The sequence below is a fragment of the Streptococcus sp. 1559 genome, assembly GCF_013276735.1.
GTDB lineage: Bacteria > Bacillota > Bacilli > Lactobacillales > Streptococcaceae > Streptococcus > Streptococcus pseudopneumoniae.
In genome coordinates this window covers 1-43,246 of the sequence record NZ_VMLO01000008.1, presented here as the reverse complement: position 1 = coordinate 43,246, position 43,246 = coordinate 1, and the positions used below count along the sequence as shown (strand labels likewise).

42 protein-coding genes, 1 tRNA gene and 5 pseudogenes are annotated in these 43,246 nt (G+C 40.2%); 9 read left to right on the top strand and 39 right to left on the bottom strand.

Going from position 1 to position 43,246, the window contains the following annotated elements; genetic code table 11:
* Positions 1 to 368 precede the first annotated feature (368 nt).
* The 17 genes and pseudogenes from HT688_RS02190 to nrdR form a co-directional block, all read right to left on the bottom strand.
* Positions 369 to 1,349 carry an acetylxylan esterase gene (locus tag HT688_RS02190; protein WP_023938360.1) on the bottom strand — a complete coding sequence of 327 codons (981 nt, stop codon included), beginning with the start codon at positions 1,347 to 1,349 and terminating at the stop codon, positions 369 to 371.
* Between the two features lie 316 nt (positions 1,350 to 1,665).
* Entirely contained in the window at positions 1,666 to 3,681 is a 2,016-nt protein-coding gene (gene recG / locus HT688_RS02185; protein ID WP_023938361.1) for an ATP-dependent DNA helicase RecG, read from the bottom strand.
* Between the two features lie 18 nt (positions 3,682 to 3,699).
* Positions 3,700 to 4,803, bottom strand: a complete 1,104-nt coding sequence (alr, locus tag HT688_RS02180; RefSeq protein WP_000648055.1) for an alanine racemase — start codon at positions 4,801 to 4,803, stop codon at positions 3,700 to 3,702.
* Positions 4,793 to 5,155 (bottom strand): holo-ACP synthase, encoded by a 363-nt coding sequence (gene acpS / locus HT688_RS02175; protein WP_000634996.1) that lies wholly within the window; start codon positions 5,153 to 5,155, stop codon positions 4,793 to 4,795. The genes alr and acpS overlap by 11 nt, the downstream gene beginning before the upstream one ends.
* Before the next feature lie 44 nt (positions 5,156 to 5,199).
* Positions 5,200 to 6,231 (bottom strand): 3-deoxy-7-phosphoheptulonate synthase, encoded by a 1,032-nt coding sequence (locus HT688_RS02170; RefSeq protein ID WP_000864063.1) that lies wholly within the window; start codon positions 6,229 to 6,231, stop codon positions 5,200 to 5,202.
* 1 nt (position 6,232) lies between these two features.
* On the bottom strand, positions 6,233 to 7,264 hold the full coding sequence (locus HT688_RS02165; RefSeq protein WP_000232198.1) for a 3-deoxy-7-phosphoheptulonate synthase: 1,032 nt from the start codon (positions 7,262 to 7,264) through the stop codon (positions 6,233 to 6,235).
* Between the two features lie 80 nt (positions 7,265 to 7,344).
* Positions 7,345 to 9,858 (bottom strand): preprotein translocase subunit SecA, encoded by a 2,514-nt coding sequence (gene secA / locus HT688_RS02160; protein ID WP_172923505.1) that lies wholly within the window; start codon positions 9,856 to 9,858, stop codon positions 7,345 to 7,347.
* Positions 9,859 to 10,003: 145 nt separating this feature from the next.
* Positions 10,004 to 10,316: pseudogene (locus HT688_RS02155) on the bottom strand (hypothetical protein).
* Positions 10,317 to 10,326: 10 nt separating this feature from the next.
* Positions 10,327 to 10,977, bottom strand: a complete 651-nt coding sequence (locus tag HT688_RS02150) for an ABC transporter ATP-binding protein (RefSeq protein WP_001235270.1) — start codon at positions 10,975 to 10,977, stop codon at positions 10,327 to 10,329.
* A 3-nt stretch (positions 10,978 to 10,980) separates the two neighbouring features.
* On the bottom strand, positions 10,981 to 11,622 hold the full coding sequence (locus tag HT688_RS02145) for a hypothetical protein (RefSeq protein ID WP_007284818.1): 642 nt from the start codon (positions 11,620 to 11,622) through the stop codon (positions 10,981 to 10,983).
* Positions 11,615 to 12,396: pseudogene (locus HT688_RS02140) on the bottom strand (hypothetical protein). Before HT688_RS02140 ends, HT688_RS02145 begins: the two are co-directional and overlap by 8 nt.
* A gap of 31 nt (positions 12,397 to 12,427) precedes the next feature.
* Positions 12,428 to 12,763, bottom strand: a complete 336-nt coding sequence (locus tag HT688_RS02135; protein ID WP_000681323.1) for a hypothetical protein — start codon at positions 12,761 to 12,763, stop codon at positions 12,428 to 12,430.
* An 81-nt stretch (positions 12,764 to 12,844) separates the two neighbouring features.
* A complete protein-coding gene (gene der / locus HT688_RS02130; RefSeq protein WP_001207696.1) occupies positions 12,845 to 14,155 on the bottom strand; it encodes a ribosome biogenesis GTPase Der in 1,311 nt (436 codons plus the stop codon).
* A gap of 13 nt (positions 14,156 to 14,168) precedes the next feature.
* Positions 14,169 to 14,882 (bottom strand): NADPH-dependent oxidoreductase, encoded by a 714-nt coding sequence (locus tag HT688_RS02125; protein ID WP_000140820.1) that lies wholly within the window; start codon positions 14,880 to 14,882, stop codon positions 14,169 to 14,171.
* A complete protein-coding gene (gene dnaI, locus HT688_RS02120) occupies positions 14,879 to 15,775 on the bottom strand; it encodes a primosomal protein DnaI (RefSeq protein WP_000446511.1) in 897 nt (298 codons plus the stop codon). The genes HT688_RS02125 and dnaI overlap by 4 nt, the downstream gene beginning before the upstream one ends.
* On the bottom strand, positions 15,776 to 16,945 hold the full coding sequence (locus HT688_RS02115; protein ID WP_000802372.1) for a replication initiation and membrane attachment family protein: 1,170 nt from the start codon (positions 16,943 to 16,945) through the stop codon (positions 15,776 to 15,778). It abuts the gene before it with no gap.
* Positions 16,946 to 17,419 (bottom strand): transcriptional regulator NrdR, encoded by a 474-nt coding sequence (nrdR, locus tag HT688_RS02110; protein ID WP_001203672.1) that lies wholly within the window; start codon positions 17,417 to 17,419, stop codon positions 16,946 to 16,948.
* A 139-nt stretch (positions 17,420 to 17,558) separates the two neighbouring features.
* On the opposite strand from nrdR, the gene HT688_RS02105 reads away from it, so the two are divergent.
* The 4 genes and pseudogenes from HT688_RS02105 to HT688_RS02090 all read left to right on the top strand — a co-directional run.
* Entirely contained in the window at positions 17,559 to 17,924 is a 366-nt protein-coding gene (locus tag HT688_RS02105) for a GntR family transcriptional regulator (protein WP_000119148.1), read from the top strand.
* 4 nt (positions 17,925 to 17,928) lie between these two features.
* On the top strand, positions 17,929 to 18,624 hold the full coding sequence (locus tag HT688_RS02100; protein ID WP_000054197.1) for an ABC transporter ATP-binding protein: 696 nt from the start codon (positions 17,929 to 17,931) through the stop codon (positions 18,622 to 18,624).
* Positions 18,625 to 18,640: 16 nt separating this feature from the next.
* A complete protein-coding gene (locus HT688_RS02095) occupies positions 18,641 to 19,408 on the top strand; it encodes a hypothetical protein (protein ID WP_050207471.1) in 768 nt (255 codons plus the stop codon).
* A 177-nt stretch (positions 19,409 to 19,585) separates the two neighbouring features.
* A pseudogene (locus HT688_RS02090) lies at positions 19,586 to 19,834 on the top strand (transposase); the annotation flags it as partial.
* 264 nt (positions 19,835 to 20,098) lie between these two features.
* Here the strand turns inward: HT688_RS02090 and HT688_RS02085 are convergent.
* From HT688_RS02085 to HT688_RS02075, 3 genes are read right to left on the bottom strand one after another with little or no spacing between them, the layout of a single operon-like run.
* A complete protein-coding gene (locus HT688_RS02085; RefSeq protein WP_000475592.1) occupies positions 20,099 to 20,863 on the bottom strand; it encodes an ABC transporter permease in 765 nt (254 codons plus the stop codon).
* Positions 20,856 to 21,626 (bottom strand): ABC transporter ATP-binding protein, encoded by a 771-nt coding sequence (locus HT688_RS02080; protein WP_000966496.1) that lies wholly within the window; start codon positions 21,624 to 21,626, stop codon positions 20,856 to 20,858. Before HT688_RS02080 ends, HT688_RS02085 begins: the two co-directional genes overlap by 8 nt.
* Positions 21,596 to 22,708: a HesA/MoeB/ThiF family protein gene (locus tag HT688_RS02075; RefSeq protein ID WP_001052925.1), complete on the bottom strand. Its 1,113-nt coding sequence runs from the start codon at positions 22,706 to 22,708 to the stop codon at positions 21,596 to 21,598. The genes HT688_RS02080 and HT688_RS02075 overlap by 31 nt, the downstream gene beginning before the upstream one ends.
* A 267-nt stretch (positions 22,709 to 22,975) precedes the next feature.
* Between HT688_RS02075 and HT688_RS02070 the strand changes: the two genes are divergently transcribed.
* The gene (locus HT688_RS02070; RefSeq protein WP_172923504.1) at positions 22,976 to 23,653 is read left to right on the top strand and encodes an ArsR/SmtB family transcription factor; all 678 of its coding nucleotides are present in this window, start codon (positions 22,976 to 22,978) and stop codon (positions 23,651 to 23,653) included.
* Between the two features lie 60 nt (positions 23,654 to 23,713).
* On the opposite strand, the gene pepF is transcribed toward HT688_RS02070, so the two are convergent.
* From pepF to HT688_RS02020, 10 genes and pseudogenes are all read right to left on the bottom strand, one after another.
* A complete protein-coding gene (gene pepF / locus HT688_RS02065) occupies positions 23,714 to 25,510 on the bottom strand; it encodes an oligoendopeptidase F (RefSeq protein ID WP_172923503.1) in 1,797 nt (598 codons plus the stop codon).
* A 10-nt stretch (positions 25,511 to 25,520) separates the two neighbouring features.
* Positions 25,521 to 26,264 (bottom strand): 16S rRNA (uracil(1498)-N(3))-methyltransferase, encoded by a 744-nt coding sequence (locus tag HT688_RS02060; protein WP_001188205.1) that lies wholly within the window; start codon positions 26,262 to 26,264, stop codon positions 25,521 to 25,523.
* Between the two features lies 1 nt (position 26,265).
* The gene (prmA, locus tag HT688_RS02055; protein WP_172923502.1) at positions 26,266 to 27,216 is read right to left on the bottom strand and encodes a 50S ribosomal protein L11 methyltransferase; all 951 of its coding nucleotides are present in this window, start codon (positions 27,214 to 27,216) and stop codon (positions 26,266 to 26,268) included.
* A 135-nt stretch (positions 27,217 to 27,351) separates the two neighbouring features.
* Positions 27,352 to 27,780 carry an NUDIX hydrolase gene (locus HT688_RS02050; protein ID WP_000418168.1) on the bottom strand — a complete coding sequence of 143 codons (429 nt, stop codon included), beginning with the start codon at positions 27,778 to 27,780 and terminating at the stop codon, positions 27,352 to 27,354.
* A pseudogene (locus HT688_RS02045) lies at positions 27,761 to 28,849 on the bottom strand (site-2 protease family protein). The gene HT688_RS02050 and the pseudogene HT688_RS02045 overlap by 20 nt, the downstream one beginning before the upstream one ends.
* A 16-nt stretch (positions 28,850 to 28,865) precedes the next feature.
* A complete protein-coding gene (locus tag HT688_RS02040) occupies positions 28,866 to 29,336 on the bottom strand; it encodes a DUF3013 family protein (RefSeq protein ID WP_050223276.1) in 471 nt (156 codons plus the stop codon).
* A 290-nt stretch (positions 29,337 to 29,626) separates the two neighbouring features.
* Positions 29,627 to 30,079 carry a type II toxin-antitoxin system HicB family antitoxin gene (locus HT688_RS02035; protein ID WP_000961810.1) on the bottom strand — a complete coding sequence of 151 codons (453 nt, stop codon included), beginning with the start codon at positions 30,077 to 30,079 and terminating at the stop codon, positions 29,627 to 29,629.
* Positions 30,080 to 30,115: 36 nt separating this feature from the next.
* The gene (locus HT688_RS02030; protein ID WP_001132281.1) at positions 30,116 to 30,295 is read right to left on the bottom strand and encodes a type II toxin-antitoxin system HicA family toxin; all 180 of its coding nucleotides are present in this window, start codon (positions 30,293 to 30,295) and stop codon (positions 30,116 to 30,118) included.
* 136 nt (positions 30,296 to 30,431) lie between these two features.
* Complete coding sequence (locus tag HT688_RS02025; protein ID WP_001862821.1) at positions 30,432 to 30,620, bottom strand: hypothetical protein; 189 nt, start codon at positions 30,618 to 30,620, stop codon at positions 30,432 to 30,434.
* A gap of 154 nt (positions 30,621 to 30,774) precedes the next feature.
* Positions 30,775 to 30,996: a hypothetical protein gene (locus HT688_RS02020; RefSeq protein WP_000425689.1), complete on the bottom strand. Its 222-nt coding sequence runs from the start codon at positions 30,994 to 30,996 to the stop codon at positions 30,775 to 30,777.
* Positions 30,997 to 31,277: 281 nt separating this feature from the next.
* Here HT688_RS02020 and HT688_RS02015 point away from each other — a divergent pair, with 281 nt between their 5' ends.
* A complete protein-coding gene (locus HT688_RS02015) occupies positions 31,278 to 32,549 on the top strand; it encodes a replication-associated recombination protein A (protein ID WP_001113218.1) in 1,272 nt (423 codons plus the stop codon).
* Between the two features lie 264 nt (positions 32,550 to 32,813).
* Positions 32,814 to 32,886, top strand: a tRNA-Lys gene (locus HT688_RS02010).
* Positions 32,887 to 33,095: 209 nt separating this feature from the next.
* On the opposite strand, the gene HT688_RS02005 is transcribed toward HT688_RS02010, so the two are convergent.
* From HT688_RS02005 to HT688_RS01980, 6 genes are all read right to left on the bottom strand, one after another.
* Positions 33,096 to 34,415 carry a glycoside hydrolase family 32 protein gene (locus HT688_RS02005; protein WP_172923501.1) on the bottom strand — a complete coding sequence of 440 codons (1,320 nt, stop codon included), beginning with the start codon at positions 34,413 to 34,415 and terminating at the stop codon, positions 33,096 to 33,098.
* A 9-nt stretch (positions 34,416 to 34,424) separates the two neighbouring features.
* Complete coding sequence (locus tag HT688_RS02000; protein WP_000669745.1) at positions 34,425 to 36,041, bottom strand: ABC transporter substrate-binding protein; 1,617 nt, start codon at positions 36,039 to 36,041, stop codon at positions 34,425 to 34,427.
* 28 nt (positions 36,042 to 36,069) lie between these two features.
* A complete protein-coding gene (locus HT688_RS01995; protein ID WP_172923500.1) occupies positions 36,070 to 36,960 on the bottom strand; it encodes a carbohydrate ABC transporter permease in 891 nt (296 codons plus the stop codon).
* A gap of 10 nt (positions 36,961 to 36,970) precedes the next feature.
* Positions 36,971 to 37,888, bottom strand: a complete 918-nt coding sequence (locus HT688_RS01990) for an ABC transporter permease (protein WP_172923499.1) — start codon at positions 37,886 to 37,888, stop codon at positions 36,971 to 36,973.
* 154 nt (positions 37,889 to 38,042) lie between these two features.
* On the bottom strand, positions 38,043 to 39,044 hold the full coding sequence (locus tag HT688_RS01985) for a LacI family DNA-binding transcriptional regulator (RefSeq protein WP_050207426.1): 1,002 nt from the start codon (positions 39,042 to 39,044) through the stop codon (positions 38,043 to 38,045).
* 181 nt (positions 39,045 to 39,225) lie between these two features.
* Positions 39,226 to 39,681 carry a GNAT family N-acetyltransferase gene (locus HT688_RS01980; protein WP_000586773.1) on the bottom strand — a complete coding sequence of 152 codons (456 nt, stop codon included), beginning with the start codon at positions 39,679 to 39,681 and terminating at the stop codon, positions 39,226 to 39,228.
* 69 nt (positions 39,682 to 39,750) lie between these two features.
* Here HT688_RS01980 and HT688_RS01975 point away from each other — a divergent pair, with 69 nt between their 5' ends.
* Positions 39,751 to 40,410 (top strand): prepilin peptidase, encoded by a 660-nt coding sequence (locus tag HT688_RS01975; RefSeq protein WP_000565602.1) that lies wholly within the window; start codon positions 39,751 to 39,753, stop codon positions 40,408 to 40,410.
* 51 nt (positions 40,411 to 40,461) lie between these two features.
* Here the strand turns inward: HT688_RS01975 and HT688_RS01970 are convergent, their stop codons facing one another.
* Positions 40,462 to 41,613 carry a spr1629 family repressor/antitoxin gene (locus tag HT688_RS01970; RefSeq protein ID WP_000481761.1) on the bottom strand — a complete coding sequence of 384 codons (1,152 nt, stop codon included), beginning with the start codon at positions 41,611 to 41,613 and terminating at the stop codon, positions 40,462 to 40,464.
* Between the two features lie 14 nt (positions 41,614 to 41,627).
* Positions 41,628 to 42,359, bottom strand: a complete 732-nt coding sequence (locus tag HT688_RS01965) for a spr1630 family ClpXP-sensitive toxin (protein ID WP_023940758.1) — start codon at positions 42,357 to 42,359, stop codon at positions 41,628 to 41,630.
* 123 nt (positions 42,360 to 42,482) lie between these two features.
* Between HT688_RS01965 and HT688_RS01960 the strand changes: the two are divergent.
* A pseudogene (locus HT688_RS01960) lies at positions 42,483 to 42,581 on the top strand (prepilin peptidase); the annotation flags it as partial.
* Here HT688_RS01960 and trpA read toward each other — a convergent pair.
* On the bottom strand, positions 42,553 to 43,245 hold the full coding sequence (trpA, locus tag HT688_RS01955; RefSeq protein ID WP_345789453.1) for a tryptophan synthase subunit alpha: 693 nt from the start codon (positions 43,243 to 43,245) through the stop codon (positions 42,553 to 42,555). The pseudogene HT688_RS01960 and the gene trpA overlap by 29 nt on opposite strands.
* Between the last annotated feature and the right edge of the window lies 1 nt (position 43,246).

Below are 43,246 nucleotides of genomic sequence, written 5' to 3'. Positions count from 1 at the left end.
GCTCAAAACACCGTTTTGAGGTTGTAGATGAAACTGACGAAGTCAGCTCAAAACACCGTTTTGAGGTTGTAGATGAAACTGACGAAGTCAGTAACCATACCTACGGCAAGGCGAAGCTGACGTGGTTTGAAGAGATTTTTGGAAAGTATTAACACCTACAGACAAGCCTGACGATAGCAAGAACTACCCTACTCGATAGGTATCGGCTTTTGCTTTCTGAAAAAAATTATTTTAAGCAATTTGACAAAGCTAGCAACAAAAAATTCTATAAATATTTCCATGATAAAACGCATAGTATCAAGTCTTCTTAATCCCCTGATACTATGCGTGTTTGTGATTTTTAAGATTTTGTGCCTAGAGTCGACTCCTTATTTTAGATATTTGAAAGGAATCTCACTCCCACAGAGCCAGTTATAAACCTGGTCATTGACAAAAACATTCATGGCTTCGTGGGCATACTCAGGCATGATGCGATAAGCCTTATCGCAGATCAAACGATTGTAAATCGCAAACTGGGTAATGGGATAGCAAACATCGTCGTCCAAGCCCGTAATCATCTTAACCTCACCTTGGATACGATGGGCAAGATTTTTGACATCGATATAGGCAAGGGTCGCCATGATTTCCTCCTCTGTTTCATGAAAAGGATCGTGGAACTTGAAATAACGGAAAAGTTCATCATAGGCCTCACTAGTATTGCCAATCTCAATCACCCGTCTGAAGTCTGACAAGAAGGGATAGATGGAAACTGTTTTCTGAATTCGAGGATTGAGCGCTGCTGCAACCAAAGCTAGAGCACCACCTTGAGAGGCACCATAGCTAGAAAGACGCTTCTCATCTACCTCAGGCAGATTAGCAATAATTTCAACCAACTGGTAAATATCCAGATAAACATCCTTATAAAAGAGGTGATCCCGACCCTCCACAGCACCACGGATAATATGTCCCTTAACCGTATTTCCTAGAGGAGAACGCAAACCGTCTTGTGAATAGCCCGACTGGCCTCGAACATCCATGGAAACAACACCGTAACCAGCTACGGTGAAGCCCAGCATGTCGGCCCAATCCCAGCCACGTCCCATATAACCATGAAAATGGAAGATTAGTGGAACCTTCTCCTCACTCTTTGGAAGAACAATGCGTGCATAAACCTTTCCTTCCTTGCTTCCTTCAAATGTTAACTCATAGCACTTGACTTGAGGAATGTGGAAATCTCTTTCCTCCAAGTGGTAGGATGGAGGTGTGGAAACATTTTTCACTTCCCCATCCCAGAAAGCATCAAAGTCTTCCGGAACCTCATCCCTTCCTCTATAGGTCTTAATTTCTTCTAGCAAAGCTGGATTTTTCATAGCATGCTCCTTTTATTTTGTAATCGTTACCACAACTGTAGCATATCTATGTAATCAATGCAAGAAAGAAGGGTAAATAGAAAGTGAATTTAGATTCTTTACTTTTAGGATGATGGGCTAAAAGTAGTTTTAGAAACGAAAAAAGAGCATTTCGCTCTCTCTTCTGTTTATACTAGTTTTTTGCTTCTTTCTTTTGAAAAGTGCTTGGGTAATTTACTTTAATCGTTACTGTCATATGAGAGTCCTCGTTTCTTTTTGATGACTCTAGTATAAGGGCCAAACCTGAAAGCTAGCTTAAGTTTTCCTTAGAGAAAGCTTAATCCAGATGTTCTTTCTTTTCCAGATGAAAGGCAATCATGCGCCACTCTGGATCCTCTTGCCAGCCTTCAATAGAACTAATGTAACTAGCAACTTTTCTAGCTTCTTCTAAAATCGGAAAATCCTCGATAATATCAGCCACTTGGAACTCTGGAAGCCCTGACTGTCTGGTTCCAAAAATCTCACCAGAACCACGCATTTTCAAATCTTCCTCCGCAAGGACAAAACCATTGGTGGTTTCTGTCATGATGCGCATGCGGTCTTTCCCAGAATCCGTCTTGGGATTGGCAACAAGAACAGCATAGGACTGCTTGTCCCCCCGACCCACACGACCTCTGAGCTGGTGAAGCTGACTAAGCCCGAAGCGATCGGCATCCATGATAATCATGACAGTCGCATTTGGAACATTGACCCCAACCTCGATAACCGTTGTTGAAACTAGAATATCTGTTTTTCTCTCCTTGAAATCCTGCATGATCTGGTCTTTTTCGTCACTCTTCATCTTACCATGTAGAAGAGCCACTTCTGCCTTACCTGCAAAATGAGCCGTCAACTCCTCTGATAAGGCAATGGCATTTTTCAAATCCAGAGCTTCTGATTCTTCAATCAAGGGAGAGATGACATAGGCTTGAGAACCTTTTTGAATTTCCCCCTCTAACCAAGTCAAGACCTGAGGTAAGTGCTCATGCTTGATCCAGCGTGTCACAATAGGCTTCCGACCTGCTGGCATCTGGTCGATAATGGAAACATCCATATCTCCGAAGGCTGTGATGGCCAGCGTCCGTGGAATGGGAGTCGCCGTCATCATGAGGACATCTGGATTGTCGCCTTTTTCCCGTAAAATACGCCTTTGCCCCACACCAAAACGGTGCTGTTCATCGATGATAATCAAGCCAAGGCGAGCATAATCCACTCCATCCTGAATCAGAGCGTGGGTTCCGATAATCAAATCAGCCTCACCCTTGGCAATGGTCTCCAAGACTTCTCTCTTTTCTGCAGCTTTTAAGGAACCTGTCAATAGAGCCAGTTTCAAGTCTGGAAAAAGGTTCTGTAAACTCTCAAAATGTTGCTCTGCGAGAATTTCTGTTGGTACCATGAGGGCTGATTGGTAGCCAGCTGTCACTGCCGCAAACATAGCCAAGCCAGCGACCACCGTTTTTCCGCTCCCCACATCCCCTTGCAAGAGACGATTCATGTGGTGATCCGACTTCATGTCTGTCAAAATTTCCTGTAAACTCTTTTCTTGAGCTGGGGTCAAGGAAAAAGGTAGATTTTCTTTAACTACTGTCACTTTTTCCTGAGACCAATTCAGAACCAGACCACTTCCCTGAACTCTATTTTCAGACTTGAGCGTCTGCAATTGCATTTGAAAATAAAAGAGTTCCTCAAATTTGATACGGCGAAGAGCCTGCTTGTATTCTGCCAAATCCTTTGGAAAATGCATAGCTCGGACTGCCTGACAACGGGACATGAGTTTGTATTTGTCTAGTAAAGACTGGGGCAGATTTTCTTCTATCAAGAGGTCCAGTCCCTGATCAAAGGCTGTCTTGATAACTTTGACCAGACTGGCCTGACTGATTCCCTGAGCCAAGCGATAGACAGGTTGGAGATCATCTTCCACCTGAGCCAGGACCTTCATCCCAGTCAGACTAGCCTTGGCACGGTCCCATTTTCCAAAGACAGCAAGAGTTGCTCCCAACTCTATCTTATCTACTAGATAGGGCTGGTTAAAGAAGTTCACCGCAAAAACGACCTCTCCCTGCTTGAGGCTAAAGCGCAGACGATTGCGCTTGAAACCATAATACTGGACACTGGCAGGAGTCACTACTTGTCCAGACAGAACTGCCTTTTCTCCGTCTTCCAGCTCCAGCACTTGCTTGGTTTTGAAATCTTCATATCTGAAAGGAAAGTAAAGCAAGAGGTCTTGCAAGTTTTCAATTCCTAGTTTGGCGTATTTTTCTGCTGACTTTGGTCCCACACCAGGTAAGACATGCAAGGGTTGATGTAGATTCATGCTCCACTCCTTTCTTTTCTAATCATATTCTCTCGGAATGCGGTCGCTGAGAAGACAAACCACCTCATAGTTAATAGTCCCACGGTAGGACGCTACCTGAGTTGCAGTGATTTCCTTATCCCCATTGGAGCCAATCAAGGTTACCTTGGTTCCGAGTGGGTAAGGCTTAGGCAATCGAATAGTGATTTGGTCCATCGAAACCCTGCCGACAATTGGGCAAGCTTGGCCATCTACCAAGACAGAGAAATTTTCCATGTCTCTTGTCCATCCATCTGCATAGCCGATTGGCACGGTCGCGATGACCTGCTCGCTATCTGCCTGATAGGTCGCCCCGTAGCCCATGCAAGCTCCAGCTGAAACTGTCTTGACATGAACCAGAGCAGACTCCAAGGTCAAGGCTGGAATCAAGTCATAGGGTAAATCCAAGACCTCTCCGCTAGGATTAAGACCATACATAGCATCTCCCATACGAACCGCATTGAAAATAGTCTCTACATGCCAAAGAGTCGTTGCTGAGTTGCTGGCATGAACCAGCTCTGGAAGACCTTTCATACTTGATAGAATGGTTTTAAACCGTTCTAACTGGGCATTAAAATAGTCATCTGATTCCTCATCAGCAGTCGCAAAGTGGGTAAAGATTCCTTCAACACGAACACCGTGTTGTCTGATCAAGTCTTGAGCCTGATCAGCCTCACTAGCCTCTCTAAAACCAATCCGTCCCATGCCTGAGTCAATCTTGAGGTGGACAGTCAAGCCAGTTAAATCTGCTTCCTTATCTAAGAGTGCTTGAATCCACTCCAATCCAGCCACTGTCAAGGTGATGTCATATTCTTTAGCTAGAGTAACAGCTTCTAGCTCAGAAACTCCTAAAATAAGGATTTTCTTGCTGAGTCCAGCTTGTCTGAGTTCAATAGCTTCATCAATATTGGAAACGCAAAAGCCATCGACATCATCTTGAATCGCATTGGCAACAGCTACTGCCCCATGCCCATAGGCATTGGCTTTGACCACTGCCCACTTGAGTGTCCCCTCAGGGATATGAGCCCCCATTTGCTGAATATTGTGTCGAATAGCTCCCAGATGAATCAGAGCCTTGGTTGGTCTATGCGGACTAGCTTTCATGATTTTCCTCCAAAATGACACTGGCTGTCACAAACTGATCGGTATGGCTGATAGATAGCCAAATTTTTCCTGAAAATGGTGACTGACTAAAATAAGGCGCCCCGCGTTCATTGTTTAAGACTTCTAAATCCTGAAAACCGAGCTTGCCAATTCCCGTTCCCATAGCCTTGGAAAAGGCCTCCTTAGCCGACCAGCGACCAGCCAAATATTCGATTTGCCTGCGCCCTTTAAGACTGTTAAACCGTTCCATTTCCTTGGCTGTCAGCACGCGCTTGGCAAAGCCTTCATGTCGTGCAGCCGCTCTTTCTATCGAAGCCAATTCTTCGATGTCAATTCCGTGTCCAACTATCATTCTCATCAAAAGGAGTTGAGATTCCCCAACTCCATCCTTTTCACTTATTCTGCCAAGGTAGCATAGATTTCTTCTACCAAAGCCTCTGTATTTTCCCAACCTAGGCAAGGATCTGTAATAGAGCAGCCAAAGACCTCTGGTTGGTTTTGACGACCATCTGCTAGGTAAGATTCAATCATAAATCCTCGAACTGTCTTTTTAATTTTCTCATTCCAATCACGATTTTGCAAGGTCTGGCGAACAATTCGAATCTGCTCCATATACTGCTTGCCTGAGTTATCATGGTTGGTATCAATGAGGATAAAGGGATTTTCAAGTCCCATGGTTTCATAGCGTTCAATGGCTTGGAGTAGGTTTTCATAGTAGTAATTCGGCATATAATTGCCATACTCGTTAACTGCTCCACGGAGGATGACATGGGACAAAGGATTACCTGAAGTCTCAACTTCCTGCCCATGATAAAGGAAGGTTTGCTTATTTTGAGCAGCATAGATGGCGTTAAACATAACACCCAAATTTCCTGAGGTTGGATTTTTCATCCCTACTGGTGCATCAATCCCAGAAGCCACAAAGCGGTGCTCTTGGTCTTCCACAGAACGAGCTCCAACAGCATGGTAGCTGACCAAGTCATCCACCAAGATTAGATTTGACGGATAAAGCATCTCATCTGCCGTCGTCAAACCAGTCTCTGTAATCACTCGGTAGTGCAACTGGCGCACAGCCTGCAAACCGTTAATCAGGCTTGGAGCCTTAGAAGTGTCTGGCTGGTGAACCAACCCTTTATAGCCGTCTCCGTTGGTACGAGGCTTAGCAGTATAAACGCGCATAACCATGAAAATCTTGTCCGCTACCTTCTTTTGCAAGGCTGACAAGCGGCGGGCATATTCCAAGACAGCTTCTTCATTATCAGAAGAGCAAGGACCAATTACCAAAAGGAGACGGTCATCTTCCCCTGAAATAATGTCTGCCAATTCCCTGTCACGGCTTTCCTTGAGTCTCAAGGCTTCCGCAGACAATTGGGTTTCAGCCTTAATGACTTCCATATCGATTTCTTGACCTTTTTCAATAAATGCCATCTTATTCTCCTAACGTTTTGTAAATTTCTCTGACAAGAGCTTCTGTGTTATCCCAACCCAAGCAAGGGTCTGTGATAGACTTACCAAATACTTCTGGCTCATTTTGTCGACCATCTTCCAGATAAGACTCAATCATAAAACCACGAACGAACTGCTTAATTTTTTCATTCCAAGCACGGTTAATCAAGGTCTGGCGGACAATTCGGATCTGTTCCATATACTGCTTACCAGAATTGTCATGATTGGTATCAATGATGATAAAAGGATTTTCCAAGCCCATTTTCTCATACTGGGCAATGGTCTCAATTAAATTGTCATAATAGTAGTTGGGAATATTGTTACCATACTCATTAAGAGCACCACGAAGAATAGCGTGTGAAAGCGGGTTCCCAGTTGTTTCTACTTCTTTTCCTAAGAAAAGGAAACTTTGTTTGTTTTGAGCAGCATAAATCCCATTAAACATGACATTGAGATTTCCAGAGGTTGGATTTTTAAAACCAGTAGAAAATCCTGCCCCACTTGCCACAAAGCGGTGTTGCTGGTCTTCAACTGAACGGGCACCAACTGCCATGTAAGAAATCAAATCATCTACAAGCGGAAGGTTTTCAGGATAAAGCATTTCATCAGCAGTTGTCATCCCTGTTTCTGTGATGACACGATAGTGAAGATGGCGAACGGCTTTGATTCCATTGATAAGACTAGGCGCTTCTGTCGCGTTAGGCTGGTGAATCAAGCCCTTATAGCCATCTCCGTTGGTACGGGGTTTGGCAGTATAAACACGCATAACCATAAAGATACGATCTGCCACTTCTTCTTGTAGGACTGCCAAACGCTTAGCGTATTCAAGGACAGCTTCTTCGTTGTCAGATGAGCACGGACCGATTACCAAGAGAATCCGCTGGTCTTCTCCACGCATGATGGCTTCTAGCTCTTGATCGCGCTGTGATTTTCTCTCCAAAGCTTGGCCTTCTAATTTTGATAAGGCACGAACTTCTTCGATATTTATTTTAGGACTTTTTGCTGTAAATACCATAAGTCATCTCCTTATAAAGCAAACGGATACCAAGTAAAAATTTACTTTTCACAAGATATCCGCCTCTAAACTATCTCATTTTATTGTCTTTTACCGTGACAATTTTTAAACTTCTTACCAGAACCACATGGGCAAAGTTGATTGCGTCCAATCTGGCTCAAATCCAAATCTTCTGGCATACTTGCTTGGTGAGCAGCGATATTGCGAGTCGCTGTTGTACTGATATGGCGTTCTGCCTGTGGTCTTTCTTGTTCATGAATTTGTGCTTTCATCATCAAGCGTGTCACATCAAACTCAATCGAACCAATCATATCATTAAACATACGGAAACCTTCTGCCTGATACTCAACAACAGGGTTGTTCTGAGCATAACCACGAAGTCCAACCGCGTTACGCAATTGATCAAGGGCATCGATATGATCTGTCCACTTGTTATCCACCACTCGTAGAATCAAAACTTTTTGGAATTCTTTAACTGCTTCTTCATCGCGTAGTTTTGAAACCTGACTATCATAAACCTTCAAGGCACGTTGGAAAAGCTCTTCCTTGATGGCCTTATCAGACAAGCCTGACAAATCTTCCATCGTAATAGAATCTTCTGGAAGCAAGTTGTACTTAGCAAAGTTCAAAATTGCTTCAAGTTTTTCATCTTGTTTGGCACGCGCATGACCATCGACGACACGTTCAATCGTGCGTTTGTGCATATCCTGAATTTCAGGTGCCAAGTCACGGTCTGCAGTGATGACATCGTAACGTTGAGCATAGATAATCTCACGTTGTTCACGCATGACATCGTCGTATTGAAGGACTTGTTTACGGGTATCGTAGTTATTTCCTTCGACACGTTTCTGAGCTGCCTCAACCTGACGCGTCAACATACGAGACTCAATGGCCTCTTCAGACATATTCAAGCGTTCAAATATGCCTTTCAAGCGTTCAGAACCAAAACGTTTCATCAAATCATCTTCAAGAGAGAGGTAGAATTGTGACTCACCTGGATCTCCTTGACGACCTGAACGTCCACGAAGCTGGTTATCGATACGACGACTTTCATGACGTTCTGTACCAATCACACAAAGTCCTCCAAGTTCACGAACACCTTCACCAAGCTTGATGTCGGTACCACGACCCGCCATGTTGGTTGCGATGGTAACGGCACCACGTTGACCAGCATTCATGATGATTTGGGCTTCTCTATAGTGATTTTTGGCATTCAAGACTTCGTGAGGAACACCAGCTGCGACCAATTTCTTAGAAATGTAGTCACTAGTTTCAACCGCTACTGTACCAACCAAGACAGGCTGACCCTTTTGGTAACGAGCCTTAACGTCTTCGACAACCGCTTTAAACTTAGATTCGATACTTGCATAAAGAAGGTCTGAGTGGTCAATCCGTTGAACAGGACGGTTTGTTGGGATTGGAATAACACGAATGTTGTAGATTTCACGGAATTCTTCTTCCTCAGTCTTACCTGTCCCCGTCATACCAGACAATTTCTTGTACATACGGAAAAGGTTTTGATACGTGATTGAGGCAGATGTCTTGGTTTCATCCTGGATTGGCACACCTTCTTTGGCTTCAATAGCTTGGTGCAAGCCATCAGAATAACGACGACCTTCCATGGTACGACCTGTAAATTGGTCGACAATCAAGATTTCTTGCTCTTCGCTCACCACATAGTCAATATCGAGAAGCATGATGTAGTTGGCACGAAGGGCATTATCGATAAAGTGAGTAAGAGCTACGTTTTCGATGTCATAGAGATTTTCAAGCTTGAAGTAGCTTTCAGCCTTGTCAATCCCTGAATCAGACAAACCAATAGTCTTAGACTGCACATCGATGATGTAGTCGTCTTTGTCCAAAGATTTTACATAGTGGTCTGCCATATGGTAGAGCTGACTGGTTTCAACTGCATTAGCACCTGATACAATCAAAGGTGTACGGGCCTCGTCAATCAAGATAGAGTCAACCTCATCGACCAAGGCATAGTTAAGCGGACGTTGTACCATGTTTTCAGCACGAACGACCATGTTATCACGTAGGTAGTCAAATCCGATTTCTGAGTTGGTTGAGTAGGTAATGTCACACTCATAGGCTTCTTTTTTCTCCATTGGAGATTTGGCAGCCAAGTTAATCCCTACTGACAAACCAAGCCATGAGTACAATTCACCCATCTCAGTCGCGTCACGTTCTGATAGGTATTCGTTAACCGTAACTACGTGAACCCCTTTGCCTGAAAGGGCATTGAGGTATACCGGCATAGTCGCAGTCAAGGTTTTCCCTTCCCCTGTACGCATCTCTGGCACGTCACCATGGTGAAGAACGATTCCCCCCATGACCTGAACCTTATATGGGAAGAGACCTAGGACACGTTTGGCACCCTCACGGACAACCGCAAATGCTTCATAAAGCAATGAATCCAGCGATTCTCCATTTTGATAACGTTCTTTAAATTCAACTGTTTTTGCTTTTAGTTGGTCATCAGTCAAAGCAGCCATTTGGTCTTCGTATTTGAAAACCTTGTCAGCCATCTTTTCCAGACGACGGATTTCTCCTTTATCATTTTCGATAATTGTTTTTAAAATATTAGCCATGTTTTTCCTTACTTTAAATTCCGAATATTTTAGAATGTTCTTTTAATTTTAGCACAATTACTGATTATTTTCAAGGAAGAATCCCCATTTTGAAAAGGAAAAAGAGGCTAGTTTTCAAGCTAACCTCTCTGACTTTTATGATACTTTAATTGCCAAGAATCGGCAAAATGGCAAATAGGATAAATAGATTTATCCAAAAAGAAAGACAACAGATAAGTCCAAAAAGAAAGACAACAGATAAGTCCAAAAACAAAGAGACTGACTTTCTTGGACAGCAAGGCCATCAAAATGGACAGAATTCCAAAAACTAGTAAAACTTTCTGCATGATTAAGAGATTGATAGATATTCCCAGAACTGGTTTATCCCAAGGAAGAAAGAAGAAAGCCAGCCAGATCAGCAGAACTAAACCAATATAGACCTTAGAATAGCGTGTAATAAATGATTTTAGATGTGCCATAAGCCACCTCCTAAGCTTGTATATCTTTTGAATACTGTATATGCCCATTTTCGACAACTAATACATCTGTACAAAGGTCTGAAATATCTTCCGATATGTGTGATGTCAGGATAACCAGACCATTTTCTTTTTTAAGGTAAGATAAAATGACCTGTTTGGTTAACCTCACACTCTTCTCATCCAAAGCATTCATGGGTTCATCGAGAAAGAGTATAGATGGTTCGGCAATAAAGGCTTGAATCAAAGCCATTTTTTGTTTCGTTCCTAAGGATAAATGACGGTACTCAACGTCTTCAAATTCCTGTAAATCATAATATTGGATCCAATCGGCAATTCTTTTTTCCGTAACTTTAGATGAAAAATACCTCAACAATTCCAAATTTTCTCTAAGGGATAAATGAGATAAAAACTCGACTTTTTCAATTAAAACCCCTGCATCCTGAATATAATGATTTTTTATCCCGTAGACTTCCCCATCTTGAAGAACTTTTCCTTTGTCAAGCTTAATATAACCAGCAAGTGCCTTTAAAAGAACCGTCTTGCCAGATCCATTATCACCTTTAAGGCCATAAATTTTTCCTGATTGAAAGACCAGATTTAACTCATTTAAAATAGGTCTTTTCCCATAAATTTTCTGTCCATTTATAATTTCAAGTCTCATCGTTTATCCTTTCTTAAATTTCTCTTCCAAGCGACTAACAATCAAGATAACTAATAAACTTAAGAGTCCTAAATACACTGTTACAATATGATCCATCATCCATTCTTGTCCCACAAATGCTAAAAAATAGAGAAAAAAGGAAAAACCAGCGCCCGCACTAATCAGTGCTATCAGATAAGACAGTAGCAAGTACAACATCATTAACTGAGCAAGTAAAAAGAAAAGTACGACTGTTTTGAAATGAATTCCTAGAGGAAGTAAACCAAGGAACCAGACAAATAAATCTTGAGTAAAAAATTTAGAGATGACAACCAATCGTTTCCTTGTATAATCGAAAAAGGAGCTTGATTGATAGCGAATCAAGTGATGGTAATGGTCTGCCAAATCAGTTTCAAGCAAAATAACAGAGAGCCATCCTACCATGAAAAGCGAAAGGTTTAACAAGAGTTTGGGGATTTCTAAATTCACTTCAGAATAGTCATTATAGGAAAAGATTGAAATCAATTCTCTCTTGAAAAAGAGAAAAACATCCTGCTTTTGAACCGCTGTTGACAATAGATAGTTTATCAAAATCATCATCAGAACTATACGAAGTAGTAAAACGATCTTTCTCTTTAGCAAAATATTGTTAAAATTCTTAAACATTATCTTCATATTTTTCAAGCACCATATAGGGGACAATATAAAGGATATAAGGAGTAAAGAGTTTCATCAAACTGACATCCCCATAGCTAGCTTGCATCAAACTCGTCATAGGAACCATATAGTAAGGCAAGGCACTATAGAGTAACATAGAACCAAGCCAAAGAAACATCAAATAGGCAATTGCCGAACGAGTCACATTCCCTAAATAATCAACTATTTTTAAAAAATAGACTGCATTGATGAAAATACCGATTAGTAGGACACAAGTAAAGAACAAATAGCTTGTTATCTCTCCATCTAGGAGCCTTTGTAAACTACTCCCATCAGAAAATAGAGAATTCCATTCAAGAGGAGAAAAAGTCCCAAAGAAATAAGTTAAAATTGCAATTATCAGCACAGTCACTAAATATATCACACAAGGGATACTTGCAACTTGCAAAGTCAACTTTCTTTTTACCCCTTGATAACTCACTTCTCTTCCAATACTCAATCGTAAAACTTTATTTTTCAGCTCAATATATTGAAAACCTAGCAAAACAATGATGATTGGAATAATAAATGATTGATAAAAACCTAGATTGAACTGGAGAATACGAAAATCTAATGCTGATTTTAATAAGTCATTTTTAATTGCTTGTCCATCGAATTTAGCTAGATCGGGCGCATGAATATCAAAAAAGAAATAAGTCATCAAAACATCACGATAAACCAAAGCAAAGTAAGCAAGACATAAACAAATTTATGCCTTGCCAAAGTTAAGAGAGGAATCTTCATAAGCCACCTCCTATTAAAAAACCGATATAAATCAATGCCTCCCCGCTTTAGACTTCCCTAACTCCTTTCTTAGTCTAAGCATTTTTTTGAAACAGGAATAAGTTAACCTATTCAGACCAATAGCTAGCAGAATAAAAAGAAACCAAATGCCCCATAACTTGATATCTGTCAAATTTCTCAAGACGATATTGAAAAACAGAACTGAAACAACTATCCAAGCAAGGCTAAAAAGAGCATAGAGGGGGATGTAAAACCAGTAAAAATAGTAAAAAATTGGGAAAAATTTACTTTCTCTATTATCCTTTTCAATCCAGCTGAAAAAGTAAAACCAGGGAAATAAGATTATAAATTTAAACAAATGTTTCATCGACACCTCCTTTTTGATAGCGTTTTCTATTATTTTATTATATCAAAAAAATCTGGAAATGTCATTCCAGATTCTACTTTTTTATTTACGTTTTCTTGCGATGAGATGGATCGGTGTTCCTTCAAAGACAAAGGCCTTGCGGATTTGATTTTCCAAGAAACGCAGGTAAGAAAAGTGCATAAGTTCTTCTTCGTTAACAAAGATAACAAAGGTTGGTGGTTTGGTTGCCACTTGGGTCGCGTAGAAAATCTTGAGGCGTTTCCCTTTGTCTGTCGGTGTTGGGTTAATGGCAATAGCATCCATAATCACATCGTTCAAGACAGCTGATGGAATACGTGTGTTTTGACTTTCACTGATTTGCTTGATCATCTCAGGAAGTTTGTGGAGACGTTGCTTGGTCAAAGCAGATACAAAGATAATCGGTGCGTAAGGCAGGTATTGGAACTGCTCACGAATATCTTCTTCCCAGTTTTTCATGGTGTGGTTGTCTTTTTCAAGCGTATCCCACTTGTTGACCACAATAATCATTCCTTTACCAGCTTCATGAGCAAATCCTGCGATACGCTTGTCGTATTCACGGATGCCTTCTTCCGCATTGATGACCATTAAGACCACATCTGAACGGTCAATAGCACGCATGGCACGCATAACAGAGTATTTCTCGGTATTTTCATAAACCTTACCAGATTTACGCATCCCAGCTGTATCAATCATGGTAAACTCTTGACCATCTGTATCTGTAAAGTGGGTATCAATGGCGTCACGAGTTGTTCCAGCAACTGGACTGGCAATGACACGGTCTTCTCCCAAGATAGCGTTAATCAAGCTTGATTTTCCAACGTTAGGACGACCAATCAAGCTAAACTTAATCACATCTGGGTTTTCTTCTTCATATTCATTTGGAAGATTTTCTACAATAGCATCTAGCACATCCCCTGTACCGATACCATGGACAGATGAGATTGGCAGTGGTTCCCCCAAACCGAGGGCATAAAAATCATAGATATCATTTCGCATCTCAGGGTTGTCCACCTTGTTAACTGCGAGGATAACTGGTTTATGGGTTTTATAAAGCTTACGGGCTACGTACTCGTCTGCATCGGTAATTCCCTCCTTACCAGACACGACAAAGACGATAACATCTGCTTCTTCCATGGCAATTTCTGCCTGGTGCTTGATTTGTTCCATGAAAGGAGCATCGACATCATCGATTCCTCCTGTATCAATCATGCTAAAAGAACGATTGAGCCACTCACCCGTTGCATAGATACGGTCACGTGTCACTCCTTCAACATCTTCTACAATGGAGATTCGCTCACCAGCGATCCGATTAAATAGGGTTGATTTCCCAACATTGGGACGTCCTACAATGGCAATAGTTGGTAGGGCCATAATTTCTCACTTTCTACAATAACTTCTTCTGTTCAAGATTTTTTCTAGTTGAGCTTGGTTCTGCTTGACCAAACTGTTCTGCTAGGCGCTGACTCCAACTTGTGGTCGCACGCGCCCCAGCATAGTCAGCCTGCACACGGTCATAAGCTTGGATTGCCTCAGTTGACTGTTCTTTATATTCTTCCTCAAATACCACTTGAGTCAATGGCAAGCGAGGTTTGACTTCATGTTCTTGATTTGGCACACCTAGTGCCATCCCAAAGACAGGATAGGTGTAGTCAGGCAGGTTAAAGAGCTCTGCCACTTCTTCTGACTTGTATCGAACCAAGCCAATGATGACACCACCATAGCCCAAGCTTTCAGCTGCCAACAGGGCATTTTGTCCAGCAAGAGCCACATCAACCGAACTAATCAAGAGACTTTCTACACCTTGTGGTTGGAATGTATCGATATGAAGCTGGGCTCCCTTTTCTGCTCGGTTCAAGTCTCCGACAAAGAGGAGGAAAACAGCTGACTGACGAATGGCTTCTTGAGGTACCAATTCATACAAGGCATCTTTCTTCTCTTGACTTCGTACCACAATCACAGAGTAGGATTGGAAATTCTTCCAAGACGAGGCCATCTGGGCTGCTGTCAGGATTTCAGTCAAGTCTTCCTGAGGAAGGGCTTGCTCCTTAAATCTACGCACTGAAGTATGAGCTTTCATCAGTTTAATCGTTTCTGTCATCGACGGTTTACTCCTTCTAAACGAGTCTCCTCAGCCAAATAACGGATGCGTTCCATGACCCGTCTGGCTTCCCAGGTTTCGTCATTTCCATGCTTCCCTTTAGCGAAATGCTGCTCCAATTCTTCAAAGTTGAAGTTGGAGGTGAAAAAGGTCGGTAAATTTTCCTGCATCCGATATTGGAGAATGACTTGTAGGATTTCATCCCGCACCCAAGCTGTTGATTGCTCGGCACCAATATCATCTAAAATCAGGACTTCAGAAAGCTTAATCTCATCCACCAAGGTCTTGACATTACCATCACCGATAGCATTTTTGACATCAATGACAAAGCTAGGATAGTGGAGGAGAGTTGATGAGACACCGCGTTTTTCTGATAAATCATGGGCTAGGGCAGCCACCATGAAACTTTTACCCACACCAAAGTCTCCATATAAGTAAAGACCTTTTCGAATAGCTGGATATTGCTCCACGAAGGCTAATAGCTTCTCAAAAACTGGCAAACGCCCCAAATCATCCAAGTCTACTTGAGCTAAACTAGCTTTCCTGAGACTAGCTGGCAGATTGATTAACTTAAGACGGTTCTTAATAGCCGCTTCTTTTTCCGCTGCGATTAGTTCAGGAGTTTCTTCATAAGAAACGTCCGCATAACCATGATTCATAACCAAAATCGGCTTGTAGCCTTTGGCAATATAATCCGTATCACCACGAAGAAACTTGTCTCTCTCGGTGATGTACTGATTAAACTTGGAGATACTGCGATTCAATTCCTCTGGAGTCAAGGATTCTTGCTGGATAAAGGCCGCAACATCAGGGTCCTTCATGATTTTCTGAACCAAATCTTGATAATGAAAACGGCTAGGTTGACGTTTGAGTACGTCTCCGACACTTTCCATCTAATCTCCTCCTTTTTCTAATCGAGCTAATAGTTCTTGTTTCTTACGTTCTAGTTCCAGACGAGTTTCCTCACTGGTTTCATTCTTATAATCTGGATTGCTCCACTTGGGTACATTGGACTTGGTAGGACTCGGTTTACTAGCCTTTTGAGCCTGGCTCTTTTGCCCACGCTCACGGATGCGCAAGACTGCCTCTTCTGCCGAATGAATCTTTTGATAGGCATAGTCATTGGCCACTTTCATGGCATATTTCTCATTGATATTTGCCGAATCCACCTTATTAAAGGTCAATAAGAGAATGATATTGATGACTTCGTCCAGCAAGCCCAAACCAGCCATCTGTTGCAAGAGGTCTCTTTCTGTTTGGGTAATGGTTCCCTTGCGTGTTTGCTTGATTTCTGCCAAGAACTGCAATGCCGTTTTACTTTTGGCTTCTTTGATAATAGTTGCTTCCTTAGGACTAAAGTCAGAGGAAATCGGTTTTTGAGCAATTTTTTCCCGCATGCGTTTGGTTGAAATGACCTGGGAAACAGCTGTTGACTTAGCCAATTGATAGGTTTCAAACCAAGTCCATTTCTTCTCCTCGGCAATGGCAAAGAGGTTCAAGACATCGGACTGCTCATCCGCAAAGCGAAGTCCATCTCGAGCCATGAGCTGACGAAAATGGTCCAAGTCAAAATCGTTGGCCACTTTCTTCTTGAGACCAAGGTCTTCTTGACTTCCCAGCTCTGCCAAATCTGGAAAGACTTGATTGAGTGAGACAGATATTTCTTCTCCCTCAGCACTCTCAACTTTCAAATCCTCCACAGCTGCATCGCCAATCTTTTTTTCCAAGAGTCTACGATAAACAGGGTGTTCCAAAAAATCCTGACTCGAAAGAGGAGCATGGAGGGCTAGCTGATAAACATCCCCCTTTTGATAGAGGGTCAAGAGATTAAAAGCAGATAAGATTTTCAGGGCTTTTATCAATCTATCCATTCCAAAGTTAAGATGGTTGAGAATACTTGAAAAGAGGTATTCCTTTCTGCCATTATCCCAAAAACTGATTGTATAAAGATAAAGGCTCAGTGCCTCCTGACCGATAATCGGGAGGTAACACTGTACCAGAGATGAGGTATCTTGCGACACCCGATTATTCTTTAGATAAGAAAAACGGTCAATTGGCTTCATTTATCTTTCCTTTTTCTTTTTAGAGGACTGGGTGATTTGTTGGAGCAAGCTCTCTAACTCACTGACATCCTTAAAACTACGATAGACACTGGCAAAACGCACATAGGTAATCTCATCTAACTCAGCCAACTCCTCCATGACGAGTGACCCAATGTCCTCACTTTGAATTTCATTTTCATTTCGACCACGGAGTTTCTGTTCGATACGATTGACTACCATGTTGATTTCATCACTTGACACAGGACGTTTCTGGGCTGAGCGGATAATCCCATTAAAGATTTTATCTCTGGAGAATTGTTCCCGTGTGCCATCTTTTTTAACAACCACTAAGGTTCTTTCTTCTACCCGTTCGTAGGTTGTAAAACGGTGTTGGCATTCGTCGCACTCACGTCTTCTACGAATGGTGTTCCCTTCTTCTGCTTGGCGACTATCGATAACACTTGACTTGGTAGCCCCACATTTTGGACAACGCATCCTTTCCCTCCTTATCGTTTTCTTTTCATTATACCATTTTTTAAACGATTCCCAAAACAATTCTTCTTTTTGCTTGACAAGTTTTTTGTTTTGTTGTATTATTTAATTAAGACAAAAAGATAAAAGAAAGGAGACCAAGATGTCCTGGACATTTGACAACAAAAAACCCATCTATTTACAGATTATGGAGAAAATCAAGCTTCAGATTGTTTCCCATACACTGGAAGCCAATCAACAACTTCCAACCGTGAGAGAGCTAGCGAGCGAGGCCGGTGTCAATCCAAACACCATCCAAAGAGCCTTGTCAGACCTTGAACGAGAAGGATTTGTCTACAGCAAGCGCACAACTGGACGATTTGTGACTGAAGATAAAGAGCTGATCGCCCAATCGCGCAAACAATTATCAGAAGAAGAATTGGAACACTTCGTTTCCTCCATGACCCATTTTGGCTATGAAAAAGAAGAACTACCAAGCGTAGTCGGCGATTATATTAAAGGAGTTTAAGCCTATGTCATTACTAGCATTTGAAAATGTATCCAAATCTTATGGAGCAACCCCAGCCCTTGAAAATGTTTCCCTTGACATCCCAGCTGGAAAAATTGTTGGTCTTCTTGGGCCAAATGGCTCAGGAAAAACAACCCTGATTAAACTAATCAACGGCCTCTTACAACCAGATCAAGGACGCGTCCTTATCAACGACATGGACCCAAGCCCAGCAACCAAGGCTATCGTAGCTTATTTGCCTGATACCACCTATCTCAATGAGCAAATGAAGGTCAAAGAAGCCCTAACCTACTTCAAGACCTTCTATAAAGATTTCAATCTTGAACGCGCCCATCATCTACTTGCAGACCTCGGCATTGATGAAAATAGTCGTCTCAAGAAACTATCAAAAGGAAACAAGGAAAAGGTACAACTGATTTTGGTTATGAGCCGTGATGCTCGTCTTTACGTTCTGGACGAACCCATTGGTGGGGTGGATCCAGCAGCCCGTGAGTATATCCTCAATACCATTATCAACAACTACTCCCCAACTTCTACCGTTTTGATTTCTACCCACTTGATTTCTGATATCGAGCCAATCTTGGATGAAATTGTCTTCCTCAAAGACGGAAAAGTCGTCCGTCAAGGCAATGTAGATGACATTCGCTATGAGTCTGGTGAATCCATTGACCAGCTCTTCCGTCAGGAATTTAAGGCCTAAGCAAAGGAGATTATTTATGTTTTGGAATTTAGTTCGCTACGAATTTAAAAATGTTAACAAGTGGTATTTAGCCCTTTATGGTGCTGTGCTAGTCCTTTCTGCCCTTATCGGGATACAAGCACAGACCTATAACAATCTGCCTGTCAAAGAAAACCAACCTGTCCTACTCATTTTTCTAGCTACTGTCTTTGGTGGCTTGATGATTACACTGGGGATTTCAACCATTTTCTTGATTATTAAACGCTTTAAAGGTAGTGTCTATGACCGACAAGGCTATCTGACTTTGACCTTGCCAGTTTCTGAGCACTATATCATCACTGCTAAATTAGTCGGAGCCTTTATCTGGTCTATACTTAGCTCGGCTGTACTGGCTCTAAGTGCTTTTCTTATTGTGACTATAACGGTTCCAGAATGGATGTCACATTATGACTTGTTCCCACTTGTAGGAACATACCTTCCTCAACTCTCTCTTGTGGGGTTATCCTTCCTACTAAATACCGTTTCTGGAATCCTCTGCATCTACTTGGCTATTTCCATTGGACAGCTTTTCAATGAATACCGTACAGCACTCGCTGTTGCAGCCTACATTGGGATCCAAATCGTCATTGGCTTTATTGAAGTCTTCTTCAATACCAGTACTAACTTCTATGTCAATTCACTTGCAGGATTTAATGATAATTTCTATATGGGAGCAAGCATAGGCATTGTTGAAGAACTCATATTCATAGCTATCTTTTATCTCGGAACCTACTATATTTTGAGAAACAAGGTTAACTTGCAATAGTTTTAAAATCAAAAAGGATAACATCTCATCACAGAGAGGCTATCCTTTTTGATTTTATCTCATTTTCCGTCTAACTTTATCTTACAGACGAATCCTTCTAACCAATTAATACTCTTCGAAAATCTCTTCAAACTACATCAGCTTCACCTTGCCGTANNACAACCTCAAAGCAGTGCTAAGGAGCATATCTATTATGCACCCCCCTATGTCTCTTGGGAAAGGGGAACTAATGAGAATCACAATAGGCTCATTCGGAGATGGTTACCTAAAGGAACTAAGAAAACGACTCCCAAAGAAGTCGCATTCATCGAAAATTGGATTAATAACTATCCTAAAAAACACTTGAACTACAAGTCCCCCAGAGAAGACTTCTTGATGGAGAACTTGAAATTTGGCAATGAAATAAAGACTATACAAATTGATTAGGGAATTTAAAACATAGTAGATTGAAACTAGAATAGTACACCTCTACTTCTAAAACATTCTTAGAAATCGATTTGACTGTCCTGATCGATTTATCCTGTTCTTATTTCATTTCACTATAATTTCTAACAATATTTTAAAAACTGAACCGTACTATTTCAACTTCCATAAATTACAATATTGATAGGCACAGTTCCCATACCTGTCCAAATTCGAATAACGTTTAGTATAAATTAGAATATGACTACAACATCACAAATAATTAGACTATCTATAATATCTACGATGTAACATATACATAGGAAGTACCGTTATCAAGAGCGCCAAGGCTATCAACCAGATAAGATGAAGATACAAACCTGTCACCTCACCTCCCCATATAATACGAATCATGCGGGTAGCGTGATACAAGGGAGAAAACCAAGTCAAATCACCAAGTATTGGGGGCAAGGAAGTAATGGGAAAGAAGGTATCTGAAAACATATAAAGAGGACGGATTACCAAAACATTGTAGTAATTCAGAAATTCCCTAGACGGTGCCAAGTAGGTAAAGATTAGTCCTAAAACACCAAACAAATAACCCACTATAAATAAAATCAGAGGAATCAATAACATCAAGACATGAAAATGCGCTGTGATAAGCATGGAAATCAGCCAAAAAATCCCACCGAAAATCACTGCACGAATACCTGCCCAGATAGCCTGACCCACCACAATATCACTCGTATTGATTGGCGTCATCAACATAGCATCATAAGTCTTTTCAATCTTATACTGGATAAAGGCATTGACCGTTGTTTCTGCGGTGGCCGCAGACATGGCAGTCGCAGCAATTAAACCTGTAATGACAAAATCACGGTAGAGCATACCGTTAACATGCGTCAAGTAGGCACCAACTCCAAATCCCATTGCTAAAAGATAAAAGAGGGGGTCGATAAGGTTGGGGACAATTGAAATTTTAAATAAATTTCTAAAACTCATGTAGTTGCGTACCACAACGTGTCCGATGGACTGAAATGATAACTTAAACATGCAAGTCCTCCTTCTCTGTCCCAGTCAACCCCCAAAAAAGCGTCTCAAGGTTGTCAGCATCATACTTGATGAGCAAGTCTTCTACAGTTCCTTCTTCTTTGATAGTCCCTTGGTGGAGCATCAGCACCCTATCTGTCAAATATTCAATCTCATTCATATAGTGGGAAGTAATAATGATAGAAACACCTAATTCCTTCAACTCCAAAAGTTTATCCCAAATAATATTGCGGGATTGAATGTCTAAACCAACTGTCGGTTCATCTAAAATGATAATATCAGGCCGATTGATGAGAGCTCTTGCCAAGACAAGACGTCGTCGCATCCCACCCGACAGCTGATTCACCATCTTTTGCGCATGTTTGCTCAGTTGAACAAAATCCAAGAGAGAATCGATTCTCTTCCTAAGTTCGACAGATGAGATACCATAACATAGACCGTGAGCAAAAAGATTATCATAAACATTCAAGGTCATGTCCAGCATATCCTCCTGCCCTACAATACCCAGACAAGATTTACTCTTACGACGATTGGTTTCAATATTTTGCCCCAAGATATCAATCTCTCCTGAGGAAATTGAGGTCAGTGAGTAAATCATCTTTAAAGTGGATGTTTTGCCAGCACCGTTGATTCCCAAGATACCCAAACACTCTCCTTCTCCCAATTCAAAGCTAATTCCCTTGACAGCTTCATAAGAACCATATTGCTTTTTTAGATTTTTAACACTTAACTTCTTCACTCTTTCTTTCCCCCACAAATAGAGCATGTTGGATACTTTGTTAATTCATCAAAATGTTGTTCGAATGTTATAAAGTCAATTGAGAATCTTTTATTAAATGTTAGCAATGCTTCGTATCCCCAAAAAATATATCTTAAAATTTCAAACGAAATAAAATACCCTTGAAATAGACAAGCAGGACCTAAAGCACCATTCGGAGTTCTGAACATCTCTAGTTCCAATGAATTTGTCATCGTACGAACAGTCTCCAACTCCTCAGCATACTCAGGAATTTTTTCCAAATCCTCTAAAAACTGACAGTAATAGCACGCTGCTTTATACGGAATAATTGAATATACTTTCCCATTTTTCTTACCAACCACAGCAGACAGACATAATTTATTGTATTGAACACAGGCTTCATTGACCCAAAAATCAATATAGCCTGTTGGATAATCTGCAACATTTACTACGATATCACATTTTGAAGTTTTTATTAACTCATCGACATCCTCTTTTGAACCTATCTCTTTATCAAGTACCTCAAATTCAATTAAAGGATTAAACTTTCTAAGCGACTCTTTTGCAGCCTCTACTTTTCTTTTTCCAATATCAGATGTCGAATACAAAATTTGTCTATTGAGATTACTAGCTTCGACCGTATCAAAATCAACTGCTGTAATATGCCCTATACCTAATTCAGCCAATGCTAGACAGATATTACTTCCTATACCGCCAATACCTAAGAGCAAAATACGCGTCTTTTTTAATTTTAACTGATAATCATATTTTGTTAAAGATAATGTATCTAAAGTATTAAAAAAGTTAAGATTTACGGAATATCTGTCCAATTCTTCTGAAGTTAATTCAGTTGTAGTAACAAAATTATCCTCCAAATACCCTAGTGTATCTAGTAAAGAAATACTTTCTTCTACATCATTAGAAGACAAGTTATCAACTAAACTACAAATTTCATTGATTGTGTATTGTCCATTGAGGAGCTTAATGAGCTGAGTATACTTCTCATCCAGATTCTCAATCTCAATACCATAATCTTTTCCTATACCTAATCTAATTTTATCCTTTAAAAATAGGACACTATGAATATCTTTAATTTTAGGTAAATTCAATTCTATTTCCTCCTAAAATAGACAAAAGGAATGGAAAAATCCATTCACTTTTGAAAAAATGTTGAGAATGTAATCTTAAGATTAACGTCCTTCAACTGTGGATACTGCTGAAATTACTTTTGTAATTTTACCTCCATTTAAACTCAGACAATAAAATTTAAAATATTCTCTAGTAAAACATTTTAAAAATCTATTTATCTTGTGCTTTAATTATAGTATAATAAAAGATAGAAAATCATCGATATATGAAATTTGGAGAAAATTTTTATGGAACCAGATATTTTCATCATCACAAAACTCTTATCAGACCCTTCTCGGATGCACATTTTAGATATTCTAATGGATGGAAAAGCTCACACGGTTAACGAAATTGCCAGCTTTACCAAAATCAAGCAACATACTGTCAGCTATCACCTCAAATTACTTACCGAAGCACAGGTAACCACTCTACAAACCTATGGACGTTTTCATTATTATTCTTTAAAAAGTGCTGCCATTGCAGAAATGCTGGAATTTCTCAGCTTCTACTCTCCTCAGCGTGATGTCAAAAGTTATAAACAACACATTCACAAAAAGGAATTAAAGGTCGCTCGCACCTGCTATGACCATATTGCTGGTGAGCTTGGCATTTCCATTACCAATTATCTCTTGCAAGAAAATCTCCTCAGCGAATCAGAAAAAAACTTCCAACTCACTGAAGCTGGGAAGTCTTATTTCCAAAGAAAATTACACATTGATACGGATGAATTGAAAAAGAAAAAACGGAAATTTTGCCCTAAATGTTTGGATTGGAGCGAACGTAAAAATCATGTCGGCGGAGCTCTCGGCAATGCTCTTTTAGAATTTTTCAGTGAAAAACAATTGGTCATCCCTGCACAAACGCCACGTTCACTTACCATTACAGAGCAGGGCAAAGAATTCCTCGAAAAGGAGTGGGGGATTTAAACATGGATTTTTAAGCAAATAACTGTCCATACCAATTCTATAACAACCTCTCTATTCCCCTTACTCTCCCAACTGGGCACTGTAGGCGATAATCTGATCAACCGTATCAGACAAGAATTGGATGGTATCACGAAGTGGTTTGTCTGTTGAAATATCCGCACCGATAATCATGGCTGACTCCAGTGGTGTCTTGCTGCCACCTGATTTAAGGAGATTGAGCCAGTCTTCAGCTCCAGTTTCTGAGTTTTTAAGATGAAGGTAACCCGCAGTCGAGATGACTAGTCCTGCTGAGTAAGTGTAACTATACAAGCCCATGTAGTAGTGAGCTTGGCGCATCCAAGTCAAAGCTGCATCATCATCAATTTCAATGGCATCTCCCCAGAAATCCGTCAAAACTTCCTTCATAATGCTGTTGAGTTTGCTTGCTCCAAAGGTCTCCCCTTCTTCAATCAATGTATAAACCTTACGCTGGAAGGCTGCTTCCAAGAGGTGGGTAATAAAATTATGGAAGTAAGTATCTGTCAAGCGGTGAGCCAGAGCGAAGCGTTTTTGACGTGGGTCGTCAGATTGGTGCTCCAAGTAGTCACTGAGAAGCAACTCATTGAAAGTTGACGGCGCTTCAACATAGTAGGTCGACATATGAGCATTGAAGTAACTTTGATGATTATCTGAAAAGATGAATTGACCAGAATGCCCGATTTCATGAATCAAGGTATAGACATCACTCAAACGGCCTGTCCAGCTCATGAGGACATAAGGATGCACGCGATATGGGTCCGCCGCATAACCACCAGAATCCTTGCCACTATTGGCAGCAAAGTCCACCCAGCGCTCTTCTTGATAGCGAGCAACTTCCTGACAATATTCTTTCCCCAAAGGTTCTACTGACTTCATGACCAAATCATAGGCATCATCAATGCTCACTTGAGGATTGAGGGCGCTGTCCAAGTCCAATTTCCAGTCAGCAAAGGTCATCTTTTCAAGACCATTCACCTTGGCAACATGCTTGAGGTATCTCTGAGCAACGGGCGCAAAATCCTTCATGATGAGGTCAATCTGACGATCAAACATAGCACGGTCCACTTCTTGCTCAGCCAGGAGATAATCAAAGACTGAGTCGTAACCCTTCATATCTGCTAGTAGTTTTTCAGACTTAACCTGGGCTAGATAGGCTGCTGCAGCCGTATTTTGGTGCTTACGAAGACCTTCTGAGAAGGAACGGAAAGATTTCTCACGAACCTCAGCGTTCTCATGATTTTGGTAGAAATTTTCATAGGTCACAAAGCTGTTTTTGTAGGTCTTGCCATGGGCTTCAAAGTCAGCCATTTCAAAATCCCCAGCTCGCATTTTAGTGTAAATATCCTGCGGACTGTAGAAAACTTCACCAAGATTGGTTAAGGCTTTGTCCACATCAGCCCCAAGATAGTGGGCTTTTTTGATTTTTGTCTGACGAATAGCTGCCGTCAAGTGAGGCAATTCACCCAAACGGTCCAAGACTTCCTCATCAGCTTCCACCAAGGCATCGTCAAAGAAGGTCAAGGCTACACTAGCATCTGTTTCGAATTCCATCCCAGCTTGAGCAATGTTAGCAAATTCGTCATTGCTATAGTCTGTCGTCTGTGGCATAAAAGCATAGTTGCCAATATGGCTCATCTGAATGTAGATCTGTTCCAATTCCGCAAAGGCCTTCTCGAAATCCTCAAAAATGTGAAGATTGCCCTTGTAATCACGGCTAAACTGGTTGATGTCTTCGCGAGCTTTCTCGATTGCACGGAAGAAATCCTCACGGTCTTGGTATAGGGCTGTTAAGTCCCAGAGTTCCTTCTCTGGAAATTCTGAACGGTGTTTTTGTTCCATTTTCTTCCTCTTATTTCTCTAATTCTACTAAAACACTAAGGGCTGATAAGGCGTAAAGCGGTGCTGTTTCTGCTCGCAAAATACGAGGACCTAGGCCTACCAAAACGGCTCCCTTAGCTTCAAAACTTTCGATTTCTGCAGGTGACAGACCGCCTTCTGGACCAAAGATAAAGAGCAGTTTGGCTCCTGTTTCAAGACCAGTGACTGCTTGCAGAAGCGCAGCGGCTTCTCCTTCTTTAGCTGATTCTTCATAGGCTACTATGATAGAGTCAAACTGGTCCAGCTGAGCTAGAAAATCTGCTTTTTTCTCGAAAAGTTTAATACTTGGTACAATATTACGCTTGCTTTGCTCGGCTGCTCCAAGGGCAATTTTTTCTAGTTTTTCAACTTTTTTACCCAATTTCTTGCCATCCCACTTGGCAACTGACCAGTCTGCAGGAAAGGCCCAGATTTGGCTAGCACCCAGTTCGGTTACTTTTTGAGCGATGAACTCCAGCTTGTCTCCCTTGGGAAATCCAGATGCGATGGTCACTTGGACTGGTAGTTCCACATTGTCATTTAATTCTTGGACCAACTCAAACTGACGATTTTCCATATCCAGCACGCGCGCCAAGCGCTTGATGCCATCATCAAAGACTAAGGTAACCTCATCCTCTTCTTTCAAGCGCATAACCTGAAACATATGCTTACTGGTTTCCTTGTCCTCGATAGTGACAGGAGAGATAGCACTGCCTTTGACAAAATACTGCTGCATGCTAGCCTCCAATCACCCCTGAAATATCCTTGGTTTTCTTAAAGACACAGGCATTCCATTCCCCTTGAACCATGTGGGTTTCAAGGAAAAATCCAGCTAACTCAGCCGACTCGCGCACCATGTCCCACTTGTCCTTGATAATCCCACTCATGATGAGGTAGCCTTCATCCTTGACCAAGCGATAAGCATCATCCGTCATATGAACGAGGATATCCGCTAAGATATTAGCTACAATCACATCTGCCTCAATCTCAACACCCTTAAGCAAGTCTCCTGCTGCTACATGGATGTTTTCCATACCAGGGTTTAGCTCAATATTTTCCTGAGCCACACGAACCGCCACATCATCCAGGTCATAGGCGAAAATTTCTTTAGCCCCCAGAAGCGAGCTGGCAATAGAGAGAACCCCTGAACCAGTCCCCACATCTAGCACCGTTTCGCCACCACGAAGAACCTGTTCCAAGGCAAAAAGGCTCATCTTGGTAGTTGGGTGGGTTCCAGTACCAAAAGCCATGCCAGGATCCAGCTTGATAATCATTTCCCCCGCAGTCGCCTCATAGTCTGTCCAAGAGGGAACGATGGTCAAATCATGAGTGATACGAGCAGGTTCATAGTATTTCTTCCAGTTGTCTGCCCAGTCTTCCTCAGCCAAGGCAGTCGTACCTATTTTTAACTCTCCCAAATCCATAAAATCTGTCAATTCTGCTAGACGAGCCTGCAAATCCGCCTCAACCACTGTCACATCCACCGTGTCAGGGTAGTAGGCTGTCACTACGATTTCTTCTTGCTGCTCCACCTCTGGGAAAATCTCTCCAAAGCGGTCCACATTTCCCACATAGTCCATACTGTCTTCGATTGCGACTCCTTGCGCTCCCAGCTCAATCAAGAGATTGGAAACCAACTCCTCTCCCTCACGCTTCACTGTAACTTTTAACTCTTGCCATGTTTCCATTATTAATACCAAGCCCGTAAAACACAAAACCAAAATAGGAAATTCTCTGAAGACGCTTGTGTCTAAGAGAAGTTTATCTTTTTGGCACAGTGTTTAGGGCGGGTTCAGTTTAGAAATGTAACTGAACCATCCTTTCTAATCACTTACTTTTAAATAATCTTTTAATCTCTCTTGCAACTGAGGCACAACTTGACTGGAACTAAGAAATTCCTCAACATTCATCAGCTGATAGCCCTGTCCTTCATCTCCGAAGATGATATTGTCAAATTGTTCTTGTCTTAGCTGACCAACCATAAAGACCGATTTCTTGCCTTTAAAAATTACGCTAGGATAAATCTTGCTCCAAAGCAGACAGTCTTCATCTAAATGAATTCCCAGTTCCTCATAAACTTCACGCCGAGCGCATTCAAAAGGGCTTTCGTCCCCTTCACGGCCACCACCTGGCAACTCCCACATGTTGGGACAAGGGATATCGTCCTTGTCATCACGCAAAATCGTCAGTAGCTTATCCCCACAAAAGAGGGCAATCTTGCAACCTTGGAAATCAGAAATTTCTAGTTCCATCTTCAGTTCCTTCTAACATTTCCTTTTCCAGCTCTGCTAACAAGTTTTCATAATAGCGTTTCTCGTCCCTCAACATTCGACTACTATCCATTTTCTGTCTAGCAATCTTGAGAGCCTTACGAGTTCGATCTACATCTTTCTTCACCTTTAATTGATACCAGGCTTATATCACTTGAAGATTGGACAGTTTGAGAGACAGAAACGATTTGACCTGTCGAATACTAGCATATTGCTCCGCTTGCTCAAAATCTCCTTCCAACAAGGCGATATGAAGCAGGGATAGTTGGGCAACTGTCTGCATCATCGGAGTAGTTGTCCTCTCAAGTAATGCTTGAAACTGCTGTTTAGCTACTTCTTCCTTCCCTTCCAAAATGGAAACTTCACCTTGCATACCTAATACACCATCCGCAAAACTCCCTCGTACATCCTCAGGAACTGCTTGAACAAAGTCTTTCAAATCATATTCTTGAGGAGCCAGCAAAGTTTGAGCAGAATGTCTCAATACCAGGTAGGCGTATTTGGTATTTTCAGGGTGTTGTAGTAATTCCCAAATTTTTGCTCCATCGGTGATGTCGACTGGCAAAATGTTATTTAGGAAGAAAGATAAATTAAGAAAAATCCAAGTCCCTGCAAAATACCAGCTTCTTGTCAAAAATCCAAACACTATCGCCAATAATATCAAGCCGAGATGAACCATCAAGCCTCCTGAAAGCATCAGGATGATTCTTTGATCGCTTTCATCCTCTTTTAAACCAATGTATTGAGCACCAACATTTTTCAGAATGGCTGTTCTACTAAGATGAAACCTGCCTGACTTTTTGGTCAAAATAAAATGTCCTAATCCAAAAGCCACCAGCCGATAGCCTGTCAAGTAGCCACAAAAAGCATGACCCAGCTCATGAAGAATAAAGATTAAATACATGCTTAGAAGAGCGAAGGCATAACCAAAAGTAAAGGCTAAAACTGCGGAATACCCCAACTCTGCAAATGCGATTGTTCCACAAGCAAAAGCTAGCATAATAAAGACAACAGCTAGCACATAAACCAAATAAGTCCCAATTTTCTTCATAACATCCAACCAACTCCTAGTATCTCGGATAAGGGTAAAATTCTCCCTCTTCCAAGCCAACTTTTCCTTCTTCAAAGACTTCTTGGTTCCATTCCATGACAAATTCCTCTGCTTCTGGGTCTTCCAAAAAGTCCATGAGGACATCTAGCCCAACCTCAGCAGTATCTTTAAGGAAAAGCGCAAAATAAGCTAAAAATTCACGGGAAAATCCTTTTTTAGGCAGGTAAGGAATAACGGTCAAATAGTCTTCTGCATTGACGGTTGACTTGGCAGGATTGTAGAAAAGGACCGCTTCCTCAAAAAGAATGTCATCTGATGAAACCTCTCCGTCTTCATCCACCATCTCCACACCTGCAGCATTTTGCGCTTCCAATAGAAAACTCACTTCAACCGCGTGGTTGCGCTTGTCCCAACTAATCTCAAAGTCAAAGGGAAAGTTCTTCTCCAACTCTTCCTCTAAAACATCTAAAAATCCGTATGTTGCCATTTTGTCCTCTTTCTATGCGACTCTTTAATCGCCCCGATTGCTCGGAAATATGCTAAAATAGATACTACCATCTTACCACAAAATTATTTTATGTCCTAATTATACCATATTACCTCATTTAAACCCTTGGTATCAATGATTTTCTTAAAAGTCTGATTTCTTCATTTCTCATAAAAATCAATATAAAAAGCCCTCGAAAGGGCTAAGAAAACTATAAAATCAATAGGCGAGTAACTAGCACAAGTGGACGTGCTTTTTTATTGACTATTACCACGATACCACGCTTAATCTTAGGCTTGAACTTTCTTATCTGCAATAGCGTCTGTCAAAGTCTGAGAAAAGTTAAGTCCCATTTCTCGTCCCAACTTATCTGCCCATTTTGGTATGGTCAAAGTCTTTTTAATGGGTTCCTGACTTCCTAGGTATTCTGATACATCAACAGATACCATAGAAATAAAAGATTTATCAAGGTCATAGGTTGACACGAAATCTTCATCATCTTTAAAAGGATCATTATCAATTAAAGACAAGCTATTGATATCTGATGGCTGAGGTAACTCTCCATCACTCTCTATCAAATCTGCAACAGTTATCCCTAGCCACTCCGACCCCATAGCCAAAGCCTCAGAAATCCCCTCTCCTTGTGTAGCTGAGTATTCAAAATCTGGGAAATGGACAAAATAAGTCGCTTCTGTTCCGTCTGTGTCGTCATAATAAAATAAAGCTGGATACGTAACTAACATTTCACTACCTCCATATCAAAAAGCAGGGACTGAATTTTACAACCCAGCTTGCTTTCTTATCCCTCTTTCAGTGTACTTATTCAGCTCACCATGAAGGATTGTGATAGGTCTTTCCCCTTGCTTCTCGATTTTAATATGGGAGCCTTTACCGCCTCTAGTCTTTATCCAACCATGGGCCGTAAGGAGTTTAACCATCTCTTTTTGTGTCATAGGCATAGCGCTTTTACCTCCTGACAACACCATTATAACACGTGTTACACGTATTGTAAAGGAGTGATACTTATTATTCTATTATACATAAAAACCCTTAGATGTGGTTCTAAGGGAAGCCAATTTATTCATACCTATTTTTCTAATGAGTAGTAAAAACTGCTTCTTTATCGAGCAATTCATCATCTGTATAGTCAATTGTAAAAGTATCTCGATCTAAGACAGATTGAGGCGGAGTTGAATGAATCATAGGAACACTGCGTACTCTATATTTTTTATCTCCAATTTTTACAAACTGATACTCTTCGAAAATCTCTTCAAACCACGTCAACGTCGCCTTACCGTACTCAAGTACAGCCTGCGGCTAGTTTCCTAGTTTGCTCTTTGATTTTCATTGAGTATGATTAACTCTCAAGTATTCAAAATCAGGATTTTCAACAGTTATTACAAGGAGGCGATTTACTACTTCAAAAACATCAATTATTCTATTTTTCATATTTTTTCAACCCATTATTAGAATGAACTTCTTGGTAAGCAAAATCAAGTTTAGATTTAATGTTTTCGTACAAATCTAAAATCTCTTTTGGAGTATCTTCCCGGAAGAAAAGTTTTCTTTTCCCTGAAATAACTTGATCACTAAGAATCCAATGACGAATTTGTTTTGTAAAAATCAAAATTTCCTGACTTGGTAGTTCCATCATTTCCATTGCTTATCACCTCTCTTTTCATTATAGTTCATACAATGACATTCAGCAATATTATTTCTCAAGTCAGCACTTCCACTTCTTTAGGCTCAACTATCCTATTTTGAGCTTTAAAGAAAATCAAATCTCTCATGCTGATACCTCTCCTCATTAAATTAAATAGTAAAAAAGATTCTATCTCACTCCCTGATTATTACAAAACCATTGAAATATCACAACTAATAGGCTAGAATGGATATAGTAGATCAGTCATTCTACTCAAATCCACGCTAGAAAGGACTGCTATGCCAGACAATCTCGCGCTTCGCATGCGCCCTAAAACCATCGACCAGGTCATCGGTCAGGAGCATCTGGTCGGACCTGGAAAAATCATCCGCCGCATGGTGGAAGCCAACCGCCTGTCCTCCATGATTCTATATGGCCCTCCGGGAATCGGCAAAACCAGTATTGCCTCTGCCATCGCTGGAACGACCAAGTATGCCTTTCGAACTTTCAATGCGACAGTTGATAGTAAAAAGCGACTGCAAGAAATCTCGGAAGAAGCTAAATTTTCTGGTGGTCTCGTCCTATTGCTAGACGAAATTCATCGACTAGATAAGACCAAGCAAGACTTCCTCTTGCCTCTCTTGGAAAGTGGACTGGTCATCATGATTGGAGCAACGACTGAAAATCCTTTCTTCTCTGTCACTCCTGCCATTCGTAGCCGTGTTCAAATTTTCGAGTTGGAACCTCTGTCTAACCAAGACGTCAAAGAGGCCCTGCAGATAGCTCTAAGTAACCCTGAACGTGGTTTTGATTTTCCAATAGAACTAGATGAGGATGCGCTGGATTTCATCGCAACCTCTACAAACGGAGACCTTCGCTCTGCCTTTAACTCACTGGACTTGGCTGTTCTCTCTACCCCTGAGAATGACAAGGGCATTCGCCACATCACCTTAGACATCATGGAAAATAGTCTTCAGAGAAGCTACATCACTATGGACAAGGATGGAGACGGTCACTATGATGTTCTATCTGCCCTGCAAAAGTCTATCCGTGGCTCAGATGTGGATGCCAGTCTCCACTATGCTGCCCGCTTGATTGAGGCTGGGGATCTGCCTAGTCTCGCTCGTCGCTTGACTGTTATCGCCTATGAAGATATTGGCTTAGCCAATCCTGAGGCCCAGATTCATACCGTGACTGCTCTGGATGCTGCCCAGAAGATTGGGTTCCCAGAAGCCCGCATTCTCATTGCCAATGTCGTGATTGATTTGGCCCTTTCTCCAAAATCCAACTCAGCCTATGTAGCTATGGATAAGGCACTTGCTGACCTCAAAACATCAGGGCACTTGCCTATTCCGCGACACCTGCGTGATGGGCACTACAGTGGAAGCAAGGAACTTGGCAATGCCCAAGACTATCTCTATCCACACAACTATCCTGGAAATTGGGTCAAGCAAGACTATCTGCCAGAAAAAATTCGTAATCATCACTATTTCCAAGCAGAAGATACTGGTAAATATGAACGGGCCTTGGCTCAAAGAAAGGAAGCTATCGACCGTTTGCGAAAAATCTGAAATCCTTTTCAAAAAATTGCACTTTCCTCTTGATTTTTTTTGAAAAAGTGGTATCATATAAGTATAGAAACGCTGTGGTGTACGACTTCACACTTAAGTGTTGACCGACTATTTTTTGTATTATTAGGGAAACAAAAGTCTTCTAACAGCATGTAGGCCGTCTCACACGGAAACAGCTTCAGTTAGAGCGAGTTGCCCACCTGCTTAATTGCGCGGGTTCAATACAAACCGTGAAGTTTCGGCACCAATACAGCTTTTTTCTTTGCCTCCTTAGCTCAGCTGGCAGAGCAGCGGACTCTTAATCCGTGGGTCACAGGTTCGATCCCTGTAGGGGGCATCTACATACAACAGGAAAAGCCTTGGAACCAAGGTTTTTTTTTGCTTAAATAAAATTTTTTTCAAATTCTTTAGAAAACTAGTTTAAATCATAATCCAACACCAATTTTACAAATACCATAAACTAAGCTTATATACCCAAAACACAAAAAGTCCTCTTTCCACTATTTTAGAAAGAGAACTTTTTCTTTAGGAGAAATAACTTTATTTTTAATCGATTCGTGATAGCTCAGCTGGCACTGTTAAGTAATAAGTTGCAGTCAAGCTTGCTTTGCCTTGATTAACAAAAATCTCGATGGAATTTTTATCTAAAATAACATCCAATTCTTTAGCTTCAATATCTACATACCGTCGGCTTGTATCCTGTTCTTCTTCACCTAGAATTTTTTGAACAAGATGGCTACGATCAATGTAAACTTGCTGCGCATTACTGACATAACCAAATTCAAGATAATCTGTATCATTTCCTAAGCGGTAATGACAATCTTTATCTATTTGGATTTGATATTGGCCTTTTTTAACAGGGAATTGTCTTAGTTTGCCATCTTCCAATCTTAGAATTCTAGGTAAAGTCATGGCACATGCCCATTTGTGTTCTTGGTCATGGGTTGGAAGGGTACGCCCCCATGTCTGCATCCAAGCAATCAGGATACGACGATTTTGATCGTCCAACAATGTTTGAGGCGCATAGAAGTCTTGGCCATGATCAATTTCTTGAACTGATTCTGGGATAAAACGTTTTTCTCCCCAATCTACCTTACCCGTGAACAAAACCGATGAGTTGATGTTATGATATGAGTCTCCCTCACGCTGATAACGCATGGGTGACATAATAAGGCAATCTTTCCCCTCTAACTCGAAGTAATCTGGGCATTCCCACATGAAGCCTTGGTGTTCTACCCCTTTTAAAAAGATGGATTCGAACTGCCATTCTACTAGGTTATCGGACCCTAGTAGAACGATACAGCCCACATTATCCTTGTGTTTGGCAGCTACTACGGAGTAATAGCGTCCATCTTTTTCAAAGAGTTTTGGATCACGAAAATCAGCAGCAATCAACTCATCTGGCAAGTCTGCTCCAGTTGCAACTGGATTTTGTTCAATCTTTTCAAAGTGAATCCCGTCGTCTGAAAATGCTATATTTTGCACTTGACGAACACCTGTTTCTTCTTCGATATGCCCAGTATACATGAGCCAGAGGCGATCATCCTTGACAATGGCAGAACCTGAGAAACATCCATTGCGGTCATAATCTTGGTCAGGAGCAAGTGCCACTGGCAAGTGCTCCCAAGCCACCAAGTCCTTACTTTTAGCATGTCCCCAGTGCATTGGTCCCCAGACACTATCATATGGATAGAATTGATAAAAGAGATGGTATTCTCCACGAAAATAGACAAATCCATTTGGATCATTGATCCAACCAATCTCAGCTGAAAAATGTTCTTCAGGTTTATATTGAGTATTAACGAGATGTTTATTTTCTGCTATAAAACGATTGGCTTTTTCTACTGTGTATTTCTTATCTCCCATAATCAACCTCTAGTTTTTGTTTGCTTGGTATTGGTCATAGTATTTTTGTTTAATAGCGAGGTAATCAGAAAGTCCGTATTTTTCAAGTTCTTTCTTGTAATCATCCCACTCAGTATCAATATTGCCATTTACAATCCATTCAGCACGTTTACGGTAGATATAGTCATTCATATCTGCTTCGATATGGGCAATTTTGTCCAAATCTTCCTGTGTCATAAAGACTCTTGGATAGTTATTGTCATTGCTCATGTAAGGAACATAATATTCTTTGATAAGATCCAAACGCCATTTGGCATCATCTGGCATGGTTGTCACTTTACCATAGTATGAATCTAGAATAGCTAGTGGTCCTCCTACTTCAGTCTTTTGACGAAGTTCTGCTGGTGCAGTTCCGTTTAGTGGTAAGTGTTTTAGACTATTTGACGCTTGATCCAATTCAAAGATGTTTTGTTGTTTGTCATCTCCATAAGTTCCCCAGTTATTTTGCACAGATTGGAGTGGAGCGTATTGTGCATCAATCCATTTAGCTGTCAATTCTAGGTTTTTGTTTACACTGGTAATAACCATCTTGTCACGTGCAAATCCCATACCGTTTGTACGAGCTACGTGTTTTTGACCACTTGGTCCAGCAAGTACTGGTAAAACATCATAACTTTCGTTACTTCCAGTAACATTATTCTTATCCCATGTAAAGTAAACACCAAATTTCTGATCATGACCTTTAGCAATGTAACTATTCCAATCATGTTCGAAAGCTTCTTTATCAATCAAGCCTTTTTCTTGCAATTGACGGATAAATTTGACACCTTCTTTATAGTTATCGTTATCTGCTGTGAAATCAACTTTGCCATCATTTCCTACTACTAAATGATCATCGTTATCCCCTATACCAAATGCAGCAAATAGGAATTTAAAATCTTCGTTTCCGTTACCACTAATAAATGAAAATGGAATTTCATCAGCCTCTCCATTTCCATTTGGATCCCCGTTTTTGAAAGCTTCTAGGACTTTAATCAAATCATCAGTAGTTTTTGGCATTTCAAGACCAAGTTTCTTAAGCCAATCTTTGTTAATCCAAGCCATATCGTTGACGCTGTGAATAGACTCTTTACCATCTCCAAGCTCTTCAATCCATGGGAATGAGTAAATGTGCCCATCAGGTGCTGTCATCAAGGCCTTGTACTCTGGTTTCTCATCCAAAATCTTCTTAAGATTTGGCATGTATTTATCAATCAAATCTTCAACTGGAATAATAACACCTTTTTTAGCCCAGTTCATCAAGTCCACATCTGAAGCTCCGTCGTTGTGGATAGCATCTGGTAAATCACCACTAGAAATATCCAAGTTACGTTTTTCTGCAAAGTCGGATTGGTAGTTGGTCCAGTCAATATGAACGCCAGTTTCCTTCTCCAAACGTTGCAAAATTAACTTTTCATTTGGGTCTTTAGGAGATAACGGTGAACTGGCTGTCATAAACTTCAATGTTTTCTTTTCTTGAAGCGGGAATGTTACACCTTCCAACTTATAATCTGGACTTGAAGCTGTATTTTTTGAGCCACAGGCTGCAAGTACTGCTAAACTAGCTGTCAACAAAACTGCTGATTTTGAGAATGTTTTGAATTTCATGAGAAAACTCCTTTTATTTTTTCTTTTTTTATCCTTTAAGTGAACCAGCCATAATTCCTTTATCAAAGTATTTTTGGAAGAATGGATACATAACAATCAATGGCAAGCTGGAAATGACAATAGTTGCGTATTTAATTAATTCAGCTAAACGTTTCATTTCATTCATAGCTGCTTGTGCCCCAATCATATCTTGACCTGGTTGGCTCTGAATGAGAATTTTACGAAGTACTAGTTGCAATGGTTCCAAGTTTGGATCCTTGATATAAATCATTGCATCAAAGTATGAGTTCCACTGTCCTACAAAAGCATAGAGGAAGAGAACAAACATAATTGGTTTTGCAAGAGGAAGCATGATTTTGAAGAAAATCTGCAAATCATTTGCACCATCAATGACGGCTGCTTCAACTAATTCTTCAGGTAATCCTTGGAAATAGGCCCTAGCAAGAATAATATTCCAAACATTGGCAGCACCGGGAACGATGATAGCCCATGGAGTATTAAGCATGCCCAAATCTTTTACTAGTAAGTAAGTTGGAACTAAACCACCACCAAAGAACATGGTTACAATCAAGAAATAATTAATCCAACGACGTCCAACCAAGTCTTTCTTAGAAAGAGGATAAGCTGTAAACACAGATAGCAATACTGTTAAAGCCGCAAAGCCAAAAGAGTATAGTAGAGAATTGATAAAACCTCTTAGAATAGATTGGTCACTGAATACACGCTGGTAACCTTCTACCGTCCAATCGGCTGGATTAAAGCTAATCCCTCTACTAACCAGAACTTTAGGATCCATAAAGGATGCTACAACGATATAAAGTAAAGGAAGTAAGGTTATCAAAACGATAAAGACAATAATGATTTTATTTAAGAGTAAGATACGTCTATCAAATTTTGTATCCATAATCGAATTTTTCATACTTCCCTCCTTAAATTCCTTCACCATTATTCATGCGTTTAACGATTTGGTTAACTGCAACAAGCAATACTACGTTAATCACTGCATTAAACAAACCAACCGCTGTTGAGTAAGAATAATCTCCTGATACAAGACCAACTTTATAGACATATGTAGAGATAATTTCAGAAGTTGGCAAGTTTAACGATGTCTGCATCAAGAATGCTTTTTCATATCCGACATTCATAATTCCACCTGCAGCTAAAACAAATTGGATAACCATAATAGGCTTAAGAGCTGGAATATCAATGTGCCAGATTCGTTGGAAGATATTGGCTCCATCCAGTCGTGCTGCTTCTACTAAAGCTGGATCTACATTTACTAATGTTGCTGTGTAGAGCGTTGAAGCCCAGCCCATTCCTTGCCAGATACCACTAAAGATGTATAAAGGTCTAAAGAAGTCTGGATTTGTCAAGAAGTCAGCCTTTATTCCAAACATAGAGAGAAAATTGTTAATTGGTCCTCCCACTGAAAAGAAAAGAAAAATCATACCAACGATAACAACGACTGAGATAAAGTTTGGTGCGTATAAAATGAGCTGAATTCGTTTTTTGACCTTTTCACTCAAGAGTTGATTGATCATAATAGCAAGAATGATTGGTGGTAAAAAGCCAAGCAATAAACCATAGATACTTAATTTTAAAGTATTGGCTAACAAGATACCAAAGTTGGGAGAGGATATGAATTTTGTAAACTCAGAAAAACCAATCCAATCACTCCCTAAAATTCCTTTTAAGGGATTATAATCTTTAAATGCGATTAAAACCCCATACATAGGAATGTATTTAAAGATAAAGGTTAAAACTAAACCAGGGACAGTCATCAATAACAAGAGTTTTTGTTTCTTGATTCTTTCCCAAAGAGAAACTTGCTTCGCTTTGCTATTCATAGCAACCTCCTTTTTTTAAAACGTTTCATTTTTTCCTAGAAAAGATAGCGCTTGGCGCTGTCTATTTATTTTGTTTTTGAAACGTTTCATTTTTGTTTTAAAAAAATAAATCTTTTTTTATCTGAATTCATTCTAACATTGTTAGCGTTTTCTGTCAAGACTTATTTTCATTTTTTGTTGTTTTTCCTTCAACAAATTTCACTGGTAGGATTGTCTGCAAATTAACAGTCTTTCCATCAATAATATCAAACAAAATCCGAACCGCTTCTTTTGCCATTTCTTCCAATGGTTGTTCAATAGTTGAAAGTAGATAATCTCTATCTCCAGCCATTTTAATTCCATCGTATCCAATAATTTGGACATCATGAGGAATACGTTTACCATTTTTTTCTAGTATATCAATAACATCTAAAGCTGCAAAGTCGTTAATTGTAAAAATTCCATCTATAGAATGATTGTCTTCCAAGAAACTCTCTAGCTTTCCATGATAGTCAGTAACTGTCTCATCCAAATCAAAAATACTAAGAGGTATTTTATGCTCTTGGACATACTTTTCAAATGAAATTCTACGACGTTTGGTTTCATTAATGGTTGTATTATGTCCGCCCACAAAGGCTAAATGCTGACATCCTTTACTAATTAATTGTTTAGCTGCTTCTCTTCCACCTGCATCATTATCTGATGAAACACAAGGAATGGCAATATCTGAGTATGTACGGTCAATACTGACAAAGGGAATTCCTGACGACAGGTAATGTTCAATTGGACTATAGGTAATAGCAACCACTCCATCAACTTTATTATGACGCAACATCTCCAGGTAGTCTTGCTCTCTATTTGTACCATTTATAGAACATAAGAGTAATTTATTATTCCTCTTATAGACTTCATTTTCCACATGCATAGCAAATTCTGAAAAGAAGGGATGCCAGATACTTGGTACAATGATTGCAATCGTTTCTGTTCGATTTTTTTTCATTCCTCTAGCATAGTAATCTGGAATGTAATTCAAAGTTTTAATCGCTTGCTCCACTTTTTTCAAGGTTACTTCTTTAATGCCTTTTTCTTTATTAATCACACGTGAAACTGTTCCAACACTAACTCCTGCTTCTAAAGCAACATCTTTCATGGTAATTGATTTTCTTTGTTCTACCATCTTATCACCTCCTTTCAATATATAGTATCATGCAAACGCTTTTTTAGCAACTATTTCTCAATCATTTTTGTCCAGACCCTTTTTCCCATCATGAATAAAATCACTCCAATCGGCTTTCTAAAATCCCATCAATTTCATATATAGGAATCTACCAACCACAGGAAAAGACTTTGTTTGCTTTCTATCTCCTCTTTTTCATAATATATTTCCGTACAGGTGCTTCAACCATTTGAACGATTTCAAATCCTTCTTTTTGGTAAAGATTCTGAGCTCTTTGATTTGCTTCGAGGACATTTAAAGAAATACTGTCTATATCTTCATTTTCAAAGGCCAAACTAACAAATTTCCTTAAAGCCTGCCTACCTAAGCCCTGCCCCTGTTTCTGGGGGTTGATAAAGAATCTTCCAATATGAAGATTGCTGTCTTCTAGCCTGATTTTCTGGATAAGCCCGACAAACTCGTGTCCATCAAAGATTGAAAAGACTCCTTCCAAGTCTTGCAAGGCTTGAAGGGTCAGTGGAAAAGGAATCCTTGGTCCCATCCATTGTTCTTGAAAGGATTTGCCAAGGGAGTTGGACCATTGGCATACGAGCTGAGCGTTTTCTGTGCTCACCTTTTCTTCAAAACGAATTATCATCTTGACCTCACCATCTTATCTATGTCTCTCCATTATACTACTTCTCCTATTTTTTACGAATAGATAAGTATGATTGATATTTATTTTTTTCTTGTCGGGAGTATTCTCGCTTCCTTTCTTGGTTTGGTCATTGACCGTTTTCCAGAGCAATCCATTATCAGTCCAGCCAGTCACTGCGATTCCTGTCAGACTCGCTTGCGTCCCTTAGATTTGATTCCGATTCTCTCACAGGTCTTCAATCGCTTTTGCTGTCGCTACTGCAAGGTCCGCTATCCTGTCTGGTATGCCCTCTTTGAACTAGGCTTAGGACTCCTCTTTCTGCTTTACTCTTGGGAATTACTTTCCTTGAGTCAAGTCATCCTAATCACTGCTGGTTTGACCTTGGGCATCTACGACTTTCGCCATCAGGAATATCCCTTACTGGTCTGGATGACTTTCCACCTAATCCTAATAGCTTCCTCTGGCTGGAATCTGGTCATGATCTCCTTCCTCATACTTGGAATTTTGGCTCATTTTATCGATATCCGCATGGGTGCAGGGGATTTCCTTTTTTTAGCTTCTTGCGCTCTCGTCTTTAGCGCAACAGAATTGCTCATCTTGATTCAGTTTGCTTCTGCAACGGGGATTCTAGCCTTTCTCCTGCAAAAGAAAAAGGAAAGACTTCCTTTCGTGCCTTTCCTCTTACTCGCTGCTTGTGTGATTATTTTTGGTAAGCTACTGCTTGTTTGATAAAGTCCAATTTCTGCCATATGTCCTTCATGAAATTATTTCACAGTTGAATTATAAATTATTTCTTTTGTACAAAGGAATGATGTTATCAAATCGATCTGTTCTTTTATCTTCTTGATACTGATCAAAAAATTTCATTTCGACTGAAAATATTTCGCTTATAAACTGTAAACGAATACTTTGTTTAGACATTATAGTCGCTAGACTGACTAGATGATTACTCAAAACGACGTCCAGAATACTCTTTACTTTGCTTGGTTTTTTAACAAAAATTTGATCATCCAGAGGTTCTATCATTTTGTAACCTTTTTGCGCAATTTGACGATAAAAGTAAGAATGTTGCTTTGGAGTCAATAATCCTAACTTAAAAGCTCGATACTCTAAAGCCTGTATCGAAACATTCAAATCCGACTTCAATAAAATATAACTATCAGGATTGCTGACACGCTTGCCAACCCTCTCTTCAAATTTGACTAAAAACTCTTCTTTTGGCAATAAAAAACATGATGCAAAATAATTTGCTTCTTGCTCCAAACGATCGCCATCTTCATTCATATCTTTATATTTGTGTAAAAGAATATGTCCTAGCTCATGAGCTAAGTCAAAATTTCGACGTACAGATGATTTATTCGTTCCCAACACAATATAAGGTCTTCCCAATTTTGACCATGCGCTATAAGCATCAGCTTGACCATTAATTAATCGTTCCACGATATAGATGCCTGAACGTTCTAATTTATAAAGCAAATCATGATTATCTTTTGAAATACCTAATTTTTCCCTGGCATAAAGAGCCAATTCCTCAATGGATTTTCCCTTATGATAAGATTCACTCACTACATTACTTAGGTCATGAATTGTAATATTAGGTATAATTACAAAACTTTCAAAATAATCAATCAAACTATCTACCTTATGTAAATACATAGTTTGAATATCTATTGTTTTCCGTGTTGCTAGGTCTGCATTTCTAAAGGCAATTACAGAAGAATCAAATCGAATGCTCTCCTCTTCCTGTTCAAAATAAGTTAAATCAACATGAAATTGGTTGGCCAAATGCATTTTGGTTGATAATTTAGGTTTCGTTTCGTTGGACTCAAACTGCCAAATGGCTTGTTCCGTTAAATTAATTCTCTGAGCCAATTCTGCTCTACTTAAACCATTTAACAGCCGTAATTCTTTCAATACCCGACCATTAAACATTTACATACTCCTTACTACTTTTGACCTTCTTGTTTTTCTATTCTTGGAATAATTTCAAAATCTTCTGTTTCCGATAATTCTGAAAAATTAGGAATATTTTGATATTTAGCTTCTTCGAAATGGTACGAACTTGATTGAATATACTCAGACAAATCCTGAATCAAGTGTAACTGACCAGTTCGTGCATCAGGCATAACAACATCTACAGATATAATATTGTTTTCTGAGTCCGCCTCATAAGTTAAAATCATAAATTTTTCGATATTCGAATTTTTGGTAGCTTGTTCAATTTCTTGAATCATTTCATCAGAAACTAACTCCATCTGAATTGGAAAAGAATGACTATCTTCATCATTTTTGTAGGAAGAATGTTGATTAAGATAAAGTGTATTCATCCGAGCATATTCAAATAAGTAGCCACTCTTATTTTTTTGTACCAAAGGAAATTGGCTCGTAAGTCGCTTCTTACCCTTTATAATTAACAATACTTTCCCATATTTTTCTGTATTTGTTTCAAATTCTAAATATCCCCAAGTCTGTCCTGCTAATTGTAATTTATACTCAAACAAATCTGCTGATGCAAATGCATTATCAATATGATTAGGTCGCGTCCATGCATAACCATTCGACACTTTCATTGTCTCTCTTTTTTCTAGACGTTCATCTACATAATCTTTTTGCCCTTTCATCAAAGTATCTACAATTTTTTGTGCCTCAAGCGAATCAAAGAGATCCTGATTCAACATAATTCTTCCTCCTCCGAATACTTTTTAATGAATTATATCATTTTCTTAAAGAAATTACTACAATAATTAGCTTTTTCTTAAAGTTATATATTAGAGTAATTTAGCAAATGATATCTAAAACCAGCTTTTCTCCTGCAAAAGAAAAAGGAAAGACTTCCTTTTGTGCCTTTCCTCTTACTTGCTGCTTGTGTGATTATTTTTGGTAAGCTACTGCTTGTTTGATAAAGTCCTGAATCGGCTCTCCTTGGTGGAGGGCTTTTACAATTTTCGAACCGACAATAACACCATCCGATACCGCATTGAAGCGTTCTACATCAGCTTGACTAGATACGCCAAATCCTGTCAAGACTGGGATATCGGCCACTTGATGAAGTTGTGCCAAGTGCTTGTCCAAATCTGCGCGGTAATTGCCTGATTTCCCTGTCACCCCATTGATGGCAACCGCATAGACGAATCCTTCTGCCCCATCAATCAACTCTTTCTGACGCTCAAGCCCTGTCGTCAAACTAACTAGAGGAATCAAGGCGATGTCTGTATCTGCCAAAAATGGTTCTACAAAGTTGGCATGCTCATGAGGCAGGTCTGGGATAATCAAGCCCTTCACAGCTGTATCAGCCAGATCTTTGACAAAATTCTCCACACCGTACTGAAAGAGGGGGTTGAAGTAGGTCATGATGACCAGTGGAACCTCTGTTTCAATTGTTTTCAAGGTTTCAACCAAAGCCTGGGTAGAGGTCCCGTGGGCTAAACTGCGCAGGCCAGCTTCTTCGATAACAGGTCCATCTGCAACAGGATCTGAAAAGGGAATGCCCACTTCAATTGCAGAGACACCTAAATCTTCTAAAAAGTGAATTGTTTCCCCAAGTCCAATCGAGTAGGGGATAATC

What these genes read in the sequence shown, in the direction of transcription:
- HT688_RS02190 (WP_023938360.1), bottom strand. Translation starts at nt 1,349, where the DNA reads ATGAAAAATCCAGCTTTGCTAGAAGAAATTAAGACCTATAGAGGAAGG.
- HT688_RS02100 (WP_000054197.1), top strand. Translation starts at nt 17,929, where the DNA reads ATGTCATTACTAGCATTTGAAAATGTATCCAAATCTTATGGAGCAACC.
- HT688_RS02060 (WP_001188205.1), bottom strand. Translation starts at nt 26,264, where the DNA reads ATGCAGCAGTATTTTGTCAAAGGCAGTGCTATCTCTCCTGTCACTATC.
- HT688_RS02105 (WP_000119148.1), top strand. Translation starts at nt 17,559, where the DNA reads ATGTCCTGGACATTTGACAACAAAAAACCCATCTATTTACAGATTATG.
- HT688_RS02150 (WP_001235270.1), bottom strand. Translation starts at nt 10,977, where the DNA reads ATGAGACTTGAAATTATAAATGGACAGAAAATTTATGGGAAAAGACCT.
- HT688_RS02050 (WP_000418168.1), bottom strand. Translation starts at nt 27,780, where the DNA reads ATGGAACTAGAAATTTCTGATTTCCAAGGTTGCAAGATTGCCCTCTTT.
- HT688_RS02170 (WP_000864063.1), bottom strand. Translation starts at nt 6,231, where the DNA reads ATGGCATTTATTGAAAAAGGTCAAGAAATCGATATGGAAGTCATTAAG.
- recG (WP_023938361.1), bottom strand. Translation starts at nt 3,681, where the DNA reads ATGAATCTACATCAACCCTTGCATGTCTTACCTGGTGTGGGACCAAAG.
- HT688_RS02070 (WP_172923504.1), top strand. Translation starts at nt 22,976, where the DNA reads ATGGAACCAGATATTTTCATCATCACAAAACTCTTATCAGACCCTTCT.
- HT688_RS01995 (WP_172923500.1), bottom strand. Translation starts at nt 36,960, where the DNA reads ATGAAAAATTCGATTATGGATACAAAATTTGATAGACGTATCTTACTC.
- der (WP_001207696.1), bottom strand. Translation starts at nt 14,155, where the DNA reads ATGGCCCTACCAACTATTGCCATTGTAGGACGTCCCAATGTTGGGAAA.
- HT688_RS02080 (WP_000966496.1), bottom strand. Translation starts at nt 21,626, where the DNA reads ATGCTCTATTTGTGGGGGAAAGAAAGAGTGAAGAAGTTAAGTGTTAAA.
- alr (WP_000648055.1), bottom strand. Translation starts at nt 4,803, where the DNA reads ATGAAAGCTAGTCCGCATAGACCAACCAAGGCTCTGATTCATCTGGGA.
- HT688_RS02115 (WP_000802372.1), bottom strand. Translation starts at nt 16,945, where the DNA reads ATGAAGCCAATTGACCGTTTTTCTTATCTAAAGAATAATCGGGTGTCG.
- HT688_RS01970 (WP_000481761.1), bottom strand. Translation starts at nt 41,613, where the DNA reads ATGTTTAATGGTCGGGTATTGAAAGAATTACGGCTGTTAAATGGTTTA.
- HT688_RS02165 (WP_000232198.1), bottom strand. Translation starts at nt 7,264, where the DNA reads ATGGTATTTACAGCAAAAAGTCCTAAAATAAATATCGAAGAAGTTCGT.
- HT688_RS02035 (WP_000961810.1), bottom strand. Translation starts at nt 30,079, where the DNA reads ATGTTAGTTACGTATCCAGCTTTATTTTATTATGACGACACAGACGGA.
- HT688_RS02030 (WP_001132281.1), bottom strand. Translation starts at nt 30,295, where the DNA reads ATGCCTATGACACAAAAAGAGATGGTTAAACTCCTTACGGCCCATGGT.
- HT688_RS02135 (WP_000681323.1), bottom strand. Translation starts at nt 12,763, where the DNA reads ATGAAACATTTGTTTAAATTTATAATCTTATTTCCCTGGTTTTACTTT.
- HT688_RS02085 (WP_000475592.1), bottom strand. Translation starts at nt 20,863, where the DNA reads ATGTTTAAGTTATCATTTCAGTCCATCGGACACGTTGTGGTACGCAAC.
- HT688_RS02005 (WP_172923501.1), bottom strand. Translation starts at nt 34,415, where the DNA reads ATGGGAGATAAGAAATACACAGTAGAAAAAGCCAATCGTTTTATAGCA.
- HT688_RS02015 (WP_001113218.1), top strand. Translation starts at nt 31,278, where the DNA reads ATGCCAGACAATCTCGCGCTTCGCATGCGCCCTAAAACCATCGACCAG.
- HT688_RS02125 (WP_000140820.1), bottom strand. Translation starts at nt 14,882, where the DNA reads ATGACAGAAACGATTAAACTGATGAAAGCTCATACTTCAGTGCGTAGA.
- HT688_RS01990 (WP_172923499.1), bottom strand. Translation starts at nt 37,888, where the DNA reads ATGAATAGCAAAGCGAAGCAAGTTTCTCTTTGGGAAAGAATCAAGAAA.
- HT688_RS02020 (WP_000425689.1), bottom strand. Translation starts at nt 30,996, where the DNA reads ATGGAAATGATGGAACTACCAAGTCAGGAAATTTTGATTTTTACAAAA.
- HT688_RS02040 (WP_050223276.1), bottom strand. Translation starts at nt 29,336, where the DNA reads ATGGCAACATACGGATTTTTAGATGTTTTAGAGGAAGAGTTGGAGAAG.
- HT688_RS02145 (WP_007284818.1), bottom strand. Translation starts at nt 11,622, where the DNA reads ATGTTTAAGAATTTTAACAATATTTTGCTAAAGAGAAAGATCGTTTTA.
- HT688_RS01980 (WP_000586773.1), bottom strand. Translation starts at nt 39,681, where the DNA reads ATGATAATTCGTTTTGAAGAAAAGGTGAGCACAGAAAACGCTCAGCTC.
- HT688_RS01985 (WP_050207426.1), bottom strand. Translation starts at nt 39,044, where the DNA reads ATGGTAGAACAAAGAAAATCAATTACCATGAAAGATGTTGCTTTAGAA.
- prmA (WP_172923502.1), bottom strand. Translation starts at nt 27,216, where the DNA reads ATGGAAACATGGCAAGAGTTAAAAGTTACAGTGAAGCGTGAGGGAGAG.
- HT688_RS01965 (WP_023940758.1), bottom strand. Translation starts at nt 42,359, where the DNA reads ATGTTGAATCAGGATCTCTTTGATTCGCTTGAGGCACAAAAAATTGTA.
- secA (WP_172923505.1), bottom strand. Translation starts at nt 9,858, where the DNA reads ATGGCTAATATTTTAAAAACAATTATCGAAAATGATAAAGGAGAAATC.
- dnaI (WP_000446511.1), bottom strand. Translation starts at nt 15,775, where the DNA reads ATGGAAAGTGTCGGAGACGTACTCAAACGTCAACCTAGCCGTTTTCAT.
- nrdR (WP_001203672.1), bottom strand. Translation starts at nt 17,419, where the DNA reads ATGCGTTGTCCAAAATGTGGGGCTACCAAGTCAAGTGTTATCGATAGT.
- pepF (WP_172923503.1), bottom strand. Translation starts at nt 25,510, where the DNA reads ATGGAACAAAAACACCGTTCAGAATTTCCAGAGAAGGAACTCTGGGAC.
- HT688_RS02095 (WP_050207471.1), top strand. Translation starts at nt 18,641, where the DNA reads ATGTTTTGGAATTTAGTTCGCTACGAATTTAAAAATGTTAACAAGTGG.
- acpS (WP_000634996.1), bottom strand. Translation starts at nt 5,155, where the DNA reads ATGATAGTTGGACACGGAATTGACATCGAAGAATTGGCTTCGATAGAA.
- HT688_RS02000 (WP_000669745.1), bottom strand. Translation starts at nt 36,041, where the DNA reads ATGAAATTCAAAACATTCTCAAAATCAGCAGTTTTGTTGACAGCTAGT.
- HT688_RS01975 (WP_000565602.1), top strand. Translation starts at nt 39,751, where the DNA reads ATGATTGATATTTATTTTTTTCTTGTCGGGAGTATTCTCGCTTCCTTT.